Consider the following 56749-nt stretch of genomic DNA (forward strand, 5'->3'; position numbering starts at 1 on the left):
ATCACCGCGCGTGTTTCGGGCAGCGGCGGCAAGCGCGACGGCACCATCACCTCGGGGCGGATCAACACCAAGGGGAAATTCAACGTGAAGTACGGCGTCATCCAGGCCCGCATCAAGGTCCCCGGCGGTAAGGGGACCTGGCCCGCGTTCTGGATGCTCGGCGCCAACATCGATACGCTCCCCTGGCCCAAGTGCGGCGAAATCGACGTCATGGAAGTCACCAAGTACGATGCCGCCGACAAGACGACGCACGCCACCGTCCACTGGTACGACCAGACGCTGGTAAACGGCACGGAAAAGGGGTGGACCTACACCACTGGCAAGAAAACCTTCGCGGACTCTCTGAGCAACGACTACCACGTCTACGAGGTCGACTGGAACGCCGACCGGATCATCGGCAAGATTGACGGCGCCGTCTACTTCACAAGGCTGATCGATCCCGCCTCCATGGAAGAGTTCCTGCGCGACTTCTACCTCTTGTTCGACGTCGCCGTGGGGGGGAATCTCGCGGAAGCGCCCAACTCCAGCGGCACCTCCTGGCCCCAGACCATGTACGTCGACTGGGTCCGGGTCTACGGCACCCCCGCTCCCGCGACGACCGAGGCCGCCCTCTTTTCGGAAACGCGCAGCGCCTCGCAGATCCCCTACAGCAGCATCATCAACAGTGCGGACTGGAGCGGCGACAGCGCGATCCCCAACCCAAACAGCACGGCAGTCACCCCCAAGGAAGGGACCCGCGTACTCTCGGCCCAGTTCAAGAACGATCTCGGCAAAGGGTGGAACGGCATCTTCTTCAATCTCGGCTCCGCTGACGTGAGCGGATTCGGGTCGTACTTCTTCAGCCTCGATGCCTCGCAGTTTACGGACCTGCATGACCTCAAGATAGAGTTCACCGACAATACCGACCGCAAGGGGAGCGTGATGCTCTCCAGCCTGACCCCGACCGTTTCCGGCAACTGGTCCACCTACCAGGTACCCTTGAACTCCATCGCCCAGGCGGACCTGGCTCACCTCGTCTACTTAGGCTACGTCAACCCGGTCAATGCCTCCGGCCAGGCCGTAGCGGGCACCCTCTATCTCGACGACCTGTATTTCGGGGCCTGCACCCTGGCGCCGTCAGTGCAGTTCACCGCCACATCCTACGCCGCCAACGCAACGACGGGGACCATTACCGTCACCGACCGCTGCACCGGCGCCGCGACCCGGCCCGTACTCATCAGTAACGGGAGCGAATCGATCAGCGTGAACGTGACCCTCAATGCCTCCGGCTCCGGTTCGGCAACGGTGAACTTCGGGGCAACCAGTGACGCCACCGACACCATTGCCCTAAATAACGGCGCCACCCTGACCGCAAGCTACGGCTCCGGGGCAGCCACGGTCACCGGTACCGCCGCCGTCACGGCCGCTTCGGTATCCACACTGGTCGGAGACCGCGATCCCAAGGACGGGGCCGTGTACCTCTACGCCAGCAACCCGGCAACCGTCATCGACCTGATCGGCGGGGTCAACTACACCGTCAGGGACAACTGGAGCACGGGCTCCGTCTTCGACATGGCGTATGCCGACGCGACCCTTGGCTCCGTCATCGCCGTGACCCCCGGCAGCGGGTGGGGCATCAGCGCCGCCTGCCTCGCCTACACGGGCTTCCCGGCCGGGTTCGCAACGAGCTACTCCACCCTGCACTTCAAGTTCAAGGGGCACACCTCTGTCTCCGTGAAGTTCCCCGGGGCAACGACGGAAGAGGTCCAGCATCCGGTCAGCTCCGCGACGAGCCTTGGCAATGGCTGGTACCAGTTCGCCATCAACATCCCGGCGACCTACGGCACGGTGGCTACCACCACGGAAATGGGCATCTTCGTGTTCAACAGCGCGCCGTTTTACCTGACCGACCTGTACTTCGACTGACCGCGGGGCTGAACCACCCGATCCAGGAACACGCCGGCGGATGAGCGAGGGGTTGCCGGGGGGGGCAGGTAATGACACAGATCCGCCTATCTTTACTGCTGCTGTCCGCGGGGGTCCTGGGGCTGTTCCCGGCCGGCGCCCATGCCATGCACCGCCGGGCGCCGTCCCGGACCATGGAGATCATCTCCACCTCGGAGGGGGGCGGGGTCATGGCCCGGCAGCCCAATGTCGTCTTCCGGCGGGGGAGACCGGGCGGCACCACGATCACCGTCCGCCCTGAGAGCGTGAGGCAGACGGTCGACGGGATCGGCACCTCGTTCACCGAATCCTCCGCCTTCGTGCTGGCCCATCTCGACCGGGAGAGGCGCCGGGAGGTCATGAGGAGCATCTTCGGGGAGAAGGGGGCCAATTTCGCCCTGTCCCGCACCCACATCGGCGCCTGCGATTTTTCCGTCGAGGGGAAATACTCCTACGCCGAGGTCGCCGGGGACCGGAAACTGGAGAGCTTCAGCATCGCCCCCGACAAGGCCGGTTTCGCCAGGAGCGCCTACCCGGGGATCGTCGACGAAAGCTACGACCTGCTCCCCATGATAAAGGAGGCCCTGGCTGTCAAGGGTGCCCAGCGTGACCGCGAACTGAGGATAGTCGCCTCGGCCTGGACCGCCCCCCCCTGGATGAAGGATATCGGAGCGTGGTACATCCCCGGTTCCCCGGAAAACAACTGGCAGGGAACCGGCGGCTCGCTCAAGACGGAGCACCTGCCGACCTACGCCGACTACCTGGTCCGGTACCTCGACGCCTATAGGGCGGAGGGGGTCAGCATCTGGGGGCTCACCCCGGTCAACGAGCCGTACGGCAACAACGGGCAGTGGGAGAGCATGCACTTCACCCCCGAGACCCAGAACGACTTCGTGAAGAACCATCTCGGGCCGAAGCTCCATGCCGGCAACCATGCCGACGTGAAGCTCATGATTTACGACCACAACAGGGACGGCCTGGAAAAGTGGACCGACCTCATGTTCGCCGACCCGGCGACGGCTCGCTACCTATACGGCGCGGCCGTCCACTGGTACGAAAGCTCGTTCCGGGTCTTCGAGGAGGTGCTCGACGCCGTTGCCCGGAAATTCCCGAAGTTCGCCATCCTCCACACGGAAGGGTGCATCGACGACCTCGGGAAACCGGCACCGGGAGGGATTCTGGACCCGGTCCGCTACCGGGAGTCGGGGTGGTTCAACAATGACGGTTTCTGGTGGAATGCCAACGCGACGGACTGGGGGTACAGCGCTACCTGGGCGGGGGTCGTCAGGTCGGACCATCCCGTCTACACGCCGGTGCACCGCTATGCCCGCAACATCATTGTCAGCCTGAATCACGGGGTGCGCGGCTGGATCGACTGGAACATCGTCCTGGATAGCCGGGGGGGGCCAAACCACGTGGGGAACTATTGCGGCGCACCGATCATGATCGACACCGCAACCCGTCAGGTCTACTACACCCCCATTTTCCACGTGCTTTCCCAGTTCAGCAGGACCATCCGTCCCGGGGACACTGTCGTTCAGACCGAGCTCAATCCGGCGGGAGTGCGCTCCGATGCCCTCTACGCCTTGGCCACCCTGAACGGCGCCAACGTCCTGAGCGTTCAGCTCCTCAACACGACGAAACAGCCGGTCACCTACCATCTGCAGCTGGGCGATCGCTACGCGAAGATACGCACCGCGGCAAATTCGCTCCAGACGGTACGGGTCCGGTTATGACGGGAAGGAGGCAGCCATGACGCAGCACGACACGCTCCCGGAAGACATCGTCCCCATCGGGCAGAAGATCGCCTTCGGCGCGGGACACCTGGCCAACCAGCTGTTTCCGGCGGCGTTGGGCGTGTTCATGGTGGTGCTGGTCCTGTCGCTTAAGATGGATCCGCTGCTTGCCGGCCTGCTGTCGGCGCTTCCGCGCATACTCGACGCTCTCATCGACCCCGTGATGGGGTTCATCTCGGACCACACGAAGTCGCGCTGGGGGAGAAGAAAACCGTACATCCTGGTAGGGAGCATCATCTCCGGCACGACCTTCATGGTCATGTGGCAGCTGTATCCGGAAAATTCCGTTGCCTACAATTTCTGCTATTTCCTGATCCTGTCCCTGGTGTTTTATACCGGCTACACGATCTTCGCGGCCCCGCTCATCGGCCTTGGCTACGAGATGAGTCCCGACTACAACGAGCGCACCCGGCTGATGGCGGTTTCGCAATGGATGGGGCAGATAGCCTGGATGCTCGCCCCCTGGGCCTGGGTGCTCATCTACGACCCCGCCGTCTACAGCTCCGGTCCGGAGGGGGCGAGACGGCTCTCGGTGTGGGTGGGAGGGTTCTGCCTGGTCCTGGGGGTGCTGCCGGCCCTATTCTGCCGGGAACGCGCGCAGGATCAGGGCGAGGCACGGCTCTCGCTCAAGGACATTGCCGCCAGCACCAGGCAGTTCCTGCTGGGGATACGGCAGACCGCCACCTGCAGGCCGTTTCTGAAACTCTGCGGCGCAACCTTCCTCATTTTCAACGGGTTTCAGACCATAGCCCAGTTTGCCTTCTTCATCATCCTTTTCTACCTCTTCCGCGGGGACAAAACCGCCGCGGGGACCTGGCCCGCCTGGTTCGGCACCATGAGCGCCGTTGCCACCGCCTTCCTGGTCATTCCCATCGTCACCTACCTCTCCCAAAGGCTCGGCAAGAAAAACGCCTTCATCATCTCCACGGCGATCTCCTTTGCAGGGTACCTCCTGAAATGGTGGTGCTTTGACCCGGCCAACCCCTGGCTCATGTTCGTGCCGCTGCCGCTCATTTCGTTCAGCATCGGTGGGCTTTTTACCCTGATGATGTCAATGACCGCCGACGTGTGCGACCTCGACGAACTGGTACACGGCAGCCCCCGCCGCGAGGCGACGTTCGGCGCAGTCTACTGGTGGATGGTGAAACTCGGCACCGCATGTGCCGTCCTTTTAAGCGGAGCCATCCTGAAATGGGTCGGGTTTGATCAGAACCTGGCGGTTCAGTCGGCGACGACCATGACCAACCTGCGTCTGGCCGATATCTGCATACCGATATGCACGGGGGTCCTGGCGATAGCCGTTATCTGGAACTACGACATTACCGAGGCGAAGGCCCGGGAGATGAGGGAAAAGCTGAACGCGCGGCGCGCTGGCGAAGCAGTTCTGCTCGGCTCCGGAGGGGGTTAAGGCGCGATACGGGTGAGGGGCGTGAAGGTACCGTGCCTTGCTCGTGAGCTAAAGGTTTTACCGACAGCAAGGCGAGGGTGGGTGACGGGAGGAGGCCGTCCCGGTCTCCATGATGATTGTCTTGTTCCACAGGTGTCGGCTTTTTTTTGCCCAAAATACTGCTATATAGCAGCGGCACGCTTCGATGGTGCATGCTGGTGAGCCGTACGAGATGGACCACATCTACAGGAGGGTATTGCAATGAGGAAAAAGCTGTTTAACGTTTCACCGTTTCTGTCACTGGTCATGTTGCTTGTTTTGTCCGCCGCGATGTTGGCCGGGTGTGGGGGTGGCGGTTCCGGCAGCCCGGCACCGACCGCACCGACCGCAACGGCACCCGGTGCGCCGACGATCGGGACGGCCACGGTGGGCAATGCCCAGGCGACCGTCAGCTTCACTCCCCCGGTGAGCAATGGCGGCAGCGCCATCACCAGCTACACCGTGACGTCGACTCCGGGCGGCAAGACAGCCACCGGGTCGGCCAGTCCGCTCACCGTCACCGGCCTCACCAACGGGACCAGCTACACCTTTACCGTGACGGCCACCAATGCGGCCGGCACCAGCACGGCATCGGCCGCCTCGAATGCGGTGACACCGGTGGCGCCGTTTGCCGCCCTTACGGTGGTGCAGAACCAGACCGTATCCCAGGATTCCTATGACACGGCGAACTCTGTCGCCCTGCCGGGCAACAACCTCCAGGGGTCGTACGCTTTCGGTAGCATTGCACCCACCTGGTGGTGGGGTGGTGTCGGCACGGATTCCGCCTATGTCGGATACGGCGTCAACAAAAACGGCACCGGTGCCGGCCTTGGAGTGTACGTAGCTGGTGCCGGATCCAACACCTGGGACATCAACGGAGCTTCTTCCGTGGTCGTCGGACTGGGAACCAATGCGGAATGTGTCGGCATATGCAAGGCAACCCTGGTTCTCGTCTCCTCTAACCCCAGTTGCAAGGCGACCGCAAACAGCGGCATGACCATCACCGCAGGACCGGTCAATACCGGAAATAGCGTTGCCGCGCCCACAACGGCTACAACCTATACCAAGACCCTGACCGACGCCAACTGGACCGTAACCGGTTGCACGACCAACACCATGGCGGGTTTCCTTTCCCAACCTCTTAAGGAGGTGCACGCCCAGATGCTCCAGGCGGACATGCAGTTCACCACCAGCGGTGCCGATCCCCTCTACCCCAACGGTCTCAATCTGGGTGGCATCAAATTCCAGTGATAGAGGGGCGCCGGCCTGCAGCAAGCCGGATATGAATGCACGGCGTGCTGCATGATAGCGGGGCGGGAACGAAGCGGGATGAGCCTCCGCCGGTGAGGAAGTTGGTTCAACAAAGGCTTGATCCATGTGCGAGGCCCCTGAATTCGATCAGGGGCCTCGTCCAATTCGTCCTGCGCAGGGTGCGTCCTGTCGGGCGCAACGAACGAAAGATCTTGATACCCCTCAAGCGTCCGTGATCTTGTGTGCAAGGGTATTGGGCGCGATGACTTCGCAGGCAAGAAAAAGGAATTTCAGACACCCGGATTTTCATCTGCGCGCATCCATGACCTTCTCTGTTCGCTGCGGGAAAGAGCTCGAAATTCCTGCACCCGGCCAGGCGCTCGTTGATCCGGTGGCAAATGTCGCTGCATACCACCATGCTGTTCAGGTCCGGATTAGATTCGGTCCAGAAGTCGGCGGTAACATCGCGGGAGGTGACCAACCCGGAGGACCCTGTCGCTTTATGATCAGTAGGCCTTCTTCATGCCCTCTTCTAGCCGTCCCACCTGTGCTAAGCGTCCAACAGCTGTCGTATCTTTTTAAGTAGTTCTCTCGGCTGAACCGGTTTCATGACCAGCTCAACCCCCATTTCAGACATGCCCCGGCTCTCAATAAAGTCGGCTGTGTAGCCGCTGGAGAAAATCGCTTTTATCCCCGGCTTGACCCGCTCTATCTTTTCTAATGCCTCCCTGCCGTTCTGCTTGGGCATGATCATGTCCATTAAGACCAGGTCGATCCTATCCTGATTGGCCTGGAACTTCTCTACGGCGTCCTCGCCATCTTCTGCCAGGATCACTTCGTAGCCACTCCCTTCAAGAATCTTCGACACCAGCCGCCCTACTGCCGGATCGTCTTCTGCGACCAGGATGGTCTCGTCCCCCCCTTTTGGCGGCTCGGCTTCAACCATTTCGACACAGGAGCTGCCGTTTAATTCCTGAAGGGGTAGGTAGATCCGGAAGGTCGTGCCCCGGCCAGGCTCGCTGTAGACGTTGATGAAGCCGTTATGCTGCTTGATGATGCCGTATATGATCGCCATGCCGAGACCGGTGCCTTTGCCAACCTCCTTGGTGGTGAAAAACGGCTCGAAGATGTGCTGGATATGCTCCTTGAAGATACCGGCCCCTGTGTCCGAGACGGTAAGCAGGGCGTATCGGCCCAGGGGGACCTCGCTGTTGTGAAAATCCGCAAAAGAACTGTCCAAGATGACAAGCTCGCTTGTCACGGTGAGGACGCCGCCACCCGGCATGGCATCACGGGCGTTGGTGGCCAGGTTGATCAGTACCTGTTCCATCTGCCCCCGGTCGGCGACAATGGGGAGTTCCGTATCCTTGCTGGAGGTGTTGAGAATCACATCTTCGCCGATGATCCGGCCGAGGAACTTGTGGACATGCTGGATGATGTGGTTGAGGTTCTCTGGTTTCATCACCAGGGTCTGCTTGCGGCTGAATGCCAACAGGCCATGGGTGAGCTGAGCGGCCTTCTCCGCCGAGGCAGCGATCTCCTCGATGTTTCGTTTCTGCAGGTCGTTCAAACTGCCATCCATCATCAGAAGTGAGCTGTAACCTGAAATTACCGTCAGGATGTTGTTGAAGTCATGTGCCACCCCTCCGGCAAGCTGACCGACAGCTTCCATCTTCTGGGACTGGCGCAGCTGCTCCTCGAGGCGGCGACGATCGGTTATGTCCTGGAACGCACCGATGATTTTTGTGGTGACCCCATTCTCCCGGATCACCTTGCTGGTGGTAAAGACCCGAATCCGGCGCCCTTTGGCAGTCACCAGGTCCAGTTCGAGCTGAAAATCCTTACCCTCCTCAATGGCCTCTTTGACTGCCGCGCTGACGATGGGCAAGGATTCCGGCGCATAAAAGCCGATGGCTGTCTCTATGGTTGGAGAATACTCCTCGGGCGTCGTCTCGTGGATCAGGTAGGTCTCCTTGCTCCAGTAGAGCGACTTGTCGCCAAAGTCGATCTCCCAGCCGCCGATGTGGGCTATATGCTGCGATTCCTGCAGCATGTGGCTCAGGCGCAGGTTATCCTGTTCGGCCTGTTTCTGTTCCCTGATATCGCGGATGAACACGCAGAAGCTGTCCCGGTCCTTGAGGTAGGAGGTGCTCACTTCCACGTCGTAGATCACGCCGGATTTGTCGCGATGCCTGGTCTCGAAGCGCGTGTGGCCGGAATCGATGATCTTCTCCATCCTCTCCTTGACGACGAACGGGTCGTCATTGACGTCAAAGTCCGAGATGCAGCGGCCGAGGATCTCCTCAGCGGCATATCCCGACATCCGGCAGTAGGCGTCGTTCACGTCGAGGATCCTGGCGGAGCGATTGGTGATCCAGAACCCCTCCTTGGCGGTCTTGATGAAGGTGCGATATTCATCCTCGAAGCGTTTGCGCTCGGTGATATCGGTGGCGATCTCCAACCTGACCAGGCGGCCGTCGCTCCAGGGGATAGCCTGGTCCCTGCATTCGAACCAGCGGTTGTTCATGGTGTTGCGGAACTCCCACACCACCTGCTCCCCGGCGGTTCCGTCCGGCCTGACCAGCTTTTTATTGGTGCAGAAGGGGCACGGCCCCGCCTGGCCCGCCTGAAGTTCCTGCCAGCAGGTCTTACCGCTAATGTCGCCGAAGATATCCCGGCCGTAGCGGTTGATGAACAGGATCTCGTGGGTGTCGAAATCCGCCACGTACACCAGGGCATCGAGGGCATCCAGCACCGTCTGCATCTGCTGGAACAGGGTATGGCGGGCGGTGATGTCGTAGTTGACGCCGAGCATCCGGACCGGAGCCCCGCTGTCATCGCGCAGCACGGTGCCGTCGGCCTTGATGTGCAGGACCGTCCGGTCGGGCCGCAGGATACGAAAGACCGTATCCCACCCTTCCTCCCCCCGCAGCGCGGCTTGGCATTCGCTCCAGGCCCGCTCTCGATCCTCGGGATGGAGGCCGTTTTGCCAGGCCTCGATGCCGCCGGGGAAGGAGTCCGGGGTGTAGCCGTACAGCTCGATCATCCGGCGGTCCCAGACCATGGTGTTGTTGACCACGTCCCAGTCCCAGACACCCATTGCCGCAGAAGAGGTCGCCAGATGCAGTCGCTGTTCCGAGTAGTGCAACTCGCTGTTGAGGTCGGCTGTCTGCCTTTCCCGGGCGACAATGCACTCCGCCATACGTTCCAAGTCGCTTGCCAGCGAATTGAATTCCACTATGGGATCCGTCTGCGGCAATTTTGCCTGGTAGTTTCCTTCGGAGAAGGCACGAGCCAGGAATGCGATCTGCTCGAAACGGGACGAGAGTTTCAGGGACGACCTCACCGCCAGGAGCATACCGAGCAGGATTGCGATGATTCCCGATACTGTAACGGTCAACGTCATTGAGCTCAGGGAGGAAAATGCCGCCCGTTTGTCCTCAGCGACAAGGACATACCAACCATTTCTGGCGATAGGAATAATACTGCCCACCATATCAGTACTGTTGAGACTGAAATGTGAACTTAGAGGGATTTTTTCCAGCATCGCTCGTTGTACCAGCGGAATATTGCTCACGTTAAACTGCTGAGCAGTCATCGACTGGTGAGGGTCGGCGATGACCTGGCCTTTTTTGTCGAGAACCAGAACTATCTGACTGTGACGCAGATCGATTGTGTCGAGAAAGGTGGAGAGGAGATCGAGCGACATCTCGCCAATGACGATCTTTGTAGAGGAAGGATACGCAACGGCAACGGTGGACTTGCCACTTACCAGGGAAAGGAAGTTGTCCGACCAGATCTGTTTCTTTTGGGCCGCGGCTTCTTTAGCCAGGTTGTTTCTTGAAAGATCGATCCCGAGGAAATCCCTGATCTGTTCTCTGTCCGCTTTGGAAACCTGGACCGCCCTGACGATACCCTTCAAATCAAGCACATAGATAGCCTGCAGGGTGGCAGAAGCTTCCATGTTGGCATCTACCAAGTGTTGGATGTTGTGCCAACCCAAATTTTCGTCCATTGGGACGAGAGCTACATCAGCAAGGGTCGCAAAAGATGATTCCAGCTGCAGTTCTACCTGGGAAGCGATGGCTTTGGCGAGCTGCAGTTGTTCCTTCTCGATTTCGGAACGTTTTTCCGGTATCAGCCTGAATATGCTGAAGGTCAGGATGATCAAAACAGGGACAATGGCAATTACCAGTGCCTGAATAGTGAGAATATTTCGTATGGATCGTTTCATAAGGCTATTGAAGCGTAATGTATTTACCGTCTTTGATGACGGTTATATAGGTGTTCCGGGTGGCATCGCCGAATTTATCGATGGTTATCTGCTGTTGAACTCCGTTAAACGTGCCTTTGCCGATGATCGTCTCTTTAAGGGACCGACTGGCTGGCCTTGTGCGTAGAGCTTCCATAAGAACCAGAGCAGAGTCATAACCTGCCATACCGGCAAAACCCGGCTCCTTGCCGAAACGCTTTAGGTAAGCCGAACGGAACTCCTGGAATTTTTGCGAAGAATCCGAGCGGTTGAGAAACTGCGCGATGGTTATCCCCTCGACCCCACTGCCCCCTAGATCGATGAGCGCTTCGGTCGAGGCCCACTCTGACAGCACGATGGGTACCTTGGCGTCGTGCTTACGGATTTGCTGGCACAAGGTGCCTGCATCGACTGAATTGGCAAGGATTAAAACGAGGTCTGGTTTGAAGGAGAGGATTTCCGTGGCGTTATGTGCGAACCTGATATCAGCTTCGGATTTGAATTGAGAAACAGATACTACCTTGCCACCCAATTTTTCGAAGGTTGAGCGAAAGTCATTAAACCAGCTCTCCGTGTAGGATTTATTCCCGACATCGTAGATTGCGGACACTCTTCGTCTGCCCAGGTTGAATTGATATGCTGCGCTTTTCTCGGCATAGGTGGCGGTTGTCGACATCACCCGCAGGAAGTTGTCGTCCCGTCCCCCGAGGTCTTTCGTCGTAACCGTCGGACTTAACAAAATGGTTTGGGATGAGTTGACAACGGGAACCATTGCCATCGCCATGCTGCTCGTCATCGGCCCGATTACCGCTTCTATATTCTGGGCGACTAGTTCGGAGATGACCTTCTTCGCGGTATCGGGGTTTTGTTCGTCATTGCGGATAACGAGTTCTAGAGGCCTTCCGTTTATCCCCCCAGCGGCATTTCTTTGTTCAACGGCAAGCATCACGCCATTGCGGCCGCCAACACCAAGATCGGCTACTTTCCCGGTGAGCCCGGCAACAAAACCTATTTTTATTGGAGAGGAGTCTTTACAAGAAGAGAGTATCGCCATCACGGCAAGGACGGGAATGAGAGCTAAAGGTAGTTTGGCAATACGCACGATTTAGCCCCCCCTTTCTGATGTGCCATAAATCCTTGTGGCTAATGAGACAATGGAATTTACACAGATCACTGTTCTATTACAATTAGGTTATCCCCGTCGGAATTCCCTTACATGGCAACGAACTCCTTGGCACTCCATCCAGCCACGGCGTCTACCCTCTCAGCCCCCCTAGGGCGGGTGTCTCTTCAGCTAGGTGGCCAATCCCGATAAAAGCGCCAAGGTGCCGGGTACTCAACGCCCATCATGGCCCACTTTTGCCTTTGCCCCGTTTCGGCCAACGAGTAGGTCCCAACCTTTGAACCATGTCTTGGAGCTTCGGCGGTGGGCTTGGAGAGCCGCGGGCAAGATGCCTGCGAAATCCCAGCTAAACAGTGATGAACATATCGGCTGTCTCGGCATTAACTTTAGGTGAAATCGGATAGTTAGGACTTCGAGCGGCCAGCCTTTGCCTATCGCGGTCGTGGGAACGTTGCTGCTGCCTGTGCCAGCACGTAGTCACCATCGACCTCCTGAATAAGAAAATCGACGAAGGCCCTGTTTGCCGGCGACGGGAGCATCTTTCAGGCTATGGCAAAGTCCAAGAAGAGCGGGGGATCGCACGAAATGGTCGCTACGTCAGGGTCTTTCGCTACAGCTATTTTCAGAAGGGATCGCAGCTATACTGCAGTGTCTGCAAGAGTTTGCCCGAAGGGGCGCAGACCTGCGGGATCTGGTCGAGAAGGTAACCAGGTATGGCACCTACGGAATCTGGCCACTCCCATTGACACAAAGGGGGTACGGCACAGTGCCGTAACCCCCTTTCCCGCTTCCCACCCCGTCCCGGATAAGCTACTCCGGATCGATTCCGATCTCAACCGAATCGCCCCTCGTTGACCAGTTCGTGTTTCCCTTAAAACGGCAGGCTGCGCGCGACCGTTACCGCAAAAACCGCCTGTGCCCCAGCTTCCTCCAGCGCTTCCGCGCAGGCACGTAGGGTACTCCCGGTGGTGCAGACGTCATCCACCAACATGAGCCGCCTCCCCCTCAGCCGTTCCGGCTTGCCTAGCACAAACGCCCCTTTCACGTTGTTTTTTCGTTCTTCGGCATCGAGGCTGGTCTGCGGTTCGGTCCAGCGCTCCCGGCGCAGGCTCCCCACGTCCATGCGCAACTGCCAGCGTTTGGCCAGCACCTCGCCGATCAGTTGCGACTGGTTGAAGCCGCGCTGGCGCAGGCGCTTACGGTGCAAAGGTACCGGTATCACCAGTTCCGGCGCGACCTCCTCCCGAAACGGCTGCAGTGCCTGCGCCATGAGGATCCCGAGCGGGTCGCTCAGGTGCACCTTGTAGCCGTACTTGAACCGGTGAATAAGTTCCTGGACCGGACCGGCGTAGAGGGTGGCGGAGCGGCTGAGATGAGCGGGCGGATGTTTGAGGCAGGCGCCGCAGACATGGTTTCGGCCGTCTTCGGTCTTGAAGGGGGTGCCGCAGCTCGGACAGAGTGGGGTAACCAGGAAGGTGATGTTCTCGAGACATGCGGGGCAGATGAGGAGGTCACCCGCGTTGGGGATGAAGGTCTTGCAAGAGTGGCAAAGCGGCGGGAAGAGAAGATCCAGCAGAGGCCGAAGCAACATGGTGCCCTCCGGTTACTGCGTGGGTGCATGGTTCCAGGTCCAAGAGTCCCCACACCCCTTGCGGGAGGGGGCTAGGGGGTGGGGGAAGCTGCTACGGAGTGACGGGGTGGTGCTTTCCGCTTCCCCCTCACCCCGGCCCTCCCCCGCCAGGGGGGAGGGAGAGTTTGGAGAGAGTGGGCAACCGTCAGTGTTCCGCGTCACCCCGAGAAGTCTACAGCCCCATGTCCTCGTTGACCACCAGGACGCGGATGTCGGTGTTGCGCGGTTTCTTCTCGATGATGGTGGTCACCCGGCAGATGCGCTGCGGGGAGTCGCAGTTGGAGCAAAATCCGGTAGTGGCGCAGGGGGTGGCCAGGTTCAGCCGCTTGGTGTTGGGGGGGGCCGCATAGCTCTTGATCCTCTGGATCGCCTCTTCGACGCCGCCGTCCACCAGCTTGTTCCTCCCCACCACGACGATCACCTTCTTGGGCCCAAAGAACATGGATGCCACGCGGTTGCCGTTGCCGTCGATGTTCACCAGGACGCCGGAAAGGGTCACCGCATTGCTGCCGGTAAGGAACAGGTCGCAGGTGAGCTCGCGGCGGCAGATCTCCAGCTTTTCTTCGGGGGTGAGGCCCGGCAGACCGTGGTCCACGATCTCCTTCCCCATGCTCTTCAGCTTGTCGGCGAGCTTCAGTTCTGCCACCGAGAGCGAACCGCCGAAGCCGACAGTCTTCACATCGCCGACTTCGTTCAGGATGTAGTGGAACACTTCACCGCTGTCCTGGCAGAAGACCGCGGTGAAACCATTTTTGGCAAGTCCCGCCACCGCCTTCTCGCACTTCTTGGCAAAGGCCCAGTCGTTCAGTTCTTCCGTTTTGCTCATGCTTTCTCTCCGGGAGTAGGTGGTGGTTCAGCCGCGGTTAGCCCAGAATTCACGCTCGTAGGTCCAATAATCGCCCATGAATCCGACCAGTTGCTTCATCCGCTCCTTGAAGTCGTTGTGCGCCGCCATCTGGCCGGGAAACTCGCGCTTCTCGGCGATGCTGGTGCAAAGCTCGGCCCCCAGGATGCGGGCCTTGGCGAAGAGTTCCTCCTGGTTGGGGAACTGGCGCGGGCCGGCCCCGGGAGAGGCAACCGAGCCTACGGTGAGGGCGCCCAGCGCCGAGACGACGCGCTCCAGGTACTCGATAACCTCCTCGTCCCCTCCGCCACCGGAGGTTTCCACCAGGACCGCGTACTTCCCTTCCAGGGCAGTGCAGTGGATCAGGCCGTTCAGGCGGTCGATGAACGCCTTCATCTGGGCCGAGACGCTGAAGATGTAGTTGGGGGTGGCGAGGATGAAGCCGTCGGCGTTCATCAGCTTGGTGCGCACCTCGCTGAAGTCGTCCTTGATGGGGCAGTCGCCCACCTTGTGGCAGACGTCACAGGCGACGCAGGGGCCGACCTCGGTGCGGTCCAGGCAGACCACCTCGACCTCGGCGCCGGTCCCGGCGACGCCGGCCAGCACCTCGTCGAGCAGGCGGCCGGTAGTGCCGCGCATGCCGCGCGGACTGCCGTTGATGGCTATGATTTTCATGGGGTTCTCCTGTCAAGGGCGGCGCGTTTTCATCGCCCGTTCGACCCGAGGTATCTGACCCATCGGTTCGATCGGACCCGCGCCGCCACGGTAATGTTGTCAGCTGTTACTTCACGATGAGGCTCTTGCCGGTCATCTCCGGCGGCTGGGGGATCCCCAGCATCTCCAGCATGGTGGGCGCCAGGTCTGCCAGCACCCCTTTTCTCAGCTTCACGCTCTTGCGGCTCTCGTCCACCAGCACCAGGGGTGCCATGTCGCAGGTGTGCGCGGTGTGCGGGCCGCCGGTCGTGTCGTCCACCATCATCTCGGCATTGCCATGGTCGGCGGTGATGATGGTCGCACCACCAAGCTCAAGCACCCGGTCCACCAGCTTCCCGACGCACTGGTCCACCGCCTCGACGGCACGCACTGCGGCCGCCATGACACCGGTGTGCCCGACCATGTCGGCGTTGGCGAAGTTCAAAATGATGACGTCGTACTTGTCCTCGTCGAGCCGCTTCAAAAGCTCCTCGGTCACCAGGTAGGCGCTCATCTCGGGCTTCTGATCGTAGGTCGCAACCTCTTTCGGTGAGGGGATCAGGGCGCGGTCCTCACCGGCAAAGGGTGCCTCACGGCCGCCGTTGAAGAAGAAGGTGACGTGGGCGTACTTCTCGGTCTCGGCGATGCGCAGCTGGGTGAGCCCCGCCTTGGCGATCACCTCCGGGAAGATGTTGGTGAGCTCCTCCGGACCGAAGGCGACCGGCAGGTCGAAGGTCTCGTCGTAGCTGGTCATGCAGACGTAGCTGGAGAACTTCGGGAGCGCCGCACGCTCGAAGCCGCCAAAGGACCTTTCGGTGAGGCTGCGGGTGATCTCGCGGGCCCGGTCCGAGCGGAAATTGAAGAAGATGAAGCCGTCGCCGTCCTGCGCCTTACCGGTGTGCGCCCCTTCCGGGACGATCACGCTCGGCACCACGAACTCGTCGGAGACCCCTGCACGGTAGCTCTCACGCATGGCGGTCGCGGCGGACGGGTATGGTTTCCCCTCGCCCATGACGATGGCCCGGTAGGCCTGCTCTACGCGCTCCCAGCGGTTGTCGCGGTCCATCGCGTAGTAGCGCCCGATCACGGTGGCGATGCGCCCGAGGCCGATCTCGGCGATCTTCTCCTCGAGCCGGTCGATGTACTCGCCGCCACTTTGCGGCGGGGTGTCGCGCCCATCCATCAGGCAGTGCACCAGCACTTCCTTGATCCCCTGGCGCTTGGCCATCTCGATCAGGGCGTAGAGGTGGGTCTCGTGGGAGTGCACGCCGCCGTCGGAGAGCAGCCCCGCCAGGTGCAGCCGCCCGCTCCCTGCCTTCGCCTTTTTCATGCAGTCGACCAGAACCGGGTTCTCGAAGAACACACCGTCATGAATCGCCTTGGTGATCCGGGTAAGGTCCTGGTACACCACGCGGCCGGCCCCGATGTTGGTGTGACCCACCTCCGAGTTCCCCATCTGCCCGTCGGGAAGCCCCACCGACATCCCCGAGCCGTCGATCTCGCCCGAAGGGTAGTTCGCCATCAGCCGGTTCATGTTGGGGGTCTTCGCCTTGGCTACCGCGTTCGTCTCGGTTTCGGGGGCGATCCCCCAGCCGTCCAGGATCATCAAGAGCAGAGGCTTCTTTGGCATGTCACTCTCCTTGAATTTTTGAACGAAAAAAGGTGAAGAAAAACTTCACCTTAATCGTTTACTCGTGGTGGTACGGCTCGCCGTTCATGATGGTGAACCCCCGGTAGATCTGTTCCAGGAGAAACACCCGGACCATCTGGTGGGTCAGCGTCATTTTGGAGAGCGAAATGGCTTTGAAGGCCTGGCTGCGGAAGCTGTCGGTGAAGCCGAAGGCCCCGCCGATGGCGAATACCAGGTCCTGGGTCCCCTGGTCGCGCTGCTTGGTGAGAAAACCGGCCAACTCCGGAGAAGTCAGCTGATCGCCCCGCTCGTCCAGGACTATCAGCTTCGCTCCCTTGGGGAGCAGTTTCACGAGACGCTCACACTCGCGCTCCCGCATGACTGCTGCCTGGGCCCCTTTTTCCTCGCGGGCCTCCAGGATCTCCAGAGGGCAGTAACGCTTGATGCGGCCTGCATACTCCTCGATTCCCGTCTTGACCCACGCCTCCTGGGTCTTGCCGACCCAGAGGAGCTTGAGTCTCATCTCTCCTTATGCTCCCAGAGGAACTCCTCGGGGATCTCCAGCTGCGGAGCGCGCTCCCACAGTTCGTCCAGGTTGTAGTGGGCGCGCACCTCTTCCTGGAAGATGTGCACGATGATGTCACCGTAATCCATGACCACCCAGCGCCCTTCCTGCAGCCCTTCGGTGTCGATGGTCCGGTCGAAGGGTTTGAGCCCCATCTTCACGGAATCCGCGATTGCCTGTACCTGCTTGTCGGAACGGCCGCTGGCCAGAACCAGGTAGTCGGCGATGCTGGAGATCCTGCTGATATCGAGCACCTTCACGTTGAGGGCCTTCTTGTCGAGGGCGAAAGCGGCGCACTTGATGGCACGCTCCTCCGCCGGTATTACTACGTTATCTTCCATCCGTGTATAACCTTTGTCCTTTGATGTAATCTGCCACGGCTTCCGGGACCAAATACCTGATCGAGCGGCCGGTCCTGGCCAGTTGCCGTATGTGACTGGACGATATGTCCAGGAGTACTCCGTCCAGCGCGTAGACTGCATTTCCCGAGCTGTGACTGAGCTTTTTAGCCTGATGGTTATAGCAGAATTCCCCTGCTATAGCAACAGGGAGGGCCTGAGCCAAACTCTTGATAGTAGAGCCGGGACGCTGCATGCAGACAACGTTTGCCAGGGTAAAAATGCCCGCGTACTCGCGCCAGGTTCCGATGTCCGCAAACGAGTCTCCCCCCACGATGAAGTAGAGCTCGTCGTCGGGGTGTTCCTGCTTCAGCTGCCGCAAGGTGTCGATCGAGTAGGAGCGCCCGCCACGCACCCCCTCCATGTCCGAGACCGCGAAACCACTGTTATCCTGAATGGCCAGGCGCACCATCTCGTAGCGGTCCGTGAAGGAGAGCTGGCCGATGGTGGGCTTGTGCGGCGGCGTCGAGGCCGGGATGAAGAGCACCTGGTCCAGGGCGAAGCGGTCCCGCACCTCCTCGGCGATACGCAGGTGCGCCAGGTGGATCGGGTTGAAGGTCCCCCCGAGGATCCCTATCTTCATGGCGCTGCGACCTCCCTGCGCCGGGAGCTCTTGAACATCAGGCGCGCACCTGCCCTTCGCCGTAGACGATGAACTTGGTGGTGGTGAGGTCGGTGAGCCCCATCGGGCCGAACGAGTGCAGCTTGGTGGTCGAGATGCCGATCTCCGCCCCAAGCCCCAGCTGGTTCCCGTCCGAGAAGCGGGTCGAGGCGTTCACCATGACCACCCCCGAGTTCACCTCGCGGATGAAGCGTTGCGCGTTGCCGTAGTCCGAGGTGATGATCGACTCGGTGTGCAGCGAGCAGTACCTGTTGATGTGCTCGATGGCGGCGTCCATGTCGTCCACCACGCGGGCCGCCAGGATGAGCTCCAGGTACTCGGCGTACCAGTCCTCCTCGGTGGCGACGCCGGCCTGAGGCGCGTATTTCCGGAAGGTCTCGTCGCCGCGCAGTTCCACCTTTTCGGCGCTGAGCGCCTCGGCGATCATGGGGACGAAGCGCTCGGCGACGTCGCGGTGGATAAGGAGCGTCTCCAGGGCGTTGCAGACCCCGGGGCGCTGCACCTTGGCGTTCACGATGATCCGCTTGGCCATCTCGAAGTCGGCCGAGGCGTCCACGAAGATGTGGCAGACCCCCTTGTAGTGCTTGATCACCGGGATCTTCGAGTTCTGAACCACGAAGCGGATCAGCCCCTCGCCGCCGCGCGGGATGATGACGTCGATGTACTCCTCCTGCTTGAGCATCTCGGTCACCCCTTCGCGCTCGGTGAACGGGATGAGCGAGAGCGCCGCGGCCGGGATGTTCCGGTTGGCGAGCACCTTCTGCAGGATGGTGGCGATGGCCAGGTTCGAGTGGATCGCCTCGGAGCCGCCGCGCAACACCACCGCGTTGCCGCTTTTCAGGCAGAGGACCGCCGCGTCGGAGGTCACGTTGGGGCGCGACTCGTAGATGATGCCGATCACCCCCAGCGGGATGCGCATCTTGCCGACCATGAGGTCGTTGGGGCGCTTCCACATGCCGGTCACCTCGCCCACCGGGTCGGGGAGCGCCGCCACCTCGCGGATCGCGTCGGCCATCCCCTTGACGCGCGCCTCGTTCAGCATGAGCCGGTCCAGCATCGCCGAGGAGAGGCCGTTCTTCTCGCCGGCCTCCAGGTCCTTGCGGTTCTCCTCGACGATCTTGGGAGCGTTCTCGACGAGCGCCTGTGCCATGTCCAGGAGAAGTTCGTTTTTGGCGCCCGAAGAGAGCTTTGCCATGGCAAAAGAAGCCTGGCGTGCCGCACTGGCAATGCTTTTGATCTGTTCTGCTACGGTCATGGGAAACTCCTTCCGCGGGGAACCGCTTTAAGACGTAAAGCTTTCGCCTCTGAGTACGATGCGAAAGCCTATGAGTAGCACAGGTAGTGCCTTTAACAGTACCAGAATGGCTGAAGCTATAACAATACCAGATTGTCCCGGTGAATCACGTCGTCGCCGTAGCGGAAACCGAGGATCTGCTCGATCTCCGAGCTCTTGTGCCGGCTGATCTGTTCGATCTCGACGCTGGAATAATCCACCAGGCCGCGCGCGAACTCGACCCCCTCGGGATCCACGATCCTGACGCAGGCGCCGCGGGCGAAGCGCCCCTCGACCTTGGCGATGCCGGAGGGAAGCAGGCTTTTCCCGTGCTTCGCGAGCACCTCGCGGGCGCCGGCGTCCACCACGATGCTCCCGGCCGGCCGCAGGGTGTAGGCGATCCAGTGCTTGCGGCGGTTCAGGCTCTCGCCGGCGGGGAGGAACAGGGTCCCCACCAGCTCGCCGTCCATGACCCGGGTCAGGTTCCCCGGCACCTTGCCGGCAAAGACCACCGCGGCCACCCCCGACTTCATCGCCTTCTTGGCGGCGGCGAGCTTGGTGGCCATGCCGCCGGTCCCCACACTGGTGCCGCTGCCGCCGGCGCCGCGCTCCATGTCCCGGGTGATGCTGCGCACCTGGTGGATGAGCTGGGCGTCCGGGTTCGAGCGCGGGTCCGCCGTGTAGAGCCCGTCGATGTCGGTCATGATGAGTAAGAGCTGCGCCTCCACCAGGTTCGTCACCAGGGCGGAGAGGTTGTCGTTGTCACCGAATTTCAGCTCGTCCACCACGACGGTGTCGTTTTCGTTGATGACCGGGATGATGCCACAGGTTAAGAGGGTATCGAGGGTGCCACGGGCATTCTGGAAGCGGCGCCGGTTGGCCAGGTCGTCGCGGGTCAAAAGGATCTGCGCCACGTTGAGACCAAAACCCGAGAAAGCCTCCTCGTAGGAGCGCATCAGGCGCGACTGACCGACCGCGGCGGCCGCCTGCTTCTGCGGCAGGGTGCGCGGCCGGTCCGGCAGGCCCAGCACCGGGCGTCCGGCAGCCACCGCGCCGGAGGAGACGACAACCACCTCCATGCCGCGCTCTTTGAGCCCGGCGACCTCCGAGGCGAGCCCGGCGAGGAACGCCGGATCGATCCCGGTCCCCGCTCCAGTCAGTACGCCGGAGCCTATCTTCACGACAATCCGCTTTACCTTTTTGAGCAGTTCTTTACGCATCACACAGTGCACCGATCATGATAGTTTTTTAAAGGAGCCGATACTAGCACGTTTGTAAACATCTGGCAAACCCTAGCTTGTAAGCCGGGTTAAATGAATTGACAAACCACCGGTCGGCCTTTAGACTGAGCCCTCACATCGAGGTGACCTATTGCTGAACCAGAAACGCTGGAAAAAAACACTCTATAAGATCCTATCCCTGGACAGTCATCCCGGGCACATTTCCGCCGGATTCGCCGTCGGTGTTTTCATCAGCTTCACCCCGTTTTTCGGTCTGCACACCCCGATGGCCATCGCGGCCGCCTTCATCTTCCGCCTCAACAAGCTCACCTGCGTCACCGGCGCCTGGATCAATACCCCGCTCACCATCGTTCCCATATTGGGCATCAGCTACAAGCTCGGGCGCTTTTTGCGCGGGCGCCCGGTGAACGAACTGCCGCTTACCGGCGGTCTCGAGTGGCACAACCTGGAGAAGTACGCCAAGTCGCTCATCCTGGGGACCTCGGTACTCGGCTTCTTTGCCGCCATCATCGCCTACTTCGTCTGCTACTACCTGGTACTGCGCTTCCGCTCCCGCGACGCCGCCCAAAAGGAACTCGCCAAGGAGATGGAAGAGGTCGGCGAGGAACTCGAGTAGACGAAATTCTCCCTCTCGACCTCTGGGAGAGGGAACTCGATCGACCTTACCCAAAACGAAAAGCGCCGGCAGCTTCTTGGCTACCGGCGCTCTTTTTTGCCTTCAGTTCCCCTGACGCCCTAGCGCCCCAGAAACGGTGACAAGACCGTGTAGCTCAAGAAGCCGACGCCGGCGGAGGCTGGGATGGTGATGATCCAGGCGCCCACGATGCGGTAGGCTACCATCCAGTTCACCGCGGACATGCGCTTGGAAAGCCCCACCCCCAGGATGGAGGAGGTGATCACGTGGGTGGTCGAGGTGGGGAGCCCCATCGCCGAGGCACCCAGGATGACACCCGCCGAAGCGGTCTCGACGCAGAAACCGTGCACCGGCTGCAACTTCACGAAATCGTGCCCGACGGTCTTGATGATCCTCCAGCCGCCGGCCGCGGTACCGAGCGCCATGGCGACGGCGCAGGCAACCTTCACCCAGGTCGGCACCTCGAAGGTGTCGAGGGTCCCGTAGCTTACCAGCGCCATGGTGATGACCCCCATGGATTTCTGCGCGTCGGCGGTGCCGTGCGAGAAGGCCATGACCGCAGCGGAAAGGATCTGCAGCTTGCGGAACACCTTGTTGAGGGTGTAGGGGGCCTTGTTGCGGAAGGTCCACATCATGATGACCATGAACAGAAAGCCGAAGAAGGCGCCGACCACCGGGGAAACCAGCAGCACGGTAACGATCTTCTTAAGCCCCGCCCAGTGCAGGGCGCTCATCCCGGCGTGGGCCACCACCGAACCTGCCAGGCCGCCGATGATGGCGTGCGAGGAAGAGGAGGGGAGGCCGTAGTACCAGGTGATCAGGTTCCAGACGATGGCGCCGAGGACCCCGGCCAGCACCACCATCTGGGTGATGTTGTTGGCGTCGACGATCCCCTTGCCGATGGTGGCGGCAACCTTGGTGGAGATCATGGCCCCCAGGAAGTTGAGGCCGGCCGCCATGAAGATGGCGCTCCGCACGGTCAGGGCACGGGTCGAGACGCAGGTAGCGATGGCGTTGGCCGTGTCGTGGAATCCGTTGATGTAATCGAAGGCAAGCGCCGCGACGATCACGGCGACCAGCATCACGAGCATCGCATCAGGCATTTTTTACCACCACGCTTTCCAGGATGTTTGCCGCGTCCTCGCATTTGTCGGTCGCGGTCTCCAGCGTCTCGTAGATCTCTTTCCACTTGATGAGCTGGATCGGGTCCTTCTCCTCGTCGAACAGGCGGCTGATCGCCTCGCGGCTCACCCGGTCCGCCTCGTTCTCCAGGGCGTTCACCTCGATGCAGTAGGCGCTGATCGGCTCGAGCTTGCCGCCCAAAAGCGCCACGGTCTTGTCGATGGTCTGGCACCCTTTCAGGATCAGGAAGCCGAGTTCCTTGGATTCCGGGGTCGGTTTCTCGACGTTGTACATCACGATGCGCGCGGCACAGGCGTCGATCAGGTCGAGGATGTCGTCCAGCGCGGAAGACAGGCCGTAGATATCCTCGCGGTCGAACGGGGTGATGAAGCTCTTGTTCAGCTTCTTGATGATATCGTGGGTTATGGTGTCACCCTTGTGCTCGATGTCCTTGATCTTGCGCCGGCTCTCGGCGGGGTCGGTAAAGTTGTCCAGCATGTCCTTGAGAAGCTCAGCACCTACGACGATGTTGTGCGACATTTCACGGAACATCACGAAATACTGTTCATCTTTCGGAATCAGTCCAAACATGTATACTCCTCCACGTGGGCGGCCTCTGCCGGGCCAAGGTTACAAAACTGGCAAGATATACCACAACTGGAACAAAGATCACAGCATGAAATCACTAATAAGTCCTTATCTGCTGAATACATACCCCTTCCACCCTTGATTTATGTCCGAAATTCGCTTATGGTTGCGATATTTTGAGACGAAACAGGAGTTAAGTCAGCATGAATCCAGTGCACGCCGCAGTCTTGGGAACCGTCCAGGGGCTCACCGAAGTGCTCCCCATCAGCAGCTCGGCCCACCTGATCCTGATACCGGACTTTTTGAAGTGGCCCGAATCGGGGCTTACCTTCGACGTCGCACTGCACGTGGGGACCTTCCTGGCGCTGGTCCTCTACTTCTGGCGCGACTGCCTGGAACTTGTCGGCAACTTCTTCGCCGCCTTCCGCGGCGGGCTCACCACCCCCGCCCGCCGGCTCCCCTTCTACATCATCGCCGCCACCATCCCGGCCGCGCTGGTGGGAAAGACCCTGGAAGGGCCGATCGAGGAGTTCTTCCGCAAAAGCCCCACCACCATCGCCATCTTCCTGATCGCCTTCGGCCTCTTGCTGGCCTTTGCCGACACCACCGGCGCCAAGCGCTGGCGCATGGACCGCATGACGCTTAAGTTCGCGCTGGTGATCGGCATCGCCCAGTGCCTCGCGCTCATGCCGGGCGTCTCGCGCTCGGGGATCACCATCACCGCCGCGCTTCTCCTGGGCTTCCACCGCGACGCCGCGGCGCGCTTCTCCTTCCTCATCTCGCTTCCCATAGTGGCCGGAGCCGCCATCCTCAAGGTGGGGCACTTGGTGAAGGCGGGGATTCCCGCCGACGAGCGGCTGCCGCTGGCCATCGGGATCTCCACCTCGGCGGTCTTCGGCTTCATCAGCGTCGCCTTCCTGCTCAAGCTGGTGCAGCGCGACTCCCTCTACCCCTTCGTCTGGTACCGCCTGGTCGCCGGCTGTGCCGCCCTGGCCTTCGTCTTTCTCGGCGTCTAGGCTGGTCAACTCCGCTTCCTGAGGTATCATTCCCTTCGTTTGGCGTCCGCCAGGGGAGGTGACCCATGGGAAGCGGGATCAAGGATTGGCCGGAAAACGAGCGTCCCCGCGAGAAGCTGCTCCGCCTGGGGCCCGGCGCCCTGAGCGAGGCGGAGCTCCTCGCGCTCATCCTGGGGAGCGGCGACGCCGCCAGCAACCGCAGCGCGCTCGACCTGGGACGCGCCCTGTTGACCGAGTTCGGGGCGCTGCGCCGCCTGGCCGACGCCTCCTGCAGCGAGCTGCAGCGGGTCAAGGGGATCGGGCTCGCCAAGGCCACCAGCATCAAGGCTGCCCTCGAGCTCTCCAACCGCTGCAAGGCCCGCCCCCTCGAGAGCCTCACCAGCTACACCTCCCCCTTACAAGTCTTCGAACACCTCGACTACGAATTCCGGGACCGTCGCAAGGAGTACTTCATGGCGCTCCTTTTGGACGGCAAGAACCGGATCATCAGGCGCGCCCAGATCTCCGAGGGGTCGCTGAACCAGAGCCTGGTGCATCCGCGCGAGGTCTTCAACGTGGCGGTGCGCGAGTCTGCCGCCGCGCTCATCCTGTTGCACAACCACCCGACCGGCGATCCCACTCCGAGCCCCGAGGACCTGGAGGTGACCCGGCGCCTCTGCGAGGCGGGCGAGCTCATGGGGATCAAGGTCCTCGACCACATCATCATAGGTGACGGCAGTTTCTACAGCTTCACCGAACGCGGCATCATGTAGCCCACAGGAGGCACCATGCGCAAGGAACTGATCATCCCCAACGGGCAGGCGGAAAAAGCGTCACGCTGGCTGGACCTGGAAAATCTCGCCAAGGTCGAGCTCAGCTCAGAGGACCCGCTCCATCCCATCGAATCCGCCCTCCCCCCCGGCACAGGCGGCGGCTGGCTCGCCTCGCAGCTCGGGCCGCAGACCATCCGGATCGTCTTCGACACCCCGCAGTTCGTGCGCCAGGTCTACCTGGAGTTCAAAGAGGAAAAGCTGAGCCGCACCCAGGAGTTCCTCTTGCGCTGGTCGCCGGACCAGGGGCAGAGCTACCGCGAGATCGTGCGCCAGCAGTACAACTTCCACCCGCCGGGGACCGCCCTCGAGCGCGAGGAGTACCAGGTGAACCTCTCCGGAGTGACCGTGCTCGAACTGCAGCTGACTCCGGACCTGGGGGGAGCCGAGGTCCTGGCCTCGCTGGCGCGCCTGCTGGTCGCCTGACGCAGCACCCTTGGTTGCAGTCGCCACTACTGATCCGGCTTCCGGATCTCATATAATGCCCGAGGAGGAAAAAAGCCATGCCCGTCCAGCTCCGCATTTACACCATCACCCCCGGTAACCTGCAGCAGTTCGCCCGCGAATGGCAGGAAAAGATCCGACCGGTCCGCGAGAAGGTCGGCTTCAGCATCCCCGGTGCCTGGAGTGTCCCGGAAACCAACCAGTTTGTCTGGCTGATGGAGTACCCGGAAGCAGCTTCCTGGGAAGAGCGCGACCGTGCCTATTTCGACTCCGACGAGAGAAAAGCGATGGACCCCAACCCTGCCCGCCTGATAGCGAAGATGGAACAGTACTTCGTGGAACCGGCGGCGTGACGGAAAAACTGAGAGAAGCTTTTGACGCTCTGTCAAATCTTTGAAGGGAAACTGGCAGTATCGGAAGACGGGACAGCAGTTGCAGGCAAAAAAAGGCGCTCTTGCCGAATGGAGGATTCAGTAAGAGCGCAAAGGGGATCCTGCTGTTACGTCTGGAACCGGACAGGTTGTGTTCTCGGTCTATCGGTTACGGGAAGTACCCGAGAAGCTCCTGTCCTAGCCCTGGCTTCAACAGTACAAGTACGATGCCAAAAGGATATCGAGTCTGGCTGGTAGCAGAGAATAAGGCTGAAGCCCCTTCTTAGACGGCACAGGAAGGTGCCTGTTGGGATGGTAGAAACGGGACCAGTAAGGGAGGGGCGGCTCGGTTGCGGCGGGGCTAACTACGGTACCCGTAAGCTTTACCTGCCGGAGTTCAGGCAAAAAAAAGGCGCCGACCAAAAGAAGGAGAACTTCCGGTCGGCGCAAAATGTGGGGTGTTGCTGGTTACTGCTGTTGTACTTCGTTTGCTTTGGTCCAGACTGCTATGCTGATGTTCTTGTCGAGAAGTTCCCACAGCCTGCCCGGGTCTGGGAGAGCCGTCTCGGCGGTATTCGTTGTCATTGTCGTGGTGTTGTTTCGCTGCGCCCTGAAGGCTGCCAGCGAGAGCAAGGTGCCCTTTCTCATCTGCGACCTCGTGGTCTTGTCATCGACCCGCGGGCTCTAGCTCCCGTGCTCGATGATCTACTCTTTTACAAATGCAGTGCCAATTTTACAAAAAATAAAAAAGTGACGGATATTAGCTCGTTACGGCCCGTCACCCAGAGGCCCGAGGAAGCCCGAAAAGTGCAGATCCTGAACAGCTTCTGGGGAGAGTTCTCCTCGATGCGGCTGTGGAGCGGGATGGCAAGCTTTCAACACCAGTTCAACTCTTGCACACGCCGCCACCAACAGAAAAAGGCCACGGTTCGCACCGTGGCCTTTTTAGCGTCCTGCTTCGCTTTTTCTCGGGAAAGCTACTTCTGGACCCAGCGTCCGTTCTGCAGTTGCATCCACCAGCCGGGGTGGGCCGCCTCGCGCTTGGTGTCGGCGTAGGTGGCGGCAGCCTTGCCCATCACCTGGTCCAGGGCGGCCTTGCTCTCTTTCTGCTTGCTCAGCTTGACGATCGCCTTGGCCATGCTGGTGACCACGGTCTTCCTGCTCTGGTTTTCGGCTGCAACCAGGGCCTCGTCCTGCGCCGCCAGCTTTGCCTTGTCGCGCACGCTCACCAGCCCCTGGTTGGTGAGCCCGACTGCCCCACTGGCGAACAGGGCGTTCAACCTGGGGAGTCTGCGGTTCATCTCGTCGTAGGCCTTGAGGACCTCGGGCATGCTCGAGAGCTCCACCGCCAGGGCATCGGCATCCGCTTCGGCGGCAAACGCCTCCGACACCAGGGAGAACGAAGGGATCTCGTCGAAGAGCCGGCTCAGGGGTTTCTCCGGTTGTGCCTGCGGCCCCGGCGCCGGAGCGGCCGGGGGCTGCTCGCCGGCCGGAGTCCCCTTATCCCCGGAATTCTTCAGGAGCATCTCGTCCAGGGACTTGTACGCCTCCTTGGCGGCCTTCTCCGGGAAATAGACGTTCACGGTTATCACCGCGCAGGCAGCCAACAGTGAGCAGGCACCTGCCAGCAGGCACTTCAAAAGTCGTCGCTTCATGTGAACCTCCAGGTGACGGGTATGGTATGAGCAGCCTTGCGTGAAGGCCGTCGTAATCGTGGTAGTGGCGCCGAGCCAGCTCACAATATAGCACGCTTGGCCCTAATGGGAAGCCTCTCGTGCCGGCGGGATCACTCGCCCCACTTGAACTCCTGGGTCGGCGCCGCCTCGGGTGCCGCTTCCGGCGCGGCCGACGGAGCCGACGCCCCGGTGGCAGTTTTACCCCGGCTGGCAGCCTGCTTGATCGATTCGAGCAGGTGGTCCAGGGCGATCCGGTTCTGGGTCGGCGCGATGGAGACATTGAGATCCTTCACGCCGATGAAGTTGGTGTGCACGATCTTCAGGCTGTCGAAGGTGAGATAGCCCCCTTCCATGATCGCCTTGATCTCCGCCTCGTCGTAGCTGCGGTCCGAGCGGAAGAAGAAGCCGCTCAGCTTCTGCTTGGCGAGCCGCTGCAGGAACTCCTTGCTCACCAGCATCTTCTCCCCTTTCCCCTCGCGGGCCCAGAGCTCGGTGAACCCGGTGATGCCGGCCAGGCCGTGCGCACCGCCACTTACGCTGAAGACGCCGTCCACCCGCCCCGAGATGTACCCCTTAATCCCGGGGAAGATGCTACAGAGCTGGCGCAGGCTGAGGCCGTTGAGCAACAGGTCGCCGCGGTAGTTCACCCCGTCGTGCAGGGTGAGGTACCCCTTCCCGAGCAGCGCGCCTTCGTAGAGGGAGGAGCTGAGCGCCGAGATCTCGGTGGTGCCGTGGGTTGCGTTGAGGTGCATGGTGAGCGTTCCCAGCTCCAGCGGGCCGAAGCCGATTTTGCCGATCCGGACCACCTCGCCACGGCCGCTCTGGGTGCGCAGCTTTTCCAGGAGCTTCGCAAAGTTGTCCCGGCTGAACGCCAGGCTCTCCGGGGGCTTCCCTCCCGCCTTTCCGGAGAGATCGAGCGAGAACGGGAACCGGCCATCGATCCCGGCGACCACGAGTTTTTGCTGGGGAAGCTCGAAGCGCGCCCCCTTGAACTCGAGCGTCCCCTCGAGCAGCTGGCTCCCCTGCCCCAGGTCGAGCCGTCCCTGTGCCGCCAGCGCGCCGTCCAGGTTCGCCTCCTGGAGTGCCCGCGGCAAGAGGCTGATGAGCGGCTCGACCAGGCTGCTCGCGGCGACCTGGGCCAGGCTGAAGCTGAACCGCCCGGCGCGCTGCGGCGCGAAGGGACGGCTGAGGCTCCCCTGGATACCAAGGTTCACGCCGGGGCCGGGGATGATGCTCGCCTTGGTGACGGTAAGCTGATCCTTGGCCAGGTCTCCGCTCAGGTTCAGCGCAGCACCCGTTATGAGCGACTTTCCGGACCTGGTGAGGGCCACCTCGCGTGCCGTGCCGTCCAACCGGCAGGCGAAGCCGGGACCTTTCTGATAACTACCCACCAGGTGCAGGTCGACCTTCCCCGCCGCCGGGAGCACGGTTGCGTTCTTGGGAAGAAACGGGGCAACCGCCGCCAGCTCCCCGTCCTTGAGAGTGAGATCGAATCGGGTACCACTTCCCGGCGCGAAGGGATCTGCGCTAACCACCCCGGACAGGGCGCCACCGGCCAGTTTGCCTCCCAGGTCTGCCTTCCCGCCGGCCTTGGAAAAGCTGAGCTTCAGCACCGGGGCGGCAACCGGTTTCTGCTGCCAGGCAACTGTCGCGGCACTCAGTTCTCCGGCCCCCTCGAGCCAGCGCCCGCCGGCATCGGTCATGAGCCGGCCGCGCAGCGAGCCGGCGAGCGAGCCGATAGCCAGGTCCTTCGTAGTAAGCGAGGCGCCGTCGAACTGCGCGGCCAGGGGCGCCGGGCTCCCTTTCGCACCGACGCTCGGCAGGCTGGTACTCAGATGGGCGGCGGAGAACCGGGTGGTGCCGAGTTCCGCGCGGACCGCCTCGAGGTTCAGCTGGCGGTCGGCGAGCTTATAGGCGAACCGGGCCGAACCCCGTGTGGTGTCCCAGGCCGCGTCTTTTAGCTCGGCATCCCCCTCGGCGGCGAGATGACCTGCCGAGCGCTGCAGCTTCGCGGACAGGACGGCATTTTTCACCGCGAGGGCATTCTTGCCGCGCCTGCCGGAGAGGTCAGTGAGGTGCACGCCAAGCTTCGCCCGGAGGTGCTGCAGGTCGCGCCCGGATGCCTCGAGGTCGAGTGCGGCGGTACCGGAGCTTACGCTTATGTCGTACTTCTGCAACAGCGACGGGAAGTTGGCGAGCCGCGCCGCCGGCACCTTGAGTGACAGGTTCAGGGGCTCGGGGCGCGCAGGGTGGTAGGCCGCGTTCCCGGACAGGTCAGTCTTGAGAACCCGGGCGGAGAACCCGGAAGTCTCGGCGCTCAGCGGTTTCAACTGCGGCGAGAGCCGAACCTGCAGCGGAAGGTCCAGCGCTTCCACAACTGCCGGGCTCGCCCCGGATGCGGTCAAGCGCCCCTGGGTGAGGACCCCGTCGGCACTGCGGGAGAATTTCAGGTCGCCGGTAACCCCCGCGACGATAAGCCGGCCGGCACGCTCCAGCCTCCCCTTGCGCAGCTGCAGGCTCCCGGTGGCAGTGGTGAGTTCCTTGCCGCGGCCGGCCAGGTGCAGCGTGTCGCCGGAGAGCCTGCCTCCCACGACCAGACCGCGACGCGCTTTTTCGGGAACCAGCGCGCCCAGCGGTGCCAGGTCGACATCGCTGAAGCCGAGGTCGGCAGTAAAGGCGCGCTCTTTCTTGACGCCCCGCAGCGCGGCGCTCGCCGTGACCCGTACCAGACCGTCCAGCTCCAGTCGTGCCTTGTCGAGCCGGGCCGCATCGCGCTCCATGGCGTACCCGGCGGCGAATTCCAGACGTCCGGCCAGCGGCCGAGGTTTGCCGGCAACCCGGTAGCTCATGCCGGCGAAGCGCAACAGGCCCGAGGCGGAGAGTTCCTTGCGGTGCAGCCCCGCCTTTAGCTCGAGACTCCCGGTGCCACCCCGCAAAAGCTCCGGCACCTTGAGCTGCAAGAGTGCCGCGCTGCGCTCCAGGACCAGGTTCGGGGCAGCCAGGTGCAGGTCGGCCTCCGGTTCCGGACCGGGGCGCAGCTTCCCGGTGAGGACGAAGCGGTTGCGGCCCGAGTCTTCAAAGGAGAGGTCGAGGTCGGAGCTGCTGGACCCCTTGGTGGCGAGGTTGTACACCTTGAGGGAGATCCCGCTGAGCCCCTGGCCGTTGACGGAGAGCGCGCCAGAATCGAGGGTGAGTCGATCGATCCTGGTTTCGGCGGGGGAAGCTTTGCGTGCGGTGAGGATTTTCTGCAGCTGGCTGAAGTTCCAGGTCCCCTGGCTGTTCTGTTCCAGGTTCACCTTGAGCCCCTTCAGTTCGATGGACCGGTAGCGCTGCCGACCGGCGACGAGGTCGCTCCAGCTCGGCGCGACAGCCACTGAATCGGCCACGGCAAGGTTCCCCTTGGGAAAGCCGGGCGGGTTATCCAGCCTGAGGCCACGCAGGTAGAGCGTGCCGCCGGAGGTCTCCAGCTTTGCCACGACCAGGTTCTGGTGCAGATAGGACGAGGCGAGCCGGGAGAGGTGGCGGGCGGGAAGCGGCGTGGCCAGGTAGAGTCCCGCAGCCAGTACCAGCAGGAATAGCAGGCAAGCCACCACCAGCAAGGTGCGCCGCAGCAGCCCCCCCTTCATCGCCGTGTCCTTGGTTGTCTGATGCGCGGGTTCAGCCATGCGCGGGCATCCTCGACCGTGAATTTTACCAGCACCTTATTGTACTACAGGTCTTCCCATTGGTGCCGCGGCCTCTCGCCGCCCCGGAATCCGGAGCTATCGCGGCACAAGGAGAAAGGGCACCCGAAACGGGGTGCCCTTTGCGGTGAGGCGTACTGCAGAAGGGGTGTTACTCCGGCAGGGAGGGGAGTTCCAGGCCCGCCATGCGCTGCACCATGCGCACTACCTGGCAGCTGTAACCGAACTCGTTGTCGTACCAGACGTAGACCACGCAGCGGTTCTTCTGCACGATGGTGGCGAGCGAATCGACCACGCCGGCGTGGCGCGAGCCCACGAAGTCGCTGGAGACCACGTCCGGCGAGTTGGTGAAGTCGATCTGGTTCTGCAAAGGCGAGTCGAGCGAGGCGGCACGCAGCTCGCCGTTCAGCTCCTCGACGCTCGTCGCGGCACCCAGTTCGAGGTTCAGGATCGCCAGCGAGACGTTGGGGGTCGGGACCCGGATCGCGTTGCCGGTCAGCCTGCCGGTCAGCTCCGGGAGCACCTTGGCCACCGCCTTGGCGGCACCGGTCTCGGTGATCACCATGTTGAGCGGGGCGCTCCGTCCGCGGCGGTCGGCCTTGTGGTAGTTGTCGATCAGGTTCTGGTCGTTGGTGTAGGAGTGGCAGGTCTCCACGTGGCCGCTCACGATCCCGAAGCGGTCGTGGATCACCTTCAGGACCGGGACTATGGCGTTGGTGGTGCAGCTCGCCGCCGAGAAGATCTTCTCCTGGGTGACGATGAGCTCGTTGTTTACCCCGGACACCACGTTGGGGATATCCCCCTTCCCCGGAGCGGTCAAGAGCACCTGGGAGACCCCGGAGGCCTTCAGGTGGCGCCCCAACCCCTCGCGGTCGCGCCACTTGCCGGTGTTGTCGATGAGGATCGCGTTGTGGATGCCGTACTGGGTGTAGTCCACGTTCTCCGGCGCGTCGGCGTAGATGATCCGGATCATGTTGCCGTTGGCGATGATGGCGTTTTCTTCCTCGTCGATGGTGATGATCCCGTTGAAGGGGCCATGCACCGAGTCGCGACGCAGGAGGCTTGCCCGCTTCACCAGGTCGTCGGGTCCCCCCTTGCGCACCACCGCGGCGCGCAGTCTCAGCTTCTCGCCGCTGCCGGACTTCTCGATGAGGATGCGGGCCAACAGGCGCCCGATACGGCCAAAGCCGTAGAGCACGATGTCCTGCGGCTCGCTCAGAAGCGGGGTGCGGCCGGTATTGACGGCGGCCAGTTCCTGCCGCACGAAGCTGTCCAGGTCGAGCTGGCCCGCCTGCGCCTGGTAGCGCACGGTGAGCCTGCCGATATCGATGCGGGCCGGGGCCAGGTCCAGCTTGGCCAAGGCCTCCAGGACCGGGAAGGTTTCCAACACGGTGAGCTCGTCGTCCAGGATCAGACGGGCGAAGCGGTGCGCCTTCAGGATGTCGATGGTGGGGGTGTTGACCAGGGAGCGGCCGTACACGGTGGTGACCACGTTGTTGTCGCGGTACAGGTGGCCGATGATAGGGAGCATGCGCTCGGCATACTCTTCTTGTCCCTGCCATTCCTTCAGATAGACTTCTTGTTTCTCGGTGTTCATGGGCGATCCTTTCTGTTGAATTGCTCCAGCCAGGCATCGCTCTCACTGTCCCAGTAACTGAAAGCGAACCGTTAACACAGCACGTGTCTTGCTCTGGCACAGGGAGGAGAATCCACTGTCAAAGGGCGACAGGCGCGTATCGGCGAGGCTGAACTGAGTATACTACTGCATCTATTTCGCGTAAACAAACAGAAAAACCGTGACGCAGTGTGAAAGATTGCCCGACATCGTCCAGGTAGCGGCGGCGTTTCCCGTGGTTCATGCCGCACACTCGCGATTCAAGCGTCCCCCGCACCTTGCGAGCCTCGGGCTGTCGTGCTATTGTCACCTCGCTTTAAATCCCGCGAAGGATCCGCTTTCATGAAAACCATCGTGCTGCTCATCATGTCCAACGTCTTCATGACCTTTGCCTGGTACGCCCACCTGCGCAACCTGCGCGCCGCGCCGCTTTTGGTCGCCGTGCTGGCCAGCTGGGGGATCGCCTTTTTCGAGTACCTGCTGCAGGTCCCGGCGAACCGCGCCGGCTACGGTATCTTCACGCTGGCGCAGCTCAAGATCATCCAGGAGGTGATCACCCTTTCGGTGTTCGTCCCCTTCGCGGTCTTCTACATGGGGCAGCCGCTCAAGCTCGACTACCTGTGGGCCGCCTGCTGTCTGGGCGGAGCCGTCTTCTTCATCTTTCGCAGCTGACAGTAACTGTTTCTCTTGTACCTGCGGGAAAACTCTTTACTATTTCTCGTGTCAAAGGAGGGAACCTTATGAGTGACGACAAGCCCATCGGCGCCGGCAAGAGCAGTTTCGAACTCATCGACTTTCAGGCTCTTTTGGCCGAACTCCCGCTGACCGAGGACACCTGCCTCCTGGACCTGGCCTGCGGGGCGGGCGCCTACACCCTGGCCCTGGCGGAGCGCCTCGGGAAGGAGGCGGAGCTTTTTGCCTATGACCTGTGGGCCGAGGGGATCGAGCTACTGAACCGGGAGATCGAGACCCGGCAGATCAAGCAGGTCCAGGCGGGCGTCGCCGACGTGACCCAGTCGATCCCCTTGGAAGACGGCTGCGTCGACGTCTGCCTCATGGCCACGGTGCTGCACGACTTCATCGCCGTCAAGGCCGAGCGAGGGGTACTGGGCGAACTGGCCCGGGTGGTCAGGACCGGGGGGACGCTGGCGGTGGTCGAGTTCAAGGTGCTGGACGGCCCGCCGGGTCCGCCACGCGGGGTCCGCATCACGCCGGAAACGGTCCAGGAACTGGTCACGAGCTACGGGTTCCGGTGCACCGGCACCAAAGACCTCGGCCCCTACAACTACCTCTCGCTCTTCGAGAGGATCGCCTGACCGACCCAAGGAGTGTCCATGATCAGCGTCATTGCATCGATCCGCCTGCACGAGGGGGAGCGCGAGAGCTTCCTGCAGATCTTCAACGCCAACGTCCCCGAGGTGCGCCGCGAGGCCGGCTGCCTCGAATACTACCCCGCGGTCGACGTCGACTCCGGCATCCCGGTGCAGCGACTCGACCCCGACATGGTGACGATCATCGAGAAATGGCAGAGCCTCGAGGCGCTTAAGGCACACCTCGCCGCCCCGCACATGCTCGCCTACAAGGAAAACGTTGCATCCCTGGTCAAGGAGATCTCGCTCAAGGTGCTGACCGGCGCCGAAGGATGAACGAGCGTCTCCGGAGAGAACCATGAAAAAGAAGCCCGTCAAACCCGCCTCAAAAGGTGGGCTGCGCATCGTGGCCCTGTTCGAGGCGCTGAAAGGGGTACTCGTGTTGCTGGTGGGGTGCGGGCTTTTGACCTTCATCCACAAGGACCTGCACGATGCCGCCATGCACCTGGTCCGGGTGCTGCACCTGAACCCCGCCAAGCACTACCCGAGCATCTTCATCGACGCCGCCAACAAGGTGACTGACCTCCAGCTCTGGATGATCGCCCTGTCGGCACTGCTCTACGCGACGGTGCGCCTGGTCGAGGCCTACGGGCTCTGGCGCCAGATGCAATGGGCCGAGTGGTTCGGGCTCCTCTCCGGGGCGATGTACATCCCGCTGGAGATCTTCGAGGCCTCCCGGGAGTTCACCTGGCCGCGGGTCACCGTGCTCGTGGTGAACCTGGCGGTGGTCGGCTACCTGGGCGACGCGCTGCTGCGCTCGCGCAAGAGCCCCACGTTTTTGAAATGAAAGGAGCGACCATGCAGCACAAGATCGTGAAGAAACAGTACAACTCGAAGCTTTGCTTCATCTGCGGGCTGAAAAACGGCTCCGGGCTCAAGGCTTCGTTCTACGAGACCGAAAGTGGCGAACTCATCGCCACCTTCACCCCCAGCGAGGAACACCAGAGCTACCCCGGCCGGATGCACGGCGGCATCGCCTCGGCGATCCTCGACGAGACCATCGGTCGAGCCATCCTGGTGGGGCGTGAGGAGGAGATCTGGGGGATCACCATCGACCTGAGCCTGAGCTACAAGAAGCCGATTCCGCTGGGGGTCGAACTGAAGGTGGTCGGCCGGATCACCGAGGAGAACAGCCGTTTCTTCCACGGCACCGGCGAGATCGTGCTGCCAGGGGGCGAGGTGGCGGTGACGGGCAAGGGAAAATATCTGAAGGCACCCTTGGACAAGATCGCGGACTTCGACCGGGACGCCCAGGAGTGGGCCGTGGTGGCGAGCGACCGGGATCCCGAGGTCATTGAGATCTAAAGGCGTTTTGCCTCAGAGAGGCACAAAAGACACAAAGAGAACCTGGAGGGGGTCGGGCACCATTTAAACACCAGGTTCCCCACTCCAGCGTGGGGACGAGACCAGGCCTTCACGAAAAAACCCGGCTTCGCCTATCGACGGCTGCCGGGTATTTTTGCGTCTTTTGTGCCTTTTTACGGCGAAAGCCTTCGCCTTTAGCGGAGCCACTTCTCCAGTGCGATCAGTGAGCGCTCCAGTTCGGCCTTGCTGTGCGCCTCGACGGTGTAGGCGGCGTTCGGTGCGTAGCGCTCCATGAGACTGAAGTAGAGCTCGAAGTCGATGGCGCCTTCGCCCGGCGGCGCGTGGTCGTCGCGGGTGCCGGAGTTGTCGTGGATGTGCACCTCGGTGATCCGCTCTCCAAGTACCGCGAACCACTCCTCCATCCCCACCTGCTTGAACAGGTTCCAGTGCCCCACGTCGAAGCAGTGCCCAAGCTGCGGATCCCCCACCGCCTCGAAGAGCCGCCGGAGCATCTCCGGATCTTCGTCGAAGATGTTCTCCACCGCGATCTGGGTCCCGATCCGCCGCGCCCGCTCGAGCACCATCTGCCAGGCCGGCACGCTGTGGGTGAGCCACAGGTCGCTCGCCTCGCCGTAGCGCCAGCGGTCGAACCCCGGATGGAAGACCATCACCTCGGGACGCAGGATCTCGGCGGCGTCGAGCACCTGGTTGAAGCGGGTCAGCGTCGCCTCGCGCAGGTAGCGCTCGAAGGAGCCGGGATTGAGGTCCATGAAGGGGGCGTGGATGGTGCAACTCAGGCCGCCTCCCTGAAGCTTTTCTGCCACCCCCTCCAGTTCGCCCGGCTTGAGCCCCTCGAGCGCATCGGCAGAGAGGAAAATCTCGGGGTTCAGGCGGTTTTCCAGGAGGTAGGGGAGATGCCCGGCAAGCTGCGGGAAGGGGACGTGGACGAAGACGCGCTTACTCATGGGGCCTCTTGTGCTTCTTGATGGTTTCCTCGGCGCAGTTCGAGCAGCGCACCAGCTGGTCCAGCTTGGTGATGGCGGTCGGCTCGCCCAGGACGATCAGGGTGTCGCCGGACTCGATCCTGGTGTGCGACTCGGGGTTGAACCCCATCTTGCCGCTCTCCTTCTTGATGCCGACGATGATGACGCCGGTTTCCTTGCGAAAGCCGGAACTCGCCAGGCTCTCGCCGATGAAGCCGGAATGGTCGGGGATCACGATCTCCTCCATCTGCAGCTCCATGTGCTCGTGACCGGTCGCTATCTCGATGAAGTCGACCACCGTCGGGCGCAGGATCGCCTGGGCCATCCTGGAGCCGCCGATCAGGTAGGGAGAAACCACCTTGTTGGCGCCGGCGCGCTTCAACTTGATCTCGGACCCCTCCTCGCCGGAGCGGGCCAGGATGTAGAGGTCCGGGTTCAGCCCCCGCGCGGTCAGGGTGATGTAGACGTTCTCGGTGTCCGAGGTAACCACCGAGATGAGCCCCTTGGCGGTCTTGATCCCGGCCTTTAGCAGTGTGTCATCCGCGGTGGCGTCGCCGCGCAGGAACAGGTAGCCGTGGCCGTCGGTCTCCATCCGCTCGATGGCCTCGGCGTCCTTCTCCACCACCACGAAGGGGAGCGGTTTGGCCGCGAACTCCTTGCAGATGAGGGCTCCGATGCGGCCGAAACCGCAGATGATGTAGTGATCCTGCAATGCCGCAATCGCCTTTTCCACCTTTTTCCTCCCGATGATGCGATGGAACTGCCCCTCGAACATGATCTGGGCCAAGCTGCCGACGATGTAACCGATGACGCTCACCCCGAAGAAGATGAGCAGCATGGTGAAGACCTTGCCAGGTGCACTCAAGGGCTGCACCTCGCGGAAACCGACGGTCCCCAGCGTGATCACGGTCATGTAGAGGGCGTCCAGCATGTCCCATCCCTCGATCGCGATGTAGCCGAAGGTCCCGAAAGACAGCAGCAAGATCAGCACGCAGATGGATATTTTAAGATGTCGGACTGGATCCATGAATGCCCCCTGGCGCGACAAGATACCGTTGCAGAACCGAAATTTCAAGTCAATTGCGCGAAATAGCTTGAAACTCCGGGGAAGTTCTTGACAAATTATGGATACTGTATACAATACTCCGCGATCTTGGGGGGGCCAATGAAGAAGAATGTCGAGAAGCATTTAACCCTTAGGGAACGGATCCTGGAAACGATCCGCGACGCCATCATGACGGGTGCTTTGAAACCCGGGGAGAAGGTAGCGGAGCCGGAACTTGCTTCCCGATTCGGCATCAGCCGCACTCCGATCCGCGAGGCCTTCCGCCAGCTGGAATCGGAGGGGTACCTCACCGTGGTGCCGCGCAAGGGTGCCCTGGTCGCCTCGTTTTCTCCCAAGGATGTCGAGGAGTTCTACGCCATCAAGAGCATACTGGAAGGGTATGCGGCCCGCAAGGCATGCAGCCGGCTCAGTACCCGCGAGATAACCAAACTCGAGGGGATCAACGATAAGCTCCGCGAGATCGCAGCCGAAGGGGATGTGCGCCACTTCTTCAAGGTACACAACACCTTCCACGACACGTTCATAAAGGGCGCCGGCAACGAGAAGCTGCACGAGATGATCGGTGCGCTGTTGAAGAAGTTCCAGCGCCTCAGGCTCGCCTCGCTCAGCAAGCCCGGACGCATGCTGATCTCGGTCGAGGAGCACGAGAAGATCATCGAAGCCTTCCGCAACCGCGACGCGGTGCTGGCCGAGATGCTGGTCCAGAAAAATGCCGAGTTCGGCGGCAAGGTGCTCATCGAAGAGGAGCGCCTCCAACTGAACTCCAGCCACTATCCGGAGACCGACCTCTAAGCACCGTCCGCCGCCCCTGCCGCAGCCCCACCTTGCACCCCCTTGGCAGCAGCGCCCTGAAACCGGCAGCTGCCGCCTGGGCCGACGTCCCTTCTCCCGCACCGGGACGTGTCGGCCAAGGATCTCAACCGGTCCCTGTCGCACCCAAGCCCCCCCTTTTACGCCTGTGCCCCCTCCCGTTTTCCCGATCTTCACCTCCCAAAGCACCGTTGTTCTTGCCTCTCACCAGAGTTTGGGTTAAATTTGCCGCTGGAATTTTCTCATGGGAAAGGGAGGCGGCGTGCAGCAGCTCAAGATGATCCCCAAGGTGGACAAGGTCCTGGAATGGCCTGCGGTGCGTGCTCTTTTGGAGTGCCATCCCCGGCCCCTGGTGCTGAAGGCCCTGCGCGTCGTGCTCGATGAACTGCGGGCCGCCGCCCTCAAGGGGGCGCTGGCCCAGGACGCCTTCGGCGAAGCGGCGCTCGTTACGGCCCTTACCCGGGAACTTGAGAGACTCCAGGCGCCGAGCCTCAGGCGGGTGATCAACGGCTCCGGGATCGTGATCCACACGAACCTGGGGCGCTCGATCCTCCCCGAGCCCGCCCGCCAGGCCCTGAACAACATCGCCTTTTGCTATTCGAACCTCGAGTTCGACCTGGCCCTCGGGGAGCGCGGCAGCCGCTACAGCCACGTCGAGTCGCTGATCTGCGAGCTGACCGGCGCCGAGGCCGCCATCGTGGTGAACAACAACGCCGCCGCGGTACTCCTCGCCCTCACCGCGCTTGCCAACGGCCGCGAGGCGGTGGTGTCGCGCGGCGAGCTGGTGGAGATCGGCGGTTCCTTCCGGATCCCCGACGTCATGCGGCTTTCCGGCGTGACCTTGAAGGAGGTCGGCACCACCAACCGGACCCACCCGAAGGACTACCGCGGCGCGGTAACCCCCGAGACGGCACTTTTTCTCAAGGTACACTGCAGCAACTTCGCGGTCGTCGGTTTCACCGCCGAGGTGAGCGCGGCCGAACTGGTCGCCCTGGGCGCCGAGTGCGGCGTACCGGTGCTGGCGGACATGGGGAGCGGCAACCTGGTGGACTTCACCGGCAAACTCCCCTGCGAGGAGCCCACGGTGCAGGAGTTCGTGCGCGCCGGAGTGGACGTGATCACCTTCAGCGGCGACAAGCTGTTGGGTGGCCCGCAGGCCGGCATCATCGTAGGCAAGAAGTCCTTCATCGAACCGATGAAGAAGCATCAGCTTCTGCGCGCCCTGCGCATGGACAAGCTCACCCTCGCCTCGCTGGAGGCCACCCTGGCGCTGTACCGCGACGAACTCACGGCGCTGCGCGAGATCCCGACCCTGCGCATGCTCACCATCCCCTACCCCGAACTGGCCGAACGGGCCCGGCGCCTTATGCGCCAGCTGCGGCGCAGGATCCCCGCCGCGCTGAGCCTCACGCTCGTCGAGGGGTTCTCCCAGGCCGGCGGTGGCACGCTGCCGCTTTTGAACCTCCCCACCCTGCTCATCGAGGTGCGCCGCGAGGGGCTCTCCCCCAACGACATCGAGACCGCCCTGCGTGGTTTCCGCGTCCCGGTCATCGGCCGGATCTCCAAGGGTGGTTTCCTGCTCGACCCGCGCACCCTCCTGGAGAGCGATCTCGCCGACCTCGCCGCGGCACTCACCTCGCTTGCCTGAAGCTGGGGACCCCACGGCTGCACGAAGTTCTTGGATATTTGAGCGCGCCGCTGTATAATCGGCCCCTTATACCAGAGACACTTTCATGAGGCTTCCTGTGAAAAAGATCTACGCCCTGATACCTGCCGCGGGGATGGGAAAGCGGATGGGGGCGGGGCAGAACAAGCAGTACCTGCAACTCGCGGGAAGACCGATCCTGGCGCACACCCTCGAGGTGTTCCAGGAAGCCCCCTTCATCGACGGCATCTACCTGATCACCCCGGAGTCCGAGATCCCCTTCTGCCGCAGCGAGGTGGTGGAGCGCTACGGTTTTTCCAAGGTGCGCGCCGTGGTGCCGGGGGGTGCCGAGCGCCAGCACTCGGTCTACAACGGTCTGCGTGCCATCGAAGCGGCGGGACCCGACGACCTGGTGCTGATCCACGACGGGGTGCGCCCCTTCGTGACCCAGGCCATCCTCAAGGCCGCGGCCGACGCCGCCGAGAGCTTCGGCGGCTGCGTCGTGGCGGTGCCGGTGAAGGACACCGTGAAGGTGGCCCGCGACGGGATCGTCACCGCAACCCCGCCCCGTGAAGATCTCTGGCTCGCCCAGACGCCGCAGGCCTTCCGCTACAGCATGATCCGCGCGGCGCACGACGCGGCGGCCGCCCAGGGGTTCCTGGGGACCGACGACGCCTCGCTCTTCGAGCGCCAGGGATGGCCGCTGCACCTGGTTTCCGGCGACTACCGCAACATCAAGATCACCACGCCCGAGGACATGATCCTCGCCGAGGCGTTTTTAAACCATGCGCAGCACTGATATCAAGAAAGGGGGACTTCAATGAGGATTGGACACGGCTACGACGTACACCGGCTGGTTGCCGGCAGAAAGCTCATCCTGGGCGGCGTCGACGTCCCCTACACCAAGGGCCTTTTGGGGCACTCGGACGCCGACGTGCTCCTGCACGCACTCTCGGACGCCATCCTGGGCGCCATCGGCGAGGGTGACATCGGCAAGCACTTCCCGGACACCGACCCCGCCTACAAGGGGGCGGACAGCCTGAAGCTCTTGCGCCACGTGATGGCGCTCGCCGACGCCAAGGGGTACCGGATCGGCAACGTCGACGTCACCGTGGTGGCACAGCGCCCGAAGCTTGCCGGCTACATACCGCAGATGCGGGTGAACATCGCGCGCACCCTCTCCTGCGACGAGGAGCGTGTCAACGTGAAGGCGACGACCACCGAGGAGCTCGGCTTCGCCGGCCGCGGCGAGGGGATCGCTTCCTACGCGGTGGCACTTCTGGAAAACAAGCGCTAGCGGTTTGCCGCGGCAGACAGCGTAAGCGTATAACGAGAGCGGCAGCACCCGGCCGCAGCGACGTACCAGCGCAAGGCAGAGCAGCTTCCGCTTAACGAAAAGACCAACTACTCCAACGCGCCTCACTCATGAAGGCGCCCGGGATCGAGCTTATGACCACCGAAATCCAGACACCCGAAAAACCGACCAACTTCATCCGCAACATCATCAACGAGGACCTGAAAAACGGCAAGCACACCGGCATCGTGACCCGTTTCCCGCCCGAGCCCAACGGCTACCTGCACATCGGCCACGCCAAGTCGATCTGCCTCAACTTCGGCCTCGCGCTCGACTACCAGGGGCGCTGCCACCTGCGCTTCGACGACACGAACCCGGCCAAGGAGGAGATCGAGTACGAGGACTCCATCCGCGAGAACGTGAAGTGGCTCGGTTTCCAGTGGGGCGAGCACCTGCACTACGCCTCGGACTACTTCCAGGCCTTCTACGACCACGCGGTGACGCTCATCAAGAAGGAACTCGCCTTCGTGGACAACCTCTCCGCCGAGGAGATGCGTGCCTACCGCGGCAATCTCAACGAACCGGGCAAGGAGAGCCCCTGGCGCAACCGCCCCGTCGAGGAGAACCTGGACCTCTTCCAGCGCATGCGCGACGGCGAGTTCGCGGACGGCTCCAAGGTAGTGAGGCTCAAGATCGACATGGCCTCCCCCAACCTTAACCTGCGCGACCCGGTCATCTTCCGGATCAAGAAGGTGGAGCACCACCGGACCGGGGACACCTGGTGCATCTATCCCATGTACGACTACGCGCACTGCATCTCGGACTCCATCGAGGGGATCACCCACTCGATCTGTACGCTCGAGTTCGAAGACCATCGCCCGCTCTACGACTGGGTGCTGGACAAGCTGGAGGTCCCCTGCCACCCGCAGCAGATCGAGTTCGCCCGTCTGAACCTCTCCTATACCGTGATGAGCAAGCGCAAGCTCCTCGAGCTGGTGCAGGAGAAGCTGGTGGACGGCTGGGACGACCCGCGCATGCCGACCCTGGTGGGCCTCAGGCGCCGCGGCTTCACGCCGCAGTCGATCCGTGCCTTCTGCGAGACCATCGGCGTGGGAAAAAGCGACAGCTTCATCGACATGAGCATCCTCGAGGAAGCGGTGCGCGAGGACCTGAACCAGCGGGCGCCGCGCGCCATGGCGGTCTTAAAGCCGCTCAAGGTGGTGATCGACGGCTATCCCGAGGGGGACGGCGAGGAGTTCGAGGCTGCCAACCACCCGAACGATCCAACCCTCGGTACCCGTAAGGTTCCCTTCTCCAAGGTGATCTACATCGAGCGGGACGACTTTCAGGAGGAGCCGGAGAAGGGGTTCTTCCGCCTCGCCCCGGGACGCGAGGTGCGCCTGCGCTTTGCCTACATCGTGCGCTGCGAAGAGGTGGTGAAGGATGAAAGCGGCGAGGTGGTCGAGCTGCGCGTGAGCTACGACCCGGCTTCCCGCGGCGGCACCGCCCCCGACGGGCGCAAGATCAAGGGGACCATCCACTGGGTCTCCGCTAACCACGCGATGGACGCCGAGGTGCGCCTCTACGACCGGCTCTTCACCGTCCCGAACCCCGGTGGCAAGAACGAGGCGGACTACCGCGAGAACATCAATCCGAAGTCGATCGAGGTGCTCACCGGCTGCAAGCTGGAACCTTCCCTGGCCCAGGCCGGCGTCGACGACCGCTTCCAGTTCGAGCGCCTGGGCTACTTCTGCCCGGACTCTCGCGACTCGAAGCCAGAATCGCTGGTCTTCAACCGGACCGCGACCCTGCGCGACTCCTGGACCGAAAAGAAATAAAGCCTTACCACAGAGGCGCACTGAGAAACACAGGGGAAGACCTGAAAGTCGTGTTACTTTAGGTTTTCCTCTGTGTCCCTGCGTGTCCTCTGTGGTTCACGCTTTTACTGGATTCACGTTTTTACTGCACTAACCAAAGAGGAAATCCCCATGGCCCTTCGCGTCTATAACACCCTCTCCGGCAGCAAGGAGGAGTTCGTTCCGCTTACCCCCGGCAAGGTCGGCATGTACGTCTGCGGCGTCACCGTCTACGACAACTGCCACATCGGCCACGCCCGCGCCGGCGTGGTCTTCGACATGATCTACCGCTACCTGGGCGCCAAAGGGTTCGAGGTCAACTACGTCCGCAACTACACGGACATCGACGACAAGATCATCAACCGCGCCAACCGCGAAGGGGTCCCCTACAACGTGATCTCCGAGCGCTACATCCACGAGTTCGACGTGGACATGGCGCGGCTGTTCATGCTGCTCCCGACCCACCAGCCCAAGGCGACCGAGCACATCGGTGAGATAATCGGCCTCATCGAGCGGCTCATCGAGCGCGGCTTCGCCTACCAGGCCGGCAACGACGTGAACTTCTCCGTGGACAAGTACGAAAGCTACCTGAAGCTCTCCAAAAGGAACCTGGAGGACATGCAGGCCGGCGCCCGCATCGAGGTAGACGAGCGCAAACAGCACCCGATGGACTTCGCCCTCTGGAAGGGTTCCAAGCCGGGTGAGCCGTTCTGGGAGTCCCCCTGGGGACAGGGGCGCCCCGGGTGGCACATCGAGTGCTCCGCCATGAGCATGAAGTACCTGGGCGAGACCTTCGACATCCACGGCGGCGGCAAGGACCTGGTCTTTCCGCACCACGAAAACGAGATGGCGCAGACCGAGGCGGCCACCGGCAAGCCGTTCGTCAAGTACTGGATCCACAACGGCTTCGTGAACATCAACGCCGAGAAGATGTCCAAGTCGCTGGGGAACTTCTTCACCATCAAGGAAGTGCTCGAGCGCTACGACGCCGAGGTGCTGCGCTTCTTCCTGCTCTCCGCCCACTACCGCTCGCCCATCGACTTTTCGGACCAGAACCTCAACGACGCCGAAGCCGGTCTGGAGCGGATCTACAAGGCGCTGGCCGGGGTGGACGAGAGGCTTGCGGGAAGTGAGGACCCCTCACGCACCGAGGAGTGCGCCGAACTGGAGGAGAAGTGCCAGGCGCTCGCGGCCCGCTTCAGCGAGGCGATGGATGACGATTTCAACACCGCACTTGCCTTAGGCCATGTCTTCGACCTGGTGCGCGCCATCAACAAGTGCCTCCCCCACGCTCCGAAGGCGCTCCTGACCCAGGTGCAGGTCGAGGTGGCCAAGGTGGCGAAGGTGGTGGGGGTGCTCGATTCCAAGCCGGCCGAATTCCTGGAACGGATCAAGGCGCGCAAGACCGAGGGGATGGATATTCCGATCGAGGAGATCGAGCGTCTCATCGCCGAGCGTGCCGAGGCACGCAAGGCGAAGGATTTCAAGAAGAGCGATCAGATCAGGGACGAGCTCTTGGCGAAAAACATCGTCCTGCTGGACAGCGCCCAAGGGACCACCTGGCAGGTTAAGTAGGAATAGTCTGTCAATATGTTGTCGTTTCTGTCAGAAGCGTGGCAGGGAAGGCGTGTGCCGGGGGTGCGTTGGCCGGCACGTCCTGGATGACGGAAAGGGGGTGGCCCGGTTCTCAAACCGGCCGCCGCTTTCCGCTACCCTGTGCCAGACAGGTGGCGGCAAAAGGATACAAAAAAAGGCCGCTACGAGCGGCCGTTTTTTTGGTGTGTGGTGGGTTCAGGCGGCCCGTTAGGCCGCCTGTTTGTCCATCGCCCTCGACTTCACGAGCTCCATAGCTTCGCGCATGATGTCGGAGACGCTCTTCTTGGTGCTCAGCATGATCTGCTCAAGGGTCTCGCGCTCTGCGTCGCTGATCCTCATGGAAATGACGTTGTACCTCGGATTTTCTCTCATTCTGCCCATTTTGTTCACCCCTTAGGTTATGTGTGAAATGATGTGCTACACGCCCATAATATTGCTATATGCGTGCCAAGCACCCAAAATGGTTATGTGTCTACATAACTCTCTGTAATCCCACGCGATTTAAAAACAGCATTAATATTTTGTTATATTTCTCCGTATACAAAGTGCGCCACTTTTGGCACAGGCTTGCCAAATCTACCCAATTGTATCATTTTGACCTATCCGGGGCTGCCCTGTTCTGAAATTTACTCGTCGAACTCCTCCTCGCGGGCCCGAATGAACCTCCCTTTGAGCCCATGCTTGTCCAAAAGCCGGTAAAACGTGCGCCTGGGGATATTGGCAAGCTGTGCCGCTTTTGACACATTGCCTCCGGCGTCCGCTAAATAGCGTTGGATGAGCTTCTTCTCCACCCGCAGCACGTGGGGTTCCCGCTCCTTTTTAAAAGACCGCAGATCAATGGGTTCCTCCCCATCTTCGGCGTAGCTCTCGGCAAAAGAGAGCGGCAGGTTCCCCAGCTTTATCACGTCGTCGTGGGTCAAGACCGCCGCACGCTCGATGACGTTCTGCATCTCGCGGATGTTGCCCGGCCACGGGTACTTCACCATGGCGTTGACGGCACGCTCCTCGATCCCCTCGATGTTCTTGTTCAGCTTGTTGCGGGCCTTCTCCAGGAAGTGGTGTGCCAACTGGGGGATCGACTCCACGCGGCTTCTTAAGGGGGGCATCATGATGGAGAAGACGTTGAGCCGGTAGTAGAGATCCTCGCGGAACCACCCTTCGCGCACCCCGTCCTCGAGCGACTTGTTGGTGGCGGCGATCAGGCGCACATCGACGCGTTTGGCGACCGTGCCGCCTACCGGGCGCACCTCGCCCAGGTCCAGTACCCGCAAGAGTTCCCCCTGCAGCTTCGGGGTGATGTCGCCGATCTCGTCGAGGAAGATGGTGCCACCATCGGCCGCCTCGAAGAGACCCTTCTTGTCGGTGATCGCACCGGTGAACGACCCCTTCTTGTGGCCGAAGAGCTCGCTCTCCAGGAGCGAATCGGTGATGGTGGTGCAGTTCACCGTGACCAGCGGCTTGTCGTTGCGCTTCGAGTAGCGGTGGATGGCGCGCGCGGCGAGCTCCTTGCCGGTCCCCGATTCGCCGCGCACCAGCACCGTCGTAGGGGTCGGGCCGACCTGCTTGATCTGCTCGAGCACCTCGAGGGTCCTGCTGTCGCTCCCTACGATGAACTCGTCGCCGTACTCGCGGTCCAGCTCGCGCTTGGCCAGTTCGTACTTCTGGATCAGACGGCCGCGTTCCTCCTCGAGTTGCTGCAGGTTATGCGGCAGGCACATCTCCAGGTCGGCGAGCCCCTGGTAGACCGCCACCGCGTACTCGCGGCAGGTGCGGTAGCCACAGGTCCGGCAGTTGAGCTCGTCCTTCTGGGTGAACTTGTTGGTGGCCTGGAGGATCTTCTTGACATCGGCCCCCTTGGGGATGGGGAGCTTCGCATGCTTGCTCGAGAAGGTGCGTTGCAGCGACACCGGATTGGCATCCTGGTACTTGGGGGTGACCCGGTACGGGGTTTTCTTCCGGTAGTGGGAGATCACCAGGTTGCGCCGGGAGTACTCGGTGAGGTCGTCGTTGCGCCCCGGGCCGCCGATGCAGCCGTCGTAGCAAAAGCGCAGGTCGACCAGTTTCGGGCTGATCCGCCCGGCGGCAAGGTCTTTTACGATCCCCATGACGTTGACCTCACCCTCGGCGGTCACTACGTCGGTGTCCAGCGGATCCGCCTCGATGCCGAAGGCCTTGAAGGAACCCTGGGAGAGGGCGAATATGCGCCCCATGTTCGGCTCGCGGCCGTCAAACGGAACGTCGTCCAGCACACTGAGATCGATGGCCCGGGCCCGGAACATCGACTCGAGTTCCCGGTAGGTGAGCACCACGTCCACGGCCCCCTTGGTCTCCTCGGTCTGCACCTCGAACTTGCCGGCCATACAGGAGCTGATGTAGATCACCTTTACGTGGTTTCCCAGGACCTGCTTCACGAAGCGTCCCATGGCAAGCATGTGGGTGACTACCGGGACCAGGTTGTCGATCAGCTGCGGGTAGTGCCGCTCGACCAGGTCGACGACGGCCGGACAGTGCGACGAGATGAGCGGGAAGCTGGCCGAGCGGATCGCCTCGGCGTACTCGGGGCCGATGAGCTCGACGCCGCTCGCCCCTTCGTGCACCTCGGCAAATCCCAGCTGGTGCAGACCCGCCGCGAGCTGCCCCGGCGAGGCGTAGTGGAAAAATGCCGGGAACGAGCAGCCGAGCACCGCAACCACCGGAACCTCCGAGCCGAGCAGTTCCTCTGTCTTGGTGATGTTGTCGGCGATGACCTTGGCGTGCTGGGGGCAGGTGCTCAGACAGTTGCCGCAACCGATGCAGCGGTCGAAGATGATCTCGGTGTAGTTCTTCTCGACCTTGATCGCCTTGACCGGGCAGCTGCGCACGCATGAGTAGCACTTTCGGCACTGATCGGTGATGGTGACTATGGGGTACATGGCGCCTCGTGTAGGATTTTTGCGCCACTATAAACCATTCCCGAAAAGTGTGCAAGAAATGGCACAGCTCCTTGCAAAGGGAAACAGCCGATGCCATTTGGGGGGTGAACCAGGCTTGGGGTCCCAGGGCAGGAAACGCACTTTGGACAAAAAAAACCCTAGCGACTAGGAGGGCAAGTCAGCTAGGGGAAGGAGGATCCGACGATCCTCCGCAACTCTAAACTTTGATTTTATTATAGCCCCCACCCCCACACGCCGCAAGGTACTTATTTAGCGGCTTTTTTTCGTAGTCCCATGTCGGTATCGCGGCTACAGGGGCATAGGCTGCTGCACCGCCGAGAATTGCGCCTGCGCCCCGTGCTGTGCTATACCTCTGCTTAGTGGTGAATATACCGAGAAAGCGGCCTGGCTGCGGTCCTGCCGGTCCTCCTGGAGTCTCTTATGCGTACCTTTCGCGCCGCCGCGTGGCGGCTGCTGTTCATCGTAACCCTGGTCCTGGCCCCGTTGCTGGTCAAGGCGGCTGGGATCCCCAAACTGGCGGCCCCTCCGGTGGGCGAGCGCTGGTTCACCATCATCGTCGGCGGTGAGCGGGTCGGTTTCGCCCACCTGAGCATCGCCGAGGTACCCGACGGCTACCGGATCGACAGCGACGGCAGCGTCAAGATGCGGATCATGGCGGTTTCTCGCGAGGCCACCACCAAGGAGAGCTATCTGGTGGGACGGGATCTCGCCCTGCGCTCCTTCAGCGCCGAAAGCCGGATCGACGGCAGCCCTCTCTCGGTGCGCGGCGAACTGACCCCCAAGGGGATCAGGGTCATCACGGAATCAGGTGACGGCAAAAAGGAGCGCACCCTGAAAGCAAAGGGGCCGGTTTACCCCCCGCCGGTACTTAACTTCTACCCGCTCATCCAGGGAACCCCCACTGGCAAGACTCTTAAGCTCGCCATGCTGGACAGCGAGTCGGTAAAGGTGAAACAGGTAAAGGTCGAGGTGGTCGGCGTCGAGACCCTTCCCCCGCAGGGGACCTTGGTGCACCTGCGTAACGACCTGTATCCCGTGGTCGACAACGACATCTGGGTCGACCTGAAGGGGAACACTGTGAAAGAATCGGTACGCGACGACCTGGTGCTGACCATCGCAGAGCAAGAAACGACCGCCAAGGCAGCCTTGGCCGAGGCGGCTCTGGCCAAAGGCGACCTGGCCCTCGATTTCAGCCTGGTGAAGCTGAACCCGCCGCTGGAGCGCCCCACGCAGCTGAAAAAGCTGGTGCTCGACCTCACCGGAATCCCGGCCGGCTTTCCGCTTTTGCAGGGGAGCGGGCAACAGGTGAACCGTCTGGACGGCGGCACGGTCCGCTTCCTCCTCCCCAATCCGGCGCTCCAGGCAGCGTCTGCCGAGCCACCCGGGGCGGCCGACCTGGAACCGGGCCAACGCATCCCCAGCGACAACCCGAAGATCGCAGCCCTGAAAAACGAAATCCTCAGTTCCCAGAAGGATCCGGCCCAGGCCGTGCGGCTCCTGGTTCAGTGGGTCGCCCGCGAGATCAAGCCTGCCGTGACCGACAACCAGTCACCGGTCGAAACCCTCACCTCCCGGGCCGGCAACTGCCAGACCCACACCAGGCTCTACACCGCGCTGGCGAGGAGCGCCGGCATCCCGACCCGCTTCGTTTCCGGGTTGGTCTACGCCGACGGTAAGGGATTTCTCTACCACGCCTGGGCCGAGAGCTACCTGAACGGCACCTGGGTCCCCGTCGACCCGACCTTCGGCGAGGTTCCCGCCAACCTTACCCACCTGAAACTGGTGCAGGGCGACAGCAACGACGACCTGGCCCTCTTGGCAGGGGTGATCGGCAGGGTCAAGGCCAAGGTCGTGGAGCTGGCTTACTAGCCGGTTGGTATGGCAATAACGAGGTCCCGTCTTTCTGGCGGGACCTTTTTTTGCGTCCACGCCTTGGAAGAGTAAGCCCCTAGTTGAGGTGCAGCAGCGGATAGCGCTCCAACTCTTCCCGGGTCCACAGCGAAAGTCCCGCCCGCGGGCCGACCGTCTCCAGGGCGACGATGACGTCCGGATCTTCGAAGCTGATCTCACCCTCGTTGCCCGCCATCTGCAGCCCCTCGAGCAGGTAGGTGTCCAGAAAACGCTCCTCGTCCAGACTGGAGAGCTTTCCCTTGAAGCCACGCCGGTGCATGCGCAGATGGAAGCTGCGCCCCCCCAGTTCGGGAAGCCAGCGATTGACCGCGCGGCGCGCCTTCCCCTCGAAATCCGCCGCACTCTGGAAGGAAAAGGTTTCGAACACCGGCATGACCCGTGCCAGCGGAGCCAAGGCCTCGGGGTCACGCAGGGCCTCACGACGCAGCGTTTCCAGCAGCTGCCGGGGTTCCTCCTGGTGCATGAGCAGGATGTTGAAGTAGTCGGTGCGATCGACGTTGCCGTAGTGCTCCAGAAGCTTGCGCGCCGGATTGAACCCACCCTCGTTGACGGTGATCACCACGTTCCAGTCGTGCATCGCCTCCTCCTCCCAGCCAACGGCACAACCGCTGTCCGAAATTCCGGAATCACATTAACGGGCCCCAAGAAACTCGCAAAGTCTAACATGGCATCGAAAACTGTCAAAGCTGCCGAGACTTTTCTGGTTGGAAGACGGGCAAGTGCCAATGAATAAGCGGGATGTGGAGCTTTCGGGGGATAAACGAAGGAGAGGGAGTGGGGGAAGGTGTACGGGAGAGGAGACAGTTGGTGCGCGTTACCAGGGATTTCCGAAAGAAGGGGCGAGGGCCTGGAGAGGGGGCCCTAGCGTCCCATGGTCTCCACGATCTCGCGGCGGGCTTCACCGATGGTGAGCGGAATGCGGGAGAAGGGAACCCCCTCCTCGTGTTTCAGCTTGTAGATCAGTTCGGCTATGTGCGGCAGACGCAACTTCACCTGCTGCAGTTCTTCGGGGGCGGTGAAGACCTCTTCCGGGGTTCCGCCACGCACCAGGCGGCCGCGGCTTAGGATATGGAGCCGGTGCAGGAAGATGGGGACCAGGTCCACGCTGTGGGTGGCCATGACGATGGTAACACCCTGTTCGCGGTTGAGCCGGGTCAAGAGCTCCATCATCCGGTACTCGCCCATGGGATCGAGCCCCGCCGTCGGCTCGTCCAGCAAGAGGATCTCGTGCCCCATGGCGAGGAGCCCGGCGATGCAGACCCGCTTCTTCTGGCCGTAGCTCAGGTTGTGAATCCCCTTGCTGGCGAACTCTGCCATGTCGACGCTGGCCAGGGCCGCCAGTACCCGCTCGCGCACCTCCGGTTCGGCGCACCCCATGTTGCGCGGCCCGAACGCGGTGTCCTCGAAGACCGTGGTGGCAAAGAGCTGATCGTCGGGGTTTTGGAAGACCAGGCCCACCTTGCGGTAGATGTCGCGCGGGTGCAGGCGGGTCACGTTCTCACCGTCCAGGAGCACCTCGCCCCGGTACCCCTTGATGAGGCCGTCCATGATCTTGAGCAGGGTGGTTTTCCCCGAACCGTTGGAGCCGAGGATCCCGGTAAACTCGCCACGCGCCACCTCGAGGTGCAAGTCGGCGAGCGCAACGGTGCCGTCGGCGTAGGTGTACTGCTCGAGGTTGACGGAAATCCTGACCGGGTTCACGAAGGTTCCTTAAAGGGCGGCAGCGCGCGCCGTCAGATGAAGCGGATGAGCGCCAGGGAGCTCACGAAGATGAGCGAGCAAAAGACCTCGCGCGCCACGAAAGGCTTATGCAAGAGCATCGGCATCTGGCCGTCATAGCCGCGCTGTACCATGGCGGTGGTGACGCTCTGGCTGTTGTCGAAGGCCTTGATGACCAGCACGCCGGCAAGCGTGCCGAACGAGCTCAGGCCGCGCCGGTAGCCGACGTAGCCAAGCCGGTTGCGCTGGGCATGGTAGACCACCTGGGCGTCCTCCAGAAGCAGGAACAGGTAGCGCCAGGCGAAGAGTGCTACGTCGATGAGCGCCTGGGGGACCCGCAGCCAGGAGAGCGCCGCCATCAGTTCCGTGAAGGGGGTCGAGAAGCCGACCACGGCCAGGACAGTGACCCCGCCGGCGATCCGGCCGACGATCTGCAGCCCCTCCCACAGCCCGTCCCGGTGCCCCACCAGCTCGATGCCGGCGACGCGCCAGGTAAAGAGCGCGACGCTGCCGGCGCAGAAGAGCTTGAGCACCAGGACCGTGACGGCGATGAAGGCGGGTTCCGAGAAGCGCAACGCCAGGGTTTTCAGAGTAACTCCGAGGTTCAGGCAAAGGACCAGCGACACCACCGTCACCAGGAGAGGAAAGCCGATTCCCTGTGAGCTGATCACCAGCCCCAGAAGCGCGAACGCGCTCAACAGCTTGATCCGCGGATCGAGGCTGCTGACCCAGTGGGAAGGATCGAAGTTCTGTCGGCTGAGGTGATGGTGCATGGTAACGGTTCCTCGAGGTGGTACGGTCCCCAAGCAGCAGGCCGTCGGGCACAGTAGCAGAAGAGTGCGGCAAACTCAACCCTTGAGGCCACTTGCTCTCCAGCGACGGTCGGGGGCGAATCATCATCCCCCTCCCCGTCTCCCCGTCTTCCCGGCGCTACGCCTTTTTTTTCACCAGCTCGCGCCAGTAGTAACCGGCGGCAAAGCCTCCCAGGGCACCGGCCACCAGGAAGGCGAAGAGCAGCAGGTCGCCTGAGCCGGGATCGATAACCGGAGAAACGGCTTGGCGTCCGTGCTCCTTGGCGATTTTCTCCACCACCGCTTCGTCAACGCCGTTCCACGACTTCGGGGCGAGGTTTAAATGGCCCACCGCGAAATAAAAGGTCGGCAAGGTGACGAGGTGAACCAGCACCATCTTCCAGGCGCAATTCTTAACCATGATCGGGCACCTCCTGCTCGGTGATCACTTTCATCCTGACCAGGAGATCCGGACGTTTCTTGTACAAAAGCTGCACCATCCCGGCGGTGATCACCCCCTCCAGGATGCCGAGCGGCAGTTGGGTCGGGATGAACGCGATGACAACCTTGGTGAACAGTGGCAGGAACGGCGCGTTGCCCCGAATGCCGGCGGCAAGGATCAGCGAGGTGGTGGCATAGGTTCCCCAGTCGGCAAGTACGCCGGCCACGAAGCCGGCGACGCCGAGGCCCGCGCCCATGCGCCGCAGCGCCTTGAAGGCGAACCAGCCGAGAAACGAGCCGACCACTCCCATGGAGAAGACGTTGGCTCCCAGGGTGGAGAGACCGCCATGTGCCAGGAAGAGGGCCTGGATCAAGAGGGCCACCGCGGAGATGAGGACGCTTGCCAGGGGACCGACCAGGATGGCGGCGACCCCGGTGCCGCAGGGGTGCGAGCAGGTCCCGGCGGTCGGCACGGGAATCGGCATGCAGGAGATGATGAAGACGACCGCCGCCAGAAGCCCCACCAGCGGCTTGAGCGAGAGGTCGTCACGGCTGAGGGCGTTCAACTGCCGCACCCCCAGGGCCACAAAGGGAAGCACCAGGACGGACCAGAACACTGCCCAGTTGAAGGGGAGGATCCCCTCCGAGATGTGCATGGCGAAGGCCGGGGTGGCGGAACAGAGCGCGATGATCGTGAGGCAGGCAGTTCTGCCCATGTGAAGCCCCCGTACGAAGTTTTTCACAGTTTGTCGCCGCAGAGGTACCCGGCGAAGAGCTTTCCGGCGCCGCGCGAGGCGCAGAAGTCACCGCACATGGTACAGGTCTGCTCGTCCTCGGGGACGCGGCTCTTCCTGATGGCCGCGGCGTCCTCGGGGTAGAGGGCGAGCTCGAACTGGCGCTGCCAGTCAAGGTCACGGCGCGCCTTGCTCATCGCTTTGTCCCGTTCGCGCCCCTTTTCGGGGTACTTGTTCATGTCGCCGATGTAGGCGGCGATCTTCGCGGCCTTCACCCCGGTACGCACGTCCTCTTCATTGGGCAGCGCCAGGTGCTCGGCGGGGGTGATGTAGCAGATCAGGTCCGCACCAAAGCGGGAGGACTGCGCGGCACCGATCGCCGCGGTGATGTGGTCGAAGCCGGGCGCCACGTCGGTGGAGATCGGCCCCAGCATGTAGTACGGGGCGCCACCGCTCATCCGTTTCTGCAGCTTGATGTTCCCCTCGACCTCGTCGAGCGGCACGTGCCCCGGCCCTTCCACCAGCATCTGGCACCCCATCTCGCGCCCGATCTCGGCAAGTTCGCAGTTGATCAAGAGCTCCTGGATCTGGGCGCGGTCGCTCGAGTCGTGGATCGCACCGGCGCGCAGTCCGTTACCCAGCGAGAGCACCGTGTCGTAGCGCTTGAGGATCTCCACCACCCGGTCGAACTTCTCGTAGAGCGGGTTCTCGCGGTTGTTGGCGAGCATCCAGGCGGCCATGCTGACGCCCCCCTTGGAGACCAGGCCACCGTAGCGGTACCCCTGTTTCTTCAAGCGCTCCAGGGTGTAGAGGTTGATGCCGCAGTGCACGGCCATGAAGGACATGCCGTCGGCGCACTGGCGCTCGATCAGTTCAAAGAGGAGCTCCTCGTCGAGCTTGTTGGGGTCGCCGTAGCGCCGCGCCGCCTCGCAGAAGGCCTGGTAGAGCGGCACGTTCCCCACGGGAAGATCCACCGCGGCGATCACCTCGCGGCGCACCCGGTCCAGGTCGCCTCCCACCGAGAGTTCCATGAGGGTGTCCGCCCCCGACTCCTTGGCCGCCCGCGCCTTAGCCACCTCGGCCTGGTAATCGACGATGTCCGAGGAGGTGCCGATGGAGGCGTTCACCTTGGTGCGCAGCCCGGCGCCGATCCCTGCCACGCGGGGCTTGCTGATCCTGTTCCAGGGGATGACGATGCGCCCCAGTGCCACCTGTTCCCTGACGTACTCGCAGCTCACCCCTTCGTCGGCGGCCACCGCCGCCATCTGCGGGGTAACGATCCCCTCACGTGCCTGTTCCAGCTGTGTCTTCAAGAAGCTGCTCCTGTTTTAAATTCCCTGCAGTGCCGCAGAAAGTTGCCGGCGAGTTCGGGTGAACTGCCGAAGTGAAGATGGATATAGGAGGCAAGGCAGTTCCGGTGGCGAAATCCTTCCAGACCCAGCGGCTCGCCCTTGCGGCTCACCCGGTAAACCCGCTCGACCCCCTGCGGCATCGGCTCCATCTCGGAATAGTGGAATTCGTGTCCCCGTGCCCGGGCTCCCGCGGGTCCCAGGAAGGTGTCGCAGGCAAGCTCCACGTCGCGGTAGCCGAGTGCCTTCCGTTTCGGAAGCATCCGGGTCCCTACCGGGAAGATCCCCACCAGGGGGTGCGTTTCACCGGCAACCTCGACCCCGTTAGTGAGGTAGATGAAGCCGCCGCACTCCGCGTAGACAGGGAGTCCCGCCTCGATACCCTCGAAAAGCGCGGTCTTCAGCGCAGTGTTGGCGGCGAGCTTTTCGGCGAAGAGCTCCGGGTAGCCCCCCGGAAGGTACACCCCTGCCGTCCCCTCGGGGAGCCGCGCGTCGGCTAGCGGGGAAAAAAAGCAGATCTCGGCACCCGCCTCGGCAAGCAAGCGCAGGTTGTCGGGATAGCAGAAGCAAAAGGCGGCATCGCGGGCGACGGCGATCCGCAGCGCCCCTGCCGCGGCAGGGGTTACCGATGAGCTTGCCGCAGCAGGTGTCGCTGCCTCGGCCAATTCGAGGATCCCCTCCAGGTCCAGCCGCTTTTCCACGACCGCGCACAGGTGATCCAGAAACTCTTCCGAGAGCGGGTTCTCCTCCGCAGTGGTGAGCCCCAGGTGCCGCGATGGGATCGCCAGCCGGGGGTCCTTGGGGAGGCAGCCCAGCACCGCGACGTCCGGGCAGCTCGCCGCCAGCGCCTCGCGCAGGATTCGCTCGTGGTTGGAGCTGCCGACGTTGTTGAAGATGACCCCGGCGACCCGCAGGCTGGGATCGAAGCTGGCAAAGCCGTGCACCAGGGCCGCGGCGCTACGCGCCTGGCTGCGGGCGTCAACCACCAGCAGCACCGGGGCTCCGATCAGTTTGGCGACCTCCGCCGTGCTCCCCGCCTCCGATACCCCGTCGCTGCCGTCGAAAAGCCCCATCACCCCTTCCACGATGGCAAGGTCCGCCCCCGCGCTGTGCCGGGAGAAGGTGTCGCGAACGAAGTCGTGCCCGCACATCCAGCCGTCCAGGTTCACCGAGGGGCGCCCGGTCACCAACCGGTGGTAGCCCGGATCGATGAAGTCGGGGCCGACCTTGAAGGGTGCGACGGCCAGGCCGCGCCGGGTCAGGGCGTGCATGAGGCCCAGGGTCAGGGTGGTCTTCCCGGAGCCGCTGTGCGGAGCTGCGATGACGATCGTTTTCATGGGGACCTGGCGGCCTAGCCGTTTATGAGCTGGACGACGCGATTACCGTCGGCGTAGTAGTCGATGATGTTCAGGCTGCAGTACTTCTGGTCGATGGAGAACATCGAGGAGAGCGGCGCGCCGATGGCCTCGAGGAGGACGAGCCGGTTCACTCCGCCGTGTGCCACAACGAGGATCTCCTCGCCACGGTGCCGCTCGACCAGTTGCGAGAGGACCGGCAGCACGCGGCCAGCCAGATCGGTCAGGCTCTCGCCTCCCGGCGCCCGGAAATTCACCACGTCGGCCAGCCGGGCTGCCCACTCCTCGGGACGCTGCTTTTGCACCTCGCTGAGCGTCAGCCCTTCCCAGGCCCCGCAGTTCAGCTCGCGCAGCCCGGGGAGCGCCACCGGTGCCACCCCCAGGTGGGCCCCGAGGATCTCGCCGCCGCGCCTGGTGCGGGTCAGGTCGCTGGTGTAGAGGGCCGTGATGCGCCCGGGCTCCAGGCGCGGCTTGAGGCCGTGGTACTGCTCGACGCCGCGCGGGGTGAGGGGCACGTCGTAGTGGCCGTTGTAGCACTGCCGCTCGACTTCGCCGTGCCGGATCAGGTGGATACGGGTTTTCGGGGTCATCTGCACTCCTAGAGAAAGGCCTGCCAGCCGCGGTTGACGAGTGCCACCAGGACGATGAGGCTCAGGATTTCGTTCAGTTCGCTGGCGCAGCCAATCAGGTCGCCGGTCACCCCGCCCAGCCGGTTGTGGGCCCAGACCTTGAACCGCCAGGTGAAAAGGTAGAGTGCCAGGGTGCAGTACAGCCCGTTCATGCCCAGCAACAGGTAGGCGGCGACCAGGGTCATGGAGTAGGCAATCAGAAACTGCGGCAGTCCCGCACCGCCGATGAAGGCGGCGCCGAGTCCGTCTCTCCTCGCCCGGGTCGCCCCGACGGTCATCTGCACCTGTGCGAAGCGGGCCAAGAGCGGAAAGAACAGGAGCACCGAGCGCTTGGAGG

Annotated in this window: 50 protein-coding genes and 1 pseudogene (2 of these 51 only partly in view); 22 read left to right on the forward strand and 29 right to left on the reverse strand. The window is 62.4% G+C overall.

Annotated features, from left to right (window positions below):
• The 4 genes from H7688_RS04070 to H7688_RS04085 all read left to right on the forward strand — a co-directional run.
• On the forward strand, positions 1–1905 hold the 3' portion of the coding sequence (locus H7688_RS04070) for a glycoside hydrolase family 16 protein (protein ID WP_183359785.1). Its footprint begins 300 nt before the window's first position; 1905 of the gene's 2205 nt are visible here — the last part of the coding sequence; the start codon falls outside the window, past its left edge; the stop codon is at positions 1903–1905.
• Positions 1906–1976: 71 nt separating this feature from the next.
• The gene (locus H7688_RS04075; protein ID WP_183359786.1) at positions 1977–3659 is read left to right on the forward strand and encodes a glycoside hydrolase family 30 protein; all 1683 of its coding nucleotides are present in this window, start codon (positions 1977–1979) and stop codon (positions 3657–3659) included.
• A gap of 16 nt (positions 3660–3675) precedes the next feature.
• A complete protein-coding gene (locus H7688_RS04080) occupies positions 3676–5127 on the forward strand; it encodes an MFS transporter (RefSeq protein WP_183359787.1) in 1452 nt (483 codons plus the stop codon).
• A gap of 285 nt (positions 5128–5412) precedes the next feature.
• Positions 5413–6396, forward strand: coding sequence for a fibronectin type III domain-containing protein (locus tag H7688_RS04085; protein ID WP_198424453.1), 984 nt, complete (start codon positions 5413–5415; stop codon positions 6394–6396).
• 550 nt (positions 6397–6946) lie between these two features.
• On the opposite strand, the gene H7688_RS04090 is transcribed toward H7688_RS04085, so the two are convergent.
• The 11 genes from H7688_RS04090 to proB form a co-directional block, all read right to left on the reverse strand.
• A complete protein-coding gene (locus H7688_RS04090) occupies positions 6947–10630 on the reverse strand; it encodes a PAS domain-containing protein (RefSeq protein WP_183359789.1) in 3684 nt (1227 codons plus the stop codon).
• A gap of 4 nt (positions 10631–10634) precedes the next feature.
• Positions 10635–11750, reverse strand: a complete 1116-nt coding sequence (locus H7688_RS04095; protein ID WP_246329707.1) for an ABC transporter substrate-binding protein — start codon at positions 11748–11750, stop codon at positions 10635–10637.
• A gap of 892 nt (positions 11751–12642) precedes the next feature.
• Positions 12643–13362 (reverse strand): ComF family protein, encoded by a 720-nt coding sequence (locus H7688_RS04100; protein WP_183359790.1) that lies wholly within the window; start codon positions 13360–13362, stop codon positions 12643–12645.
• A gap of 211 nt (positions 13363–13573) precedes the next feature.
• Entirely contained in the window at positions 13574–14227 is a 654-nt protein-coding gene (locus H7688_RS04105; RefSeq protein WP_183359791.1) for a lactate utilization protein, read from the reverse strand.
• 27 nt (positions 14228–14254) lie between these two features.
• The gene (locus tag H7688_RS04110; RefSeq protein ID WP_183359792.1) at positions 14255–14920 is read right to left on the reverse strand and encodes a flavodoxin family protein; all 666 of its coding nucleotides are present in this window, start codon (positions 14918–14920) and stop codon (positions 14255–14257) included.
• Positions 14921–15026: 106 nt separating this feature from the next.
• Complete coding sequence (gpmI, locus tag H7688_RS04115) at positions 15027–16568, reverse strand: 2,3-bisphosphoglycerate-independent phosphoglycerate mutase (RefSeq protein ID WP_183359793.1); 1542 nt, start codon at positions 16566–16568, stop codon at positions 15027–15029.
• Between the two features lie 58 nt (positions 16569–16626).
• Positions 16627–17091 carry a 23S rRNA (pseudouridine(1915)-N(3))-methyltransferase RlmH gene (locus H7688_RS04120; RefSeq protein WP_183359794.1) on the reverse strand — a complete coding sequence of 155 codons (465 nt, stop codon included), beginning with the start codon at positions 17089–17091 and terminating at the stop codon, positions 16627–16629.
• A complete protein-coding gene (rsfS, locus tag H7688_RS04125) occupies positions 17088–17474 on the reverse strand; it encodes a ribosome silencing factor (protein ID WP_183359796.1) in 387 nt (128 codons plus the stop codon). The genes H7688_RS04120 and rsfS overlap by 4 nt, the downstream gene beginning before the upstream one ends.
• Positions 17464–18114, reverse strand: coding sequence for a nicotinate-nucleotide adenylyltransferase (gene nadD / locus H7688_RS04130; protein ID WP_183359798.1), 651 nt, complete (start codon positions 18112–18114; stop codon positions 17464–17466). The genes rsfS and nadD overlap by 11 nt, the downstream gene beginning before the upstream one ends.
• A gap of 37 nt (positions 18115–18151) precedes the next feature.
• On the reverse strand, positions 18152–19408 hold the full coding sequence (locus tag H7688_RS04135) for a glutamate-5-semialdehyde dehydrogenase (RefSeq protein WP_183359800.1): 1257 nt from the start codon (positions 19406–19408) through the stop codon (positions 18152–18154).
• A 116-nt stretch (positions 19409–19524) separates the two neighbouring features.
• Positions 19525–20646 carry a glutamate 5-kinase gene (gene proB / locus H7688_RS04140; RefSeq protein WP_183359802.1) on the reverse strand — a complete coding sequence of 374 codons (1122 nt, stop codon included), beginning with the start codon at positions 20644–20646 and terminating at the stop codon, positions 19525–19527.
• Positions 20647–20797: 151 nt separating this feature from the next.
• On the opposite strand from proB, the gene H7688_RS04145 reads away from it, so the two are divergent.
• Positions 20798–21283 carry a DUF2062 domain-containing protein gene (locus H7688_RS04145; RefSeq protein WP_183359804.1) on the forward strand — a complete coding sequence of 162 codons (486 nt, stop codon included), beginning with the start codon at positions 20798–20800 and terminating at the stop codon, positions 21281–21283.
• Between the two features lie 119 nt (positions 21284–21402).
• On the opposite strand, the gene H7688_RS04150 is transcribed toward H7688_RS04145, so the two are convergent.
• Entirely contained in the window at positions 21403–22404 is a 1002-nt protein-coding gene (locus tag H7688_RS04150) for an inorganic phosphate transporter (protein ID WP_183359806.1), read from the reverse strand.
• Positions 22397–23014, reverse strand: a complete 618-nt coding sequence (locus H7688_RS04155) for a DUF47 domain-containing protein (protein ID WP_183359808.1) — start codon at positions 23012–23014, stop codon at positions 22397–22399. The genes H7688_RS04150 and H7688_RS04155 overlap by 8 nt, the downstream gene beginning before the upstream one ends.
• Before the next feature lie 200 nt (positions 23015–23214).
• Between H7688_RS04155 and uppP the strand changes: the two genes are divergently transcribed.
• The 5 genes from uppP to H7688_RS04180 all read left to right on the forward strand — a co-directional run bounded on the left by uppP (position 23215) and on the right by H7688_RS04180 (position 26707).
• Positions 23215–24027: an undecaprenyl-diphosphatase UppP gene (uppP, locus tag H7688_RS04160; RefSeq protein ID WP_183359810.1), complete on the forward strand. Its 813-nt coding sequence runs from the start codon at positions 23215–23217 to the stop codon at positions 24025–24027.
• Positions 24028–24092: 65 nt separating this feature from the next.
• Complete coding sequence (gene radC / locus H7688_RS04165; protein ID WP_183359812.1) at positions 24093–24779, forward strand: RadC family protein; 687 nt, start codon at positions 24093–24095, stop codon at positions 24777–24779.
• A gap of 15 nt (positions 24780–24794) precedes the next feature.
• A complete protein-coding gene (locus H7688_RS04170) occupies positions 24795–25262 on the forward strand; it encodes a hypothetical protein (RefSeq protein ID WP_183359813.1) in 468 nt (155 codons plus the stop codon).
• A gap of 77 nt (positions 25263–25339) precedes the next feature.
• Entirely contained in the window at positions 25340–25633 is a 294-nt protein-coding gene (locus H7688_RS04175) for an NIPSNAP family protein (RefSeq protein WP_183359814.1), read from the forward strand.
• A 330-nt stretch (positions 25634–25963) separates the two neighbouring features.
• Positions 25964–26707, forward strand: a complete 744-nt coding sequence (locus H7688_RS04180) for a hypothetical protein (RefSeq protein ID WP_183359815.1) — start codon at positions 25964–25966, stop codon at positions 26705–26707.
• On the opposite strand, the gene H7688_RS04185 is transcribed toward H7688_RS04180, so the two are convergent.
• From H7688_RS04185 to H7688_RS04195, 3 genes are all read right to left on the reverse strand, one after another.
• The gene (locus tag H7688_RS04185; RefSeq protein ID WP_183359816.1) at positions 26629–27306 is read right to left on the reverse strand and encodes a DUF1318 domain-containing protein; all 678 of its coding nucleotides are present in this window, start codon (positions 27304–27306) and stop codon (positions 26629–26631) included. The two genes, H7688_RS04180 and H7688_RS04185, sit on opposite strands and share 79 nt — an antisense overlap.
• A gap of 131 nt (positions 27307–27437) precedes the next feature.
• The gene (locus tag H7688_RS04190; protein ID WP_183359817.1) at positions 27438–30992 is read right to left on the reverse strand and encodes a DUF748 domain-containing protein; all 3555 of its coding nucleotides are present in this window, start codon (positions 30990–30992) and stop codon (positions 27438–27440) included.
• 169 nt (positions 30993–31161) lie between these two features.
• Positions 31162–32607 (reverse strand): glyceraldehyde-3-phosphate dehydrogenase, encoded by a 1446-nt coding sequence (locus H7688_RS04195; RefSeq protein ID WP_183359818.1) that lies wholly within the window; start codon positions 32605–32607, stop codon positions 31162–31164.
• Positions 32608–32967: 360 nt separating this feature from the next.
• On the opposite strand from H7688_RS04195, the gene H7688_RS04200 reads away from it, so the two are divergent.
• The 5 genes from H7688_RS04200 to H7688_RS04220 all read left to right on the forward strand — a co-directional run bounded on the left by H7688_RS04200 (position 32968) and on the right by H7688_RS04220 (position 35300).
• Entirely contained in the window at positions 32968–33297 is a 330-nt protein-coding gene (locus H7688_RS04200; RefSeq protein WP_183359819.1) for a DMT family protein, read from the forward strand.
• Positions 33298–33365: 68 nt separating this feature from the next.
• A complete protein-coding gene (locus tag H7688_RS04205) occupies positions 33366–33941 on the forward strand; it encodes a class I SAM-dependent methyltransferase (RefSeq protein ID WP_183359820.1) in 576 nt (191 codons plus the stop codon).
• Between the two features lie 18 nt (positions 33942–33959).
• Positions 33960–34271, forward strand: coding sequence for a putative quinol monooxygenase (locus H7688_RS04210; RefSeq protein ID WP_183359821.1), 312 nt, complete (start codon positions 33960–33962; stop codon positions 34269–34271).
• A 22-nt stretch (positions 34272–34293) separates the two neighbouring features.
• Positions 34294–34782, forward strand: a complete 489-nt coding sequence (locus H7688_RS04215) for a DUF2127 domain-containing protein (protein ID WP_183359822.1) — start codon at positions 34294–34296, stop codon at positions 34780–34782.
• Positions 34783–34793: 11 nt separating this feature from the next.
• Entirely contained in the window at positions 34794–35300 is a 507-nt protein-coding gene (locus H7688_RS04220) for a PaaI family thioesterase (protein WP_183359823.1), read from the forward strand.
• Between the two features lie 194 nt (positions 35301–35494).
• Here the strand turns inward: H7688_RS04220 and H7688_RS04225 are convergent, their stop codons facing one another.
• Both H7688_RS04225 and H7688_RS04230 read right to left on the reverse strand, forming a co-directional pair.
• On the reverse strand, positions 35495–36265 hold the full coding sequence (locus tag H7688_RS04225) for a sugar phosphate isomerase/epimerase family protein (RefSeq protein WP_183359824.1): 771 nt from the start codon (positions 36263–36265) through the stop codon (positions 35495–35497).
• Positions 36258–37310 (reverse strand): potassium channel family protein, encoded by a 1053-nt coding sequence (locus tag H7688_RS04230; RefSeq protein ID WP_183359825.1) that lies wholly within the window; start codon positions 37308–37310, stop codon positions 36258–36260. The genes H7688_RS04225 and H7688_RS04230 overlap by 8 nt, the downstream gene beginning before the upstream one ends.
• 138 nt (positions 37311–37448) lie before the next feature.
• Here H7688_RS04230 and H7688_RS04235 point away from each other — a divergent pair, with 138 nt between their 5' ends.
• From H7688_RS04235 to cysS, 6 genes are all read left to right on the forward strand, one after another.
• Positions 37449–38141, forward strand: a complete 693-nt coding sequence (locus H7688_RS04235; RefSeq protein WP_183359826.1) for a GntR family transcriptional regulator — start codon at positions 37449–37451, stop codon at positions 38139–38141.
• Positions 38142–38403: 262 nt separating this feature from the next.
• A complete protein-coding gene (gene selA, locus H7688_RS04240) occupies positions 38404–39807 on the forward strand; it encodes an L-seryl-tRNA(Sec) selenium transferase (RefSeq protein WP_183359827.1) in 1404 nt (467 codons plus the stop codon).
• Between the two features lie 97 nt (positions 39808–39904).
• Positions 39905–40603: a 2-C-methyl-D-erythritol 4-phosphate cytidylyltransferase gene (ispD, locus tag H7688_RS04245; RefSeq protein ID WP_371873157.1), complete on the forward strand. Its 699-nt coding sequence runs from the start codon at positions 39905–39907 to the stop codon at positions 40601–40603.
• A gap of 21 nt (positions 40604–40624) precedes the next feature.
• Positions 40625–41101 carry a 2-C-methyl-D-erythritol 2,4-cyclodiphosphate synthase gene (gene ispF / locus H7688_RS04250; protein WP_183353408.1) on the forward strand — a complete coding sequence of 159 codons (477 nt, stop codon included), beginning with the start codon at positions 40625–40627 and terminating at the stop codon, positions 41099–41101.
• A 152-nt stretch (positions 41102–41253) separates the two neighbouring features.
• Entirely contained in the window at positions 41254–42936 is a 1683-nt protein-coding gene (locus H7688_RS04255) for a glutamine--tRNA ligase/YqeY domain fusion protein (RefSeq protein WP_183360342.1), read from the forward strand.
• A 150-nt stretch (positions 42937–43086) separates the two neighbouring features.
• Positions 43087–44529 carry a cysteine--tRNA ligase gene (gene cysS / locus H7688_RS04260; RefSeq protein ID WP_183359829.1) on the forward strand — a complete coding sequence of 481 codons (1443 nt, stop codon included), beginning with the start codon at positions 43087–43089 and terminating at the stop codon, positions 44527–44529.
• 228 nt (positions 44530–44757) lie between these two features.
• On the opposite strand, the gene H7688_RS04265 is transcribed toward cysS, so the two are convergent.
• Complete coding sequence (locus H7688_RS04265; protein WP_183353411.1) at positions 44758–44931, reverse strand: ribbon-helix-helix protein, CopG family; 174 nt, start codon at positions 44929–44931, stop codon at positions 44758–44760.
• A 245-nt stretch (positions 44932–45176) separates the two neighbouring features.
• Positions 45177–47462 carry a sigma 54-interacting transcriptional regulator gene (locus tag H7688_RS04270; RefSeq protein WP_183359830.1) on the reverse strand — a complete coding sequence of 762 codons (2286 nt, stop codon included), beginning with the start codon at positions 47460–47462 and terminating at the stop codon, positions 45177–45179.
• Positions 47463–47903: 441 nt separating this feature from the next.
• On the opposite strand from H7688_RS04270, the gene H7688_RS04275 reads away from it, so the two are divergent.
• Positions 47904–49352, forward strand: a complete 1449-nt coding sequence (locus H7688_RS04275; protein ID WP_183359831.1) for a transglutaminase-like domain-containing protein — start codon at positions 47904–47906, stop codon at positions 49350–49352.
• 79 nt (positions 49353–49431) lie between these two features.
• On the opposite strand, the gene H7688_RS04280 is transcribed toward H7688_RS04275, so the two are convergent.
• The 9 genes and pseudogenes from H7688_RS04280 to cobS form a co-directional block, all read right to left on the reverse strand.
• Complete coding sequence (locus H7688_RS04280) at positions 49432–49971, reverse strand: THUMP domain-containing protein (RefSeq protein WP_183359832.1); 540 nt, start codon at positions 49969–49971, stop codon at positions 49432–49434.
• Positions 49972–50255: 284 nt separating this feature from the next.
• Positions 50256–51095: an energy-coupling factor ABC transporter ATP-binding protein gene (locus H7688_RS04285; RefSeq protein ID WP_183359833.1), complete on the reverse strand. Its 840-nt coding sequence runs from the start codon at positions 51093–51095 to the stop codon at positions 50256–50258.
• A 32-nt stretch (positions 51096–51127) separates the two neighbouring features.
• Positions 51128–51886, reverse strand: a complete 759-nt coding sequence (gene cbiQ / locus H7688_RS04290; RefSeq protein WP_183359834.1) for a cobalt ECF transporter T component CbiQ — start codon at positions 51884–51886, stop codon at positions 51128–51130.
• 157 nt (positions 51887–52043) lie between these two features.
• A pseudogene (locus H7688_RS04295) lies at positions 52044–52229 on the reverse strand (cobalt ABC transporter permease); the annotation flags it as partial.
• Between the two features lie 88 nt (positions 52230–52317).
• Positions 52318–53061, reverse strand: coding sequence for an energy-coupling factor ABC transporter permease (locus H7688_RS04300; RefSeq protein WP_183359836.1), 744 nt, complete (start codon positions 53059–53061; stop codon positions 52318–52320).
• A gap of 23 nt (positions 53062–53084) precedes the next feature.
• A complete protein-coding gene (thiC, locus tag H7688_RS04305; RefSeq protein WP_183359837.1) occupies positions 53085–54392 on the reverse strand; it encodes a phosphomethylpyrimidine synthase ThiC in 1308 nt (435 codons plus the stop codon).
• Complete coding sequence (locus tag H7688_RS04310; RefSeq protein ID WP_183359838.1) at positions 54389–55765, reverse strand: cobyrinic acid a,c-diamide synthase CobB; 1377 nt, start codon at positions 55763–55765, stop codon at positions 54389–54391. Before H7688_RS04310 ends, thiC begins: the two co-directional genes overlap by 4 nt.
• A gap of 14 nt (positions 55766–55779) precedes the next feature.
• On the reverse strand, positions 55780–56373 hold the full coding sequence (locus tag H7688_RS04315) for a histidine phosphatase family protein (RefSeq protein WP_183359839.1): 594 nt from the start codon (positions 56371–56373) through the stop codon (positions 55780–55782).
• Positions 56374–56381: 8 nt separating this feature from the next.
• On the reverse strand, positions 56382–56749 hold the 3' end of the coding sequence (gene cobS / locus H7688_RS04320) for an adenosylcobinamide-GDP ribazoletransferase (protein WP_183359840.1). It continues 391 nt past the right edge of the window; only the last 368 of its 759 coding nucleotides appear in the window; its start codon lies beyond the right edge, outside the window; the stop codon is at positions 56382–56384.

The sequence above is a fragment of the Geomonas limicola genome (genome assembly GCF_014193675.1).
Classification (GTDB): Bacteria; Desulfobacterota; Desulfuromonadia; order Geobacterales; family Geobacteraceae; genus Geomonas; species Geomonas limicola.

What these genes read in the sequence shown, in the direction of transcription:
- H7688_RS04315 (WP_183359839.1), bottom strand. Translation starts at nt 56,373, where the DNA reads ATGACCCCGAAAACCCGTATCCACCTGATCCGGCACGGCGAAGTCGAG.
- H7688_RS04265 (WP_183353411.1), bottom strand. Translation starts at nt 44,931, where the DNA reads ATGGGCAGAATGAGAGAAAATCCGAGGTACAACGTCATTTCCATGAGG.
- H7688_RS04235 (WP_183359826.1), top strand. Translation starts at nt 37,449, where the DNA reads ATGAAGAAGAATGTCGAGAAGCATTTAACCCTTAGGGAACGGATCCTG.
- H7688_RS04225 (WP_183359824.1), bottom strand. Translation starts at nt 36,265, where the DNA reads ATGAGTAAGCGCGTCTTCGTCCACGTCCCCTTCCCGCAGCTTGCCGGG.
- H7688_RS04170 (WP_183359813.1), top strand. Translation starts at nt 24,795, where the DNA reads ATGCGCAAGGAACTGATCATCCCCAACGGGCAGGCGGAAAAAGCGTCA.
- H7688_RS04075 (WP_183359786.1), top strand. Translation starts at nt 1,977, where the DNA reads ATGACACAGATCCGCCTATCTTTACTGCTGCTGTCCGCGGGGGTCCTG.
- H7688_RS04105 (WP_183359791.1), bottom strand. Translation starts at nt 14,227, where the DNA reads ATGAGCAAAACGGAAGAACTGAACGACTGGGCCTTTGCCAAGAAGTGC.
- H7688_RS04135 (WP_183359800.1), bottom strand. Translation starts at nt 19,408, where the DNA reads ATGACCGTAGCAGAACAGATCAAAAGCATTGCCAGTGCGGCACGCCAG.
- H7688_RS04190 (WP_183359817.1), bottom strand. Translation starts at nt 30,992, where the DNA reads ATGGCTGAACCCGCGCATCAGACAACCAAGGACACGGCGATGAAGGGG.
- H7688_RS04230 (WP_183359825.1), bottom strand. Translation starts at nt 37,310, where the DNA reads ATGGATCCAGTCCGACATCTTAAAATATCCATCTGCGTGCTGATCTTG.
- H7688_RS04220 (WP_183359823.1), top strand. Translation starts at nt 34,794, where the DNA reads ATGCAGCACAAGATCGTGAAGAAACAGTACAACTCGAAGCTTTGCTTC.
- H7688_RS04175 (WP_183359814.1), top strand. Translation starts at nt 25,340, where the DNA reads ATGCCCGTCCAGCTCCGCATTTACACCATCACCCCCGGTAACCTGCAG.
- rsfS (WP_183359796.1), bottom strand. Translation starts at nt 17,474, where the DNA reads ATGGAAGATAACGTAGTAATACCGGCGGAGGAGCGTGCCATCAAGTGC.
- H7688_RS04185 (WP_183359816.1), bottom strand. Translation starts at nt 27,306, where the DNA reads ATGAAGCGACGACTTTTGAAGTGCCTGCTGGCAGGTGCCTGCTCACTG.
- gpmI (WP_183359793.1), bottom strand. Translation starts at nt 16,568, where the DNA reads ATGCCAAAGAAGCCTCTGCTCTTGATGATCCTGGACGGCTGGGGGATC.
- H7688_RS04110 (WP_183359792.1), bottom strand. Translation starts at nt 14,920, where the DNA reads ATGAAAATCATAGCCATCAACGGCAGTCCGCGCGGCATGCGCGGCACT.
- H7688_RS04150 (WP_183359806.1), bottom strand. Translation starts at nt 22,404, where the DNA reads ATGCCTGATGCGATGCTCGTGATGCTGGTCGCCGTGATCGTCGCGGCG.
- H7688_RS04255 (WP_183360342.1), top strand. Translation starts at nt 41,254, where the DNA reads ATGACCACCGAAATCCAGACACCCGAAAAACCGACCAACTTCATCCGC.
- H7688_RS04100 (WP_183359790.1), bottom strand. Translation starts at nt 13,362, where the DNA reads ATGTTGCTTCGGCCTCTGCTGGATCTTCTCTTCCCGCCGCTTTGCCAC.
- selA (WP_183359827.1), top strand. Translation starts at nt 38,404, where the DNA reads ATGGGAAAGGGAGGCGGCGTGCAGCAGCTCAAGATGATCCCCAAGGTG.
- H7688_RS04215 (WP_183359822.1), top strand. Translation starts at nt 34,294, where the DNA reads ATGAAAAAGAAGCCCGTCAAACCCGCCTCAAAAGGTGGGCTGCGCATC.
- H7688_RS04275 (WP_183359831.1), top strand. Translation starts at nt 47,904, where the DNA reads ATGCGTACCTTTCGCGCCGCCGCGTGGCGGCTGCTGTTCATCGTAACC.
- uppP (WP_183359810.1), top strand. Translation starts at nt 23,215, where the DNA reads ATGAATCCAGTGCACGCCGCAGTCTTGGGAACCGTCCAGGGGCTCACC.
- H7688_RS04155 (WP_183359808.1), bottom strand. Translation starts at nt 23,014, where the DNA reads ATGTTTGGACTGATTCCGAAAGATGAACAGTATTTCGTGATGTTCCGT.
- proB (WP_183359802.1), bottom strand. Translation starts at nt 20,646, where the DNA reads ATGCGTAAAGAACTGCTCAAAAAGGTAAAGCGGATTGTCGTGAAGATA.
- H7688_RS04280 (WP_183359832.1), bottom strand. Translation starts at nt 49,971, where the DNA reads ATGCACGACTGGAACGTGGTGATCACCGTCAACGAGGGTGGGTTCAAT.
- H7688_RS04090 (WP_183359789.1), bottom strand. Translation starts at nt 10,630, where the DNA reads ATGAAACGATCCATACGAAATATTCTCACTATTCAGGCACTGGTAATT.
- H7688_RS04085 (WP_198424453.1), top strand. Translation starts at nt 5,413, where the DNA reads ATGTTGCTTGTTTTGTCCGCCGCGATGTTGGCCGGGTGTGGGGGTGGC.
- H7688_RS04080 (WP_183359787.1), top strand. Translation starts at nt 3,676, where the DNA reads ATGACGCAGCACGACACGCTCCCGGAAGACATCGTCCCCATCGGGCAG.
- H7688_RS04270 (WP_183359830.1), bottom strand. Translation starts at nt 47,462, where the DNA reads ATGTACCCCATAGTCACCATCACCGATCAGTGCCGAAAGTGCTACTCA.
- cbiQ (WP_183359834.1), bottom strand. Translation starts at nt 51,886, where the DNA reads ATGCACCATCACCTCAGCCGACAGAACTTCGATCCTTCCCACTGGGTC.
- cysS (WP_183359829.1), top strand. Translation starts at nt 43,087, where the DNA reads ATGGCCCTTCGCGTCTATAACACCCTCTCCGGCAGCAAGGAGGAGTTC.
- H7688_RS04310 (WP_183359838.1), bottom strand. Translation starts at nt 55,765, where the DNA reads ATGAAAACGATCGTCATCGCAGCTCCGCACAGCGGCTCCGGGAAGACC.
- H7688_RS04300 (WP_183359836.1), bottom strand. Translation starts at nt 53,061, where the DNA reads ATGGGCAGAACTGCCTGCCTCACGATCATCGCGCTCTGTTCCGCCACC.
- H7688_RS04120 (WP_183359794.1), bottom strand. Translation starts at nt 17,091, where the DNA reads ATGAGACTCAAGCTCCTCTGGGTCGGCAAGACCCAGGAGGCGTGGGTC.
- H7688_RS04195 (WP_183359818.1), bottom strand. Translation starts at nt 32,607, where the DNA reads ATGAACACCGAGAAACAAGAAGTCTATCTGAAGGAATGGCAGGGACAA.
- H7688_RS04205 (WP_183359820.1), top strand. Translation starts at nt 33,366, where the DNA reads ATGAGTGACGACAAGCCCATCGGCGCCGGCAAGAGCAGTTTCGAACTC.
- nadD (WP_183359798.1), bottom strand. Translation starts at nt 18,114, where the DNA reads ATGAAGATAGGGATCCTCGGGGGGACCTTCAACCCGATCCACCTGGCG.
- H7688_RS04210 (WP_183359821.1), top strand. Translation starts at nt 33,960, where the DNA reads ATGATCAGCGTCATTGCATCGATCCGCCTGCACGAGGGGGAGCGCGAG.
- ispF (WP_183353408.1), top strand. Translation starts at nt 40,625, where the DNA reads ATGAGGATTGGACACGGCTACGACGTACACCGGCTGGTTGCCGGCAGA.
- H7688_RS04200 (WP_183359819.1), top strand. Translation starts at nt 32,968, where the DNA reads ATGAAAACCATCGTGCTGCTCATCATGTCCAACGTCTTCATGACCTTT.
- H7688_RS04180 (WP_183359815.1), top strand. Translation starts at nt 25,964, where the DNA reads ATGGTAGAAACGGGACCAGTAAGGGAGGGGCGGCTCGGTTGCGGCGGG.
- radC (WP_183359812.1), top strand. Translation starts at nt 24,093, where the DNA reads ATGGGAAGCGGGATCAAGGATTGGCCGGAAAACGAGCGTCCCCGCGAG.